Consider the following 57,671-nt stretch of genomic DNA (forward strand, 5'->3'; position numbering starts at 1 on the left):
CGGGCTGCTCGGCGAGGGTGCGCACATCGTCGAGGTGGGCCCGCTGGCGCCCTCGTCCGCGTTCACGCTGCTCGCCCGCAGCGTCGGCGAGGACCGGGTCACCCGGGAACGCGACCGCGCCGAGGAACTGGTCTCCCTGTGCGGAGGTCTGCCGATCGCGGTCCGGGTCGCGGCGGCCCGGCTCCTGGTGCGGTCGCGCTGGTCGGTCGGCCGGGTGCACGACGAACTCGTCGACGAGCAGTCCCGGCTGAACCGGCTGTCCCCCGACGGCGAACTGTCCGTGCGGGCCACCTTCGACCTGTCCTACCGCATGCTCGAACCCCGTGCCGCCACGCTGTACCGCCGGTTGAGCCTGCACCCGCACGGCGACTTCGGACCGGAGGTCGCCTCGTCCGTGCTCGACGACGGGCAGGACACCGAACCGCTGCTGGACGCGCTGCTGGACGCGAGCCTGATCGAGGAACGCGCCGAGAACCGCTATGTCCTGCACGACCTGCTGCGCCTACACGCCCGACACCGGCTGGACGAGGACGAGCCGCCCGGCGAACCCGGACGGGTGCTGCGCCGGATCGCCGAGTGGTACCTCGCGACCGCGATGCGGGCCGACAAGCTGCTCACCCCGCACCGCCGCCGGCTGCCCTACGGATTCGCCACGCCGGCCCCGTCGGTCCGTTCCTTCGCCGACCGGGCGGAGGCGCTGGAGTGGTTGGAGGACGAGCGGGTCAACCTGATGGCGGCCGGACGCATCGCCCTGGAGCACGACCTCGCCGAGCTCTCCTGGCACCTGTCGGACGTGCTGTGGCCGTTGTTCCTCCTGCGCAAGCACCACCGGGACCGGCTCGAAGCCGACCGGCGCGGTGTCGTCGCGGCACGCCGGTGGGGCAACACGTTCGCCGAGGCGGACATGCTCAGGAGGCTGGGACGCGCCTTGACGACGGCTCGCGACCACCACGAGGCCGAACGCTGTCTGGACAGGGCGATCGACTTGTGGCGCGGACTGGACGACGACCACGGCGTGAGCACCACTCGCGAACTCCTCGGCCTGCTCTACCGTGACACCGGACGGCTCGACGAGGCGCACGACCAGTTCACGGCGGTCGTCGAGGCGAGCGAGGCGCTCGACGCGCCCCGCCCCGTCGGCTTGGCGCTGATCAACCTCGCCCTGGTCCTGATCGACCTGGGCCGCGCGGCCGACGCCCTACCGCACCTGGACCGCGCGGCACGGCTGTTCGCCACGCTCGACCCGCCGGACCCGTACAACGCCGCGCGGGTGACGGTCACGTCGGCGGCGGCACAACTCGGCGCGGGCGATCCCGTCACCGCGTCGGACACGGCCCGGAAAGCCTCGGCGCAAATGGACGCCCTCGGTTCGGTGCCGGGTCTCGCCGAGGCACACCGCGTCCTCGGCGAAGCGGTTCTGCGGACCGGGGGTCCCGCGGCGGCGCACGACCACCTCGCCGCCGCGGAACGGCTGTTCCGGTCAATCGGTTCGGTCGCGGCCGACGCCGTCCGCGAGCGGTTGGACGCGCTCGGCCCGACCGGCTGACGCCCGGCCGGCGGCCCAGGCGGCGTAGTACTCCGACAGCAGTCCCGGCCGTTCGTCGGCGACGCGCACGCTCCGGTCGGCGGCGACCAGCGCGACCCGGCGGCGCGGGAGGTCGACGGCGACCAGCGACAGCCCCGGCAGCCGGGCGAACGCCGCCGCGGCCCAGGCGACACCGGACTCCACCGTGTCCGCCGTCGTGCGCAGCACGTCGGCGAGCAGGACGGGCCGTGCCCGGACATCGATGTCGTCGTCGACGACGACCACCACGGGTTCGAGACTCAAGACCGGTACCACCTCGGTGGGACGGGAACGGGGGCCGGCGCGCGATGGGCGCCGGGCTCGGCGAGGCCGAGTATCCCGTACAGCGACCGGCGCAGGGTGACGGTGGCCAGACCCGGACGCGACGTCAGCGCGGCCCGGATCTCCGCCCCGAAACCGGGATCCGCCGCCGCGTCCCGCAACTGGTCGACCACCGGCACGTCGGACCGCAGCCGTCGCGCGACCGCGCCCAACCTCGCCTGCGGGCTGTTCTCGACGATGCTCAGCCGGGCGGGCGGTTCCACCCTCAGCACGGTCCGGCCGAGCGCGGCGGCGTAGGCCGTGGTCGAGCCGTGGTCGCCGATCACGTGGTCGGCCGCCACGATCGCGGCCCGCCAGTCGACGTCGGGAGCCAGCAACAGCAGTCCGGCCTCGACGCAGTCGGACAGCCACGCCCTGACCTGTCGTGGGCCGTGCCCGAACCAGACGGCCGGGTGCACCAGCGTCGCGACCCGGAACCGGGACGGCGGCAGCTCGTCGAGCAACCTCGGGATGAGGTCGAAGTGCATCCCGAACAGCGAACCGCTCCCCCAGGTGGATGCGAGCACGACGAGTTCGCGGTCGTCCACGCCCAACGCGGCGCGGTACGCGTCCCGGAAAGGCTCGCTCGCGACCAACCGGTCGTAGGAGAGGTCCCCGACGACCTCGGCGACGTCGACCGCCTCCGGGCACTGGTCGCGCAGCACGTCGAGTTGGTCGTCGTGCGAGAGCGCGACCAGCCGGGCGACGGGTTCGCCGTCACGCACCAGTCGCTGCCGGTCCAGCCCGTACACCTGCGTCCCGCCCGTCGCGGTCGGGAAGCCCTTGGCGTACCCGGCGCCGTGCGGCATCAGCACCAGCGGCGCGTGCACCCGGTGGACCGAACCGTAGGCCGCGGCCAGTGCGAGCCGGAACGGTTCCCGGATCGCCTGCTCCCACGGCAGCACGACGCCGCCGGCTGCCCGGAACAGTTCTTCGACACCGCCGCCGAAGACGTCCGGCGCCCGCGTGAACGCGATTTGTATCCGCCGATCCGACTCGATCAGCGCCAGTGCGTCGAACAAATGTTCACAGCTCGCCGCGGTGTGCCCCACCACCAACACGTCGTGCAGGCCGCGTCTTGTCACCCAGCGCTGCGCGTCGCGGCCGACGGGCACCTCTCCCCACTCCGAAGTTCCCACTCTCCCCCGCCTCTTTCCATATCAAGAGGAAACCGACTTCGAAAGCAAGCATCCGGGTGGTGCCGTCAACCGGCCTGCAATCCGGCTGCAGAAACACGCCTGAACGACGGCAGCGGGCGTTACCCTGGCGGCACGGGAAGAAACGAAACGGGCCGAGTGCGCGTACGCGTGGGGCACCCGGTACCACCGAGGGGGTGGCGCTGGTGGAGTTCACGATCCTGGGACTGACATCGTTGCGGATCGGCGTGATCCGTCACCATCTAGGGGCTCGGAAGCAAAGGGCGCTGCTGGCCCTGCTGCTGCTGCACGCCAAGCGCTCCGTACCGGTGGAGACCATGATCGGAATTCTGTGGCCCGATCATGACCCGGACCGGCACCGGGGCAATCTCCAGTCGTTGGTGAGCCGGATTCGAAGAGTGCTCGGCAATGCGGGCGTCGACTTCGCCCTGTCGAATGAGGGCGACGCCTACCGACTCGACCTCGACCTGCGACTGGTCGACTACCACCGCTTCCTGAAAATGGCGGATTCCGGTCGGGCGGAAGCAGCCGCCGGCAATCACCCGGAAGCGAAGCGGGTGCTGACCGAGGCGATCGGGCTGTGGCGCGGACGCCCGCTGGCGGACCTGCCCGGGGAATGGGCCGCAAAACGGCGGGACTTCATGGAGGAGAACGACCTGCTCCATGCGTACCACGCATTGTTCCAAACCGGGATCCACCTGCGCGAGTACGCGGAGGTGCTGCGGGAGCTGCGACCACTGCTGGATCGGCACCCTTACGACGACGCGCTCGCCGGGCTCTGGATGACCGCGCTCGACGGCCTGGGCGACCGCCACGCGGCGATCGCGTTCTACTCGCAGTTCCGCCGGCGATTAACCGGCGAGTTCGGCACGGACCCGTCCACCGAACTCGACCGGCTCCACCAACGGCTGCTGACCAAGTACACCGTCGACCCGGGACCGACGTCGCGGCCCGCACCCGACACGCGCACCTACCGCTTTCCCCGTGAGGTCTCCGCGTTCGCGGGCCGGTCGGCGCAACTCGACCGGCTCGACTCGTTCCTCGCGGCATCGCACGCGCCGCAGGGCATGCCGCTGGTCACGCTGCACGGCATGCCCGGCGTCGGCAAGACCGAATTGGCCGTCCACTGGGCACATCGGCGGCGGGCCGACTTCCCGGACGGCATGGTGCTGTTGGACATGGGCGGTCACGGCGGCGGCGAGCCGGTGACCCCGGACAACGCGATCTCGTTGCTGCTGGGCCGCCTGGGCATCCCGCCGCACCGGATACCCGCCGAACCCGACCGCCGGGCGGCCGTGCTCGGCCGGGTGCTCGCCGACCGTCGGACCCTGCTCGTGCTGGACAACGTGCGCGACGCCGGCCAGGTCCGTCCGCTGCTGGATTCGACCTCGGCCGCGTTCATGTTGCTGACCAGCCGGGACCGGCTGCGTTCCCTGGCGATAAGGGACGGTGCGCACACCGTCGCGGTCCCCGAGCTGACCACCGACGAGAGCCTCGACCTGCTCCGCTCGACCATCAAGGACGAACGGTCGCCGCGCGACGACGCGGGCCTGCTGGAACTGGCACGCCTGTGCGGCGGCCTGCCGCTGGCGCTGAAGATCACCGGCAGGCACGTCGCGGACCGTCCCCGCGAGACACCGGGACAGCTCGCCGACCAACTCAAGGCCCATCGCGATCTCCTGTTCCGGCACGAGGACGACGAGTCGATCAGCCTGCGCTCCGTGTTCTCCTGGTCCTACCAGGCGCTGTCGACCGACACCGCGCGCGTGTTCCGCACGCTCGGTCTCCTGCCCGGAACGCGACTGGGCAGCGAGGCCGTCGCCGCGCTCACCGGGCTGACGTCGACGGTCGCCACCAAACACCTCGACGCGCTGGCACACGTGAACCTCCTCGACCACGACGTCGTCGACCGCTACCGGATGCACGACCTGCTGCACGACTACGCCGCGACGTGCGCCGCGGAGACCGACCCGGACGAGGAGCGGAACGTCGCCGTCGAGCGCCTGTTGACCTGGTACGCCGTCACCTGCTCGGCGGTCAGCCGGCAGTTGTCGCCGCAGAGCCCACCCGTACCGGAACTGCCGGACGTGGGGGTGTCCCCGTTGTCGTTCGCATCGGACCAGGCGGCGATGGAGTGGTGCGCGCAGGAACGGGCGAACCTGGTGGCCGCGACGAAGCTGGCTTCCGCCAACGGTTTCCACGACCAGGCGTGGCGCATCCCGGCGGGCGTGCAGGAGGTGTTCGAGCGCTCGGGCTACCACGACGACCTGCTCGCGAGCCACGAGTGGGCCCTGGAGTCGGCCCACGCCGTCGGTGACGTCGAAGCCCGCCTGGGCACGCTGAACAACCTGGGCGTCATGTACCTCAACGTCCAGCGCCTGGACGACGCGCTCCGACACCTGCGACAGGGTTTGGACCTCGCGCGGTCGTGGGGCCACGAGGAAGGCGAGGCGGTCTGTCTGCACAACGTGGGTCGAGCCCACTTCGGACGTGGAGAGATCGACGTCGCACTTGAGTACTACCGACAGGCCCTGGCGATCAACAAGCGACTCGGCGGCGGCGAGGGCGAGGCGTTCGGCCACCACGGGATCGGCTTGGCTCACCTCAGCCTGGGCAACCTGGCCGAGGCCAAAGCGAACTTCGCCGAGGCGCTGCGCCTGCGCGTGGAGATCAACCACGTGCGCGGCCAGGGCACGACCCTGACCGCGCTGGCCGAACTCCACCACGACAACGGCGAACTGGACGAGGCCCTCGACTACTGCCGCCGCGCGTTGGACGCACATCGGGAGTCCGGCGACCGCAAGGAGACTTGCCACGCGCTGGCTGTCCTCGCCAGGATCGAGTTCGACCTCGGTGACTTCCGCGGCGCGTACGAGCGGGCAAGCCACGCGGCCGAGCTGGCCCATGAGCTCAACGACGTGCACACGCAAGCGCGGTCACTACACCTGTTGGGACACATAGACATCGCTTCGGGTCGGACACGACACGCGGTGATACGCTGGCAGCAGGCCCTCTCCCTCTACACTTCGATCGACGCTCCCGAGCGCCTTGCCGTACAGGAGCACCTGGAAGCCCTCCACTACGACGGTTTGGCCTGAACCCCCATCAGCGGGTTTCTCGCGTCGGTCCGCTCCGCACCGACGCGAAAGTCCGACCCGGTGCCCCGGCCGAGGGGCGCAATGATCGAATCATCTACGATGCCATCTATGATCAACGTTTTGTTGTCGTTCGCGCAGTCCGCTTTCGACCTCTGCTGGATGCGCTATTTTTGATCGCCGCCGTGGCCACGAACGCCCAGCCGATACCGAGGACTCCGGACCGGAACAGGCTTTGGTCGGCGTCGTCGACCAAAGCCCGCAGCCGACGACTCAGGCACACCGCTCGCCCGGCACCTGCCACCGCACGCCGTAGGCCAGGCCCGGCTTGAGCAGGCGGAATCGCATGCGGAACTCGCCCGCACCATCCACCGGATGCCGGTCGCCACTGCGATCCCGATCCGTGCCACGCACCGTCCACACGTGGGACGGTGCGTGCGGACCGAAGCGCCCCCGCAGTTCCAGCAGATCGCAGGGCTGCCGCGGCACGTACACCAGTCCCGGCTGCCCGACGCCCAACGCCTTCGGCCGGAAGCGGATCGAGAAGTCGTGGCACTCGCCGGCCGCGAGCGGCGCGGGCATGGCCAGGACCGGGCCTGCGCGGTCGACCAGGGTGCCGCCGTACAGCACGTGCATGTCGGGAGCCGACCGGACGGCCGGGAACGGTGACACGAGCGCCAGTTCGCGCAGGCCGTCCCGCTCGGCGACGATCCGGTGCCGCTCGATCACCTCGGGGCGAGACCGGTCCAGCACGAGCACGGCGTGCAGCTCGGTGGTGCGCCACCCGTCCGACCCGACGACCGGACGCTCCGGCGGCTCGGTGGCCAGCTCGGCGAGGTGGTTGATCGCCTCGTCGACCCGGCGTCGGATCGTGCGCGGATCACGGTCCATCCGGACCGCCGTCCAGTGCACCCGGTCCTGGTAGAGGGGAAACCGCGCCTCCTGGTCGATCGCGAACGCCGCGAGCGTGGCCGCGCGCAGGTCGGCAGGCAGCATCCCGGCCAACTCGACGAGCCGGTCCGACACCTTCCGGCGGATGACGCGCGGCTCGTCGTCGTCGGTCACGCCGCACGTCGCCCGCAGGGTCGGGCCCACCCGCTCCCCGATCCGACCGGCCAGTACGCCGCGCCCCTTGCGGAGCGACTTCAGCTCCCGGACCAGGTCCGTGTACGCGTTCATCAACCCACCCTCGCCGTTCTCCACGATCTCGCGCGGTGCAGCGTGCGATCGGCCCGTGGACCGGAAGTGGACGCATCGTGGATGTCCTAGACGTGGTCGGCCCGCAACGCCGACGACGCCACCGACACCGACAACGCGGTCCGAAGGAGGATGCCGTCCTGCCCGACGAAGGCGCGGGACGTGCCGATCCGGTCGAGGGTGTCGAGGTCGACGGCGCCCAGGCCGAAGGCGAACACGGCGGGGTGCGGCGGCCAGCCGGGGTCCACCAGGGCCGCGAACGCCTCCGCCCAGGTCGCCGAGTCGGTCGGGCGGCAGTCGGAGACGAGGAAGACGACCGGCCGCCGGACCCGGTGGCGTGCCTTCAGCCTCGGTGCCACCGCACGATCCGGCTCTGATCCGCGCAGACACTGCGCTCAGTCGTCCTCGCCCACCTCTTCATCGACCACCTCGGCGCCGTTCCACACGAACCGGGCGGTGGTGACGGCGTCGTCGTCGCCACCGCTGATCAGCTGGTGGATCGCGATGCCGTCCAACTCGCGGTAGGTGCACCACTCGTGGTCGGAGGTGAGGACCAGGTCGAGGTCCAGCGCCGACAGCAGTTCGAACACCTGGCCGCGGTTGACGGTGTCGACACCGACGAAGACCTCGTCCAGCAGGATGACCCGAGGCGCTCCGGTGACGGCCTGGTAGTGGGCGGCCACGGCGGCGAACAACGGCAGGTGCAGCGCGATCGCCTTCTCCCCACCCGACAGCGCGCCGTGGAGCTTCTTGGTCAGGGGCTGCCAGCCCGTCCCGTTCATGCGGTCGACCTTCACCACGAACCTGTGCCAGGCCGTGTAGTCGAACACCTGCCCCAACTGCTGTTCCCAGTTGGTGGCCGTCTCGTCGCCCTTGGCCTGCCCGACCCGGTCGCGGAAGAACCGGTGCAGCGACTCGCGGTCCTCCTCGGTCAACCGCACGGGGTCCTTGAGCAGGAGGTCACGAGCCGCTTTCGTGCCCGGTGGAAGCTCGGGCGAGACCTCCCACACCAGCCGAACCGCCACCTTGGAAGCGGTGCGCACGCGCTCCAAGCGGGCGTTCATGCCGTCGACCAGGTCGTGCGCCTGCCGTATCCGGGCGGCGAGGTGGCGGCGGGTGTCCCCGGTGAGGGTCCGGTCGAACAGCTCGCGCTCCTGCGCGGTGATGTCCTGCCTGCTGCGTTCCGCGTCGGACCGCAGCAGGTCCGACAGGGCCGAAGCGCCGATCCTCACCCCGTCCACCATCGCGGAGAAGATCTGGACGTCCTCGTCGGAGTCGAGTTCGAGGTCGGCCCGACCACCCAAAATCTCGCGGGAGGCGTGCACCTCCTCCGCCAACCGGTGTGCGGCATCGCCAAGGTTCTTCGGCGAGTGCGCCAACGCCGGCCACGCGGCCGCGACCGACCGCGCGGCGTCGAGCGCTGCCCGGACACCACTCGACGCCGTCAGCACCCGTCCGAACGCGGACAGGTCGTCCAGACCGCTGTCGGCGGGCAGGCTGCCGTCCGCCAGGTGTCGGAACCGCACCGCGGCCTGGTCGCGTACCTCGGTGGCGCGGTCGCGGTCACGCGCGTCGGTGGCCCGCCGGTTGGTGAGTTCTCCCAGGCGCTGCGCCAGGGTGCCGATCTCCTTCTGATTGGCACTCGCCTCCCGCCTCGTCGAGTCCAGCCGCTCGCGCAGCACGGCGAGTTCGTCCAACACCTGTCGGTAGTCGAAGCCGATGGCGCCTTCCACGGCGTCCAGCTCGCTGTCGAGTCCTCGGCCCACGGCTTCGGCGTCGTCGGCCTCGTCCTCGCGCTGTTCGGCGACGTGCCGGGACCGCTGAGCCTGCTCGGCGGTCCGGTCCGCTTCCCGGCGTGCCGCGAGCAGAGCGGTGTGCTCGTCGATCCAGGCATCGGACGCGGTCCGGAAGGCGGCCACGGCGGCCACGACCGCGGTGAGCGCTTCCCGTTCGGCGGGCAGGCCGTGTTCGGCTGCCGTCGTGGTCAGCGCACGCAGGGCGCGGTCCACGCGCTGCTCGCTCTTCGCGAGGCCATCCAGTGATCGCCGAACCACACCGTCGGCGCTGTAGACCAGCGAATCCGCTCTGGTCAGGGCTTCCAGTGCCGCGTTCGCACCGGTGTGGTCGGGCCGAGCGTGCCGGTCGGCCTCGACGTCGGACCTGCGTTCGGCCAGGGACCGCAAGGCGGCCGTATGCGTCCCGATCAGTCCTTCCTGGACGGCGATCCGCTCACGAAGTCCGGTCAACCGGCGCTGCCGGGCCCGTTGTCTGGCGAGCGCGCCGATGTGCGAAGTCTCGTCCTTGCGCCAAGTGCCACGCAGATTGCCGATGCGCCAACCGCCGTCGGCTCCGATGGCGACCGGGTGGACTTCGGGCAGGTCCTCCCCGTAGGCCACCCCGCCGAGCAGTCGGGCGACGACGTCCGCGGCGACAGGCGGGTCGACCTCGGGCACGAGGACGTCGGCGAGGGAGCGACCCGGCGCGGGCGGCACGGCGCCGGGCTCGGCGAACGTGTCGTGCCCGACGACCGCGCCGTCGTGGCCGACCCAGGCGTCCAGGAGCCCGGACGCCTGGAGCGCGGCCTCCACCGACGCGCGGACGTCGTCGGGCACCGCGTCGGTGAACCGGACCAGGCGCCACAGCGGTGCGCCGGTCATGGCCTGCCGGTCGGCGGTTCGCGTGTGCGGCGGCTGGGGAGGCAGGTCCTCCTCGGTCAGCAGCAGCCGGACCTCGTCGCGCAGCGCATCCCGATCGCGCTCGGCTGCCGCCAACGCCGTCCCGACCAGGGTCTCTTCCCGGGTGATGGTGTTCAGCACCCGGCTCGCAGCGGAATCGATCTTGGTCAGCATCGCGGTCTCCGACGCCGCGAGGTCGGCCAGTGCCTCGGGGTCGGCGAAGGTCAGCTCACGACAGCCCGCCGCCCACACCAGGACGGCGGCGCGGAGTTCCGCGAGCGCGGACTCGCGCCGGACGGCGGACTCGGCCCGCCGTTCGGTGGCCTCAGCCAGGGCTTCCCGTGCCTCGTCGAGCGCACGTTCCGCGTCCTGCCTGCTGTTGACCGCGACCTCGTGCTCGTTGAGAGCGGCGCGCACGGCCTCGACCTGCTCGGCACGTGCCTGGACCGCGGCGCGCAGGAGAGCCCGCGCGCGTGAAGGTTCGGCGAGGACGCGGGCGATCTCGGCGTGCACCGAGGCGAGACCGACGCGGGCGGCGGCGGTCGAGGCACCATCGGCCAGCGCTCCCGCGGCCGCGGCCCGTGCCTGCGCGTGCCGGGCAGCGGTGTCGGCCGCTTCCGCGTCGGTCCGCGCGACCTGGCGGTGACGGGCCGCGTCGGTACGCCTCTTCCCGGCGGTCGCACGAGCCTCGCGAACGCGGGTCCGCAACCGGTCGAGCTGTTCGCCCTTCCGGTACGCCTCGCTGCCGGTCAGGCCCTGGATTCGCCCGTCGGTCTCGACGATGCGGTGCTCCAGCAGCTCGCCGCGTTCTTCGGCCTCTTCTTTGTGCCGCACGGCGCGGCGGTGCTCGTCTTCCGAGAGTTTCGCGGCGTCCGCCAGGTTGCCCAGCTCCGTGGTGGCAGAGATCAGCTTCGCCGCCGCGGCACGCAGCACACGCTGCGCATACGCGCGTTGCCTGGTCTTGAGGTGCTGCGCGACCTCCACTTCCGCGTCGAGGCGTTTGAGCTGCTCGCGCTGCCGGTCCAAGCGCTCGAAGCCCTCCGCGAGGTCGCTGATCTCCGCCTCGCCCAGCGGCGGCAGCGCCTTGGACAACAACGCGGACAGCAGCCCGGGGTCGAGCCGCTGCGAGAGTTTCGGCGTGCGGAGCTGGAGCAGGGCCGTGATGAGCGCGTCGTAGCGCTGCTCGCTCAAGCCGGGGAACAGGGTCGAGCGCACGGCCGCCCGATAATCGGCCGCGTTCTGGTGGAGCGCGCCCAGGTCGCCGAGCGCCGCTTCCAAAGCCTTGCTGGTGAGGGGAGCGTTGTTCGGGTCGGTGAGGTCGAGGCCACCCGGTACGCCGATGCGCTGCCCTGTGGTGAAGTAATCCGGGTGCACCGCGGTGGTGTGCCTGGTCGCGGCGAGCCGCGCGCCGCATGAGAACCACCTGTCCGGCGAGCCGTCAACGCCGGGGAAGCGGAACTCCAGCCACACGTACCCGACCCTCGTGGTGCCGGTCGCCCCTTCTCCCATCAGGTTCCAGTGCATGGTCCGCTCGGAGGTGCCGAACGTGGAGAGCCGGTTGGCGCGCAGGTTGGCGTCGAACAGGAACGGCAGGAGCAGCTCCAACGCCTTCGACTTGCCGGTGCCGTTGGGGCCACGCAGCAACAACCGTCCTTTGTGGAACCTGAAGACCTCGTCGTAGTAGCGCCACACGTTCAGGATCCCGGCGCGTTCGGGCACCCACCTGGCCACCGCCTCCGGCGTGGCACCGCTCTCCGCGCGTGGCAGCCCGGTCACCGTCACGACTCGTCCTCGACGTCGTCGGTGCTCGTCCGGCTCACCGCGTAGCGGGTGGCGACGGGCCGGGCACGCACCACACCGCTGTCGAGCCGGACGAGGCCGAACGCCTTGAGCACGTCCACCGCGTCGGCGACCAGCCGAGTGGCACCGTCCTCGCCGCGGTAGCCCTTGGCCCACTTCGGGAAGCGGCCCAGCAGTGCGTCGGCCTCGGTGCGCAACTGCTCGACGGCGACCGGTCCGGGCGCGGACGTGATCACGTCGAGCAGCAGCAGGGCGGCGATCTTGGCGTTGCCGGAGTCGTCGGGGAACCGATTGTCCGTGGCCACGCCGTCCGGGTCGATCAACATGACGCCTTCGGCCCGTTCCTCCACCAGCAACCCGGCCTGGTCGGCGGCCCGGCGCAGGAGCTGCCCGCCGGTCGGTGACGACAGGTAGGCCAGTTCCGCGGGCGTCAGGTCGTCGCGGTGCACGACCGGGTCGTCGACCAGCTTGCGGAACACCGAGTGCCGCAGCCACAGGTTGCGCTGGACCTCGGAGGCCGGTTCGTCGGTGTCGCCGTACCGCCGCTCGCGGGACAACCGCGTCAGCAGCTCGGTGAAACGCAACGGCACCTCGTCGGCCGGGACCGCTACCTGCGACGCACCGACCGGGCTCACCAGCAGGCGCATGAGCAGCGTCGCGTCCACCCGGTAGAGGACTTTCGCGTCGGCGGAGTCCACGAACGACTCCGTGGCGCCGTCCACGACGTCGACCGCGCCGACCGACTCCAGCAGCCGCAGCGCGTCGACGAAAGCCATCCGCTCGGCGCGGCTGGACGTGTCGAACGGCGGCAGCACCGGGTCCACGGCCGACGCCTGGACGACGCGGTCCGCCAACAACCCGACCGTGGTCACCGGCACCCCCAGCAACTCGGCGGCCACTACGCACAGCAGGGTGTACCGGCGGCGGTCGAACGGCGCCCGCCCCGTGCGGTGCCGTCGTGCCGGGCGAGTCGGGTCGTCGGCGACCCGGACCTTGGCCAACCGCGCGTACCCCAGGCGGGGCTCGACGACCAGCGACCACCCGCAGTAGTAGTCGAACCACTTCTCGACGGGTTCGCGCCGCCTGCGCACGAGGTCGAAGGCCTCCGGTGCGGTCCTCGCCCCGATCAGCGGCGTCGCCAGCAGCAAGCGGATGGCCCGCGCCACCTCCTCGCGCTCCGCGATGACCAGTTGGTTCGCCAGGTTGCTCATCCGGTCGTCGCCGCCCCTTCGGCAGGTCCCCGGGGTCGTCGTGCCGCCCGGCCACCCGGCGTGCGGATCTCGATGTCGTAGTCCGGGCCGGTGAACACACCGCGCGGAGTCCTGAGCACCGCCTGCTCGTGCTGCGCCCCCGGCGGCCTCAACAGGATCTCCACCCGCCCGTCGCCCGTGGTGGCCCGGTGGACGCCGTGCCGGTCCGGCGTCGCGGCCAGGGCCCGTCCGAGCAGGTCGAGCAGCCGTTCGAGCACCTCGTGGTCCAACCTCCCGAACCGCGACAACCTCGTGCCACCGGCGGTGTCCAACCGGTCCCACGCGGCCTTCAGCGCGGCCCGCTCCGCACGAGCCGACTCGGCGCGCGCCGCTTTGACCGCGGCCACGTCGCGCACCCGCCCGGTGCGGGTGAACCGCTCGGTCCGCCCCGCGCTGCGCAGCAACGCCGACACCTGCACCGGTGGCGCGTCGACCCACCGGGCCGACGACACCACGAGTTCCGGGTCGGGGTGCGCGAGGTGCGCGTGCCGGGCCGAGCCGAGCCCGAAGGCGGTCGACCACAGCAGGTGCAGGTCCTCCTCGGTCGGTGCGACCGCGAACCAGCGCGCCAGCTCGCGGAAGTCCGCCGCCGCACTGGTCGACCTGCGCCTGGACTCGGTGATCCGGTCGAGCACCTGCAACAACGCGATGATCGCGCGCCTGGCGACCACGAACAGCTGCTGGACCCGGGGCGTGCCGCCGTCGACCGGCAGGAACCACGCGCGCAGCCCCTCCCACCTGGCCCGGCGCAGTTCCAGCCACGCCACCGCCGGATCACCACCCGACGTGGGCGGGAGTTCGGCGCCCACCAGCGCGCGGTGGCGCAAGAGGACCACTCCCCGGTCCTCGACCAGCCCGACCCGGTTGGCGATCGCGTGCGCCCGCTGCTCCAGGTTCGTGGTGAACTCCTGGAGGTACGCCACGGTCGCCGACTTGACCTCGCGGAACGTCTCCTGGTCGGGCCCCTCCGCCCGCAACAGGCGCTGCAACTCGCCGTTGAACTGCTTCGTGTTGCCCCGCAACGCCTCCAGGTGTCCCTCCAGCTCGACCAGCGTGCTGAAGATCCGGCGATCCGGCACACCGGGATCGCCCAGTTGCGCGACCAGCTCACCGAGCCGGTCCGCGATCGCGTCGAGCACCGCCGTCTGGAGCGCGCCCGTCGAGGCCAGTACGCCCATCGCGTGCACCACGCCGGCCAGGGCGGCTTCGCCGCGTTTGGTCAAGGAGTACTGAAGGTTGCGCCGCTCGTACTCGTCGGCGGTCCGGTAGTCCTCGGCGTGGTTCTGGGTGATGTCGAGCAGCCGCCAGTCGCGCAGGCTCCCCAGTGCCGCGGTCAGGTCCTTGTCGTCCAGCGGGTCGAGCCGGCCCAGCGAGCGGAGCCTGCCCCGCACGTCGTCCAGCCCCAGAGCGGTCTCCAACCGCTCGTTGGCCTCACCGAACGCGTGCAGGATCGCCACGTACAACTCGGCTCGCTCGCCCGTGGTGAACCGGAACATCTCCGGCGGCACGCGCATGGCCTCCAACAGCACCCTCCTCCCACCGGTCGAGCACGCTACGGCAGACCACCGACATCCCGTCCGCGATCGTCGAGTTCGTCCAAGAGCCGCGCGGTGACCCGTTCCTCCGGAACCGCCGATCCGTGCTCGCGCATCGCACCCGCCAGCCCACCGTCCCACGGTGCCTCGGTGACCCGTCCCACCGAGGTGCCGACGCGTGCGCCGCCCAGCGCGGACAGGTAGTCGTCGGCGGCCATGCGCCACGGCACCGCGCCGGTGCGCGCCATCACGTGCGCGGCGATCCGCACGCCCTCGCCGTCGAAGTCCCCGTGGTAGCGCAGCGTCGCCCCGGCCGTGCTCAGACCACGCAGGAGCACGATCACCGCACTGTTGGGCCAGCCCGACGTGCACACCACCGGCGGGCACGAAACGCCGAAGCGGACCACCGCCACCGCGAGCACGCTCGGGTTCTCGAACACCCACACGTCCTCGGGTGTCCCGACGAACGAGGTCGCCCGGACCTGCGCCAGGGTCAGGGCCGCGACGTGCCCCGCGTCGGCGCACACGCGCAGCACCCCGCCCCCGACACCGCCCAACCGCAGGCCGGCGACCAGAACGACCGGGGACAACTCGTCCTCGACCACGCCGGCGCGCTCCCACAGCGCCCGCCGCTCCTGCGCGTCTCCCGGCGGGTCGACGCCGTACAGCACCGCCAGCGCCCGCAGGACCAACCCGGCGCACCGCGTTCCCTCGTCCAGGGCGTGCGGATCGCCGAGGACGGACTCCGCCAGCACCGGCAGCGGCACACCCGTGGCGGGCAACGCGGCGACGACCCGCAGGGCCCGGTCGAGCGCATCCCGGGTGCGCTCGACCGACCCACCGACGAGCCCGGCCCGCCGGACGGCGCCCGCCCACTCCAGCAACGCCGGTTGAGCGACCACCACGGGGTGCCGGGTCACCCACTCCCACAACTCGGTCCGCGCCGCCCCGGCAAGCGCCCGCCGCGTGGCCCGGTCTTCCAGCGGTCCCGACAAGACCGCGACCACGTCGCGCACGCCCGCCCCCACCGACGAGATCAACAACTCGTCGAGCGCGGCCACCGACACCGTCGTGTACTCACCCGGCAGGCGCTCGTCCCCCAGCAGATCGGCCACGGCCGCCCGCTGCTCCTCGTCGAGGGGACCGACCTTCACCCGGCTGACCGGGCGTCCGGACGACAACCGGTCGTGCACGGCCCGCCACAGGGGTCGCAGGGCAGCGGAGTCGAGCCCGTTCAACGAACGCACGACCACACCCTGTCAGAGCCCGGCTCCGCGGACCCCGGCCGGGAGGACGTACCCCAACTTGAGCAGTGCCTTGCGGAACTTCGGCTCCTGGTCCGGCCGGACGGCGAGGTGGCGGTCACCGATCGGGCGGCACAGCCCGCGCAAGGCACGGTCACGGGTGATCAACGTGGCGAGTGCCGGATCGAGGCACTCGATGACACGGACATGCCCGAAATCGGTCAGCCGCGAACCCCGCCGCTCGACATCCGCGACCAGCGTGCGCACCGCGTCGGGCAGCTCATGCCCGGTCCGCGCAACGAGGAATTCGACGAACTCACCGAGGTCGCGACCGTTGTCGAGCGCCGTGAGCAGGCCGGCCGCCGACACCGTCCAGACCCGGTCGGCGGTCTGCTCCGCGTAGGCGGACAGGACGAGCCGGTCCGCGGCACCGATGTCACCCATCGCGACGACGTCGAGGTTGGGCAGCACCTTCAGCGGCCGGGCCCCGGCGGTCGTGGGCTCGGGCGGCTGGTAGGCGTCGGTCAGACCGAGGGCGTAAGCGCCCAGCGCGGTGAGCCTGATCGCCACGAGCCCGTCGTAGCGGCTCAACGCGTCCAGGTCGTCACCACCCCAGTTGTCGACGTAGTCGTCACGCGCACCACGCGGGTCGACGTAGTCGAGGTCGATCAACCCGAGCGTGCCCGCGTACTCGAACAACACGGCCAGGGTGTAGCGACCTTCGAGGAGTTCCCAGTCGTGGTGCCCGTCGTAGCCGAGGCTGCCGTACTCCGGGTCGACCAGGTAGAGCTTCCACACCGCCCTGTCGTTGCGGGCGATGGTGGGACTCATGTTGCCGCGCCGCATGGCGGTGAACAGGAAGTCCACGTCGACCCATTTGTCCGGCGGGCAGCCGGCCAACGCCGCGGCGACCGCCTGTCGCCGGGTCTTGGCCGCGGTGAGCACGTTGCGGGCCTGCTGGCCCTTGATCTGCTCGACCCGGCTGAACTCGTCGATCACCGCGTGGGTGAGCCAGCGCCGCCACAGGTCCCGAATGACCTCGGCGGACGGCTTCCCGAGCGCCGCACGCCCTTTCGGGGTCAACCGGAGGCAAGTGCCGTCAAGTGTCGCCAGCCCACCGGCCTGGAGCAACAACGGCCACGCGAACGCCGCGATGGGCTCGTCGTCGTAGAAGTCACCGCCCACCAGGTGCGCGCCGACGGTCCGCACGGTCGCGGCGGACGGACGCCTGGTCTTGTCGCTGCACTTCACCTTCTGCGCCGCGCACAGTTCGAGCACTGCACGCAGGTTGGCCAGGGCTTCCTCCTCGGTGAACCGCACCTGCTCCGGTGAGGAGTCCATCGAATTCACGTCCCCCTTGCCCAACGGCGGTAGGCGTCGATCCACTGCGCGCCTTCCACCGGTGTGTCGGGCAGCGGCAGTTCCAGGACGGGAATCCGCTGCTTCGACCTACCACGCACGCAGACAGCCACGATCTGCTCGTCATCGGTCAGGTCCACACCCGTCACGATCACGTCCACGCCCAGCACCACCGTCCGGAACGGCACGGCGAGGTACTCCTCGATCATGGTGTGGAATGCCGTGACGCATTCGCTGTCGTTGTAACAGTCGACAGTCGCCTCCGCGATCAGCGCGTCCAACGCAATCCGATTCGATCGGCTCACGCCACGAGGTTCCCACACTCGATGACGGGACTTCCCCGGCCACGCGGCACGTGGTGACCGCGAGCGCCGGCATCTTCACCGCCACGCCTTCCGCCGACCACCTGTGGAGGCGACGACCGCGGCGGACCGCGCTCCGCGCCGCACCTGTCGTCGTACTGCTGTTCATATGCCCTCCTCCCAGGGCCGCAGCGTCGATTACGGTGTCACCGAACTCGAAGTCGAACTCGGCGGTGCGGGCAAGGTCGCCTGCGTGGTCACCTCCGGCGCTGACTGTGGCGGACAGACCCACGCAGACCAGGCCCTCGACGTCGACATGGCCGCGCAGGCGACGCACCAGGCAGGCGATCTCGGTGCCCAACGCGCCCTGGTAGGTGTGCACCTCATCCAAGATCAAGTGCCGCAGCGCACCGTCCCCGAACAGCTTGCGGTCGTCGCGCCGGGTAAGCAGGTACTCGAGCATGGAGTAGTTGGTCAGCAGGATGTCCGGCGGAGCATCCTGCATCGCGTCCCGCACGTTTGCGGGGTTCCCCCGGTGTAAACCCCATGGCGCAGGCCGAGTTGCTCACAGGCTGCCTTGACACGATCCTCTTGATCGTTGACCAGGGCGTTCATCGGGTACAGCGCGATCGCTTTCACACCGCGGCGATGCCGGTTGGCGAAGGCGTGCGCGACGATTGGGATCAAGAACGCTTCTGTCTTGCCGGAGCCCGTCCCGGTAGCGACCAGCGTGTTCGATCCGGCGTGGATGCGGGTGATCGCGGCGACCTGATGGGCGAACAGCCGCTCCACCCGAGGGACCGCCTCGCAGACCTGTGTTGCCGATCACGCTACGAAGCAGGTTCATGTCACCAGAGTGACGACTTCGCCTGACAGCGAACTTCCGCTCTGCCATCATCGCCTACCGGGCATGAGCGAGGGGGGCGCGGGAGGCATGGCCAAAGACGTCGGCATCTTGGCCGAGACGGACGAACGCATCAGCTTCGGAGCCGAGACGGTCGGCGAGGTAGCGGGAGGCGTCGCCAGCGGCGTCTTGTCCACCATCACTGGACCTGTGGAGTCGCCTCGAAGCCTACGCCCGCCATGTGCTGTCACACGTTCTCGTCCATGACGACGGCTGGGCCAAGATCGCCGAGCCCGACTCGGCCGACTCGTTCGTCATGGCCGTGCGGGCGGTCACGCTGATCGCCGACCACAGGTTCAGCGCCGATGGCGACCATGGCTGGGTCGCGGGCTGGCTGCGCTGTATCGCCGACATGGTGATTTCCTCGTGAGGAGGGCTTGATGACCGATCCCCACCGGATGATCGAAGATTACGAGAGCCACACGTCGGCCCTCCTGGAGCGGGCTGAGGAAGCCAAAGCCAGGATCGCCGAGCTGACCGGTTCCGCCACCAGCTCCGATGGTGCGGTGAGCGTGAGCGTCAGCGCGGGCGGCGCCTTGGTGAGCCTGTCGTTCGGTTCGAAGGCCGATGACATGCCGAAGGAACGCCTGGCCGCGCTGGTGGTGTCCACGGCAAAGCGCGCCCAGGCGCAGGCCGTCGGCCGGATCGCCACGATCATGGCTCCGGTGGTCGGCGACAACAGCGACGCGATGCGTTTCGTCCAGGAGCAGATCCCACCGATCGACGTCTCCGACGAGCACACCGGCGAGCCACAGCCACAGTTCGTGGTGAATGAGGAACAACAGGACGCGGCGGCGACCCGGCAGACGCCGGCCGCTCGGCCGGTGCGTCGTCCGGTCAAGGACGACGACACCGATTACGACCAACGCGGCGTGTTCAAGAAGGACGGTGGTTGGTGATGTCCGGCGGGTACCAGGTCGATCTCGCGGTGCTCGAAGCGCACGAGCGCGAGTTCAAGGCGCTCATCGCGGGACTCCCGGAGGCGGCGGACGCGGCGTCCGACTACGTCGGCAACGTGCAGGCGTGGGGCGTCGTCGGCCAGTTCTTCGCGCTGGTGATGAAGAATTGGACGGACGACGCGAGCGAGTACGTCGGCACGGTCAAGCAAGCAGGTGACGCGGTGGTGGAGCGTTTCGCCGGCATGCGCCAGACCTACGCGGACCAGGAAGAGGCAATGGCGCAGGCGTTCGGGAAGCTGCGTGAAGGCCTGGGCGGAGCCAAGCCGTGAGCGACGAGGGACCGAAGAACATCACGGAACTGAACCCGCTCAACGCGACCGAAGGGTTCAAGACCGACGACCTCGCCGGGTTCTCCAACTTCGACAGCCCGACCCAGGCGTGGGACGCCTCCGGCATTTTCGGCAGCGCCGCCAACACGATCTATGACGGGGTCAAGGGCGACTGGGGCGCCGTCGCCGGTGATCTCGCCGGGGTCGGCATGGACCTGCTCGGGTTCGTGACCAACCCGCTGGGCAGCCTGCTATCCGCAGGCATCGGCTGGCTCATCGAGCACATCGGGTTCCTCAAGGAAGGTCTCGACCTGCTCGCGGGCGACCCGGACGCCGTGACCGCGATGGCGACGACGTGGAGCAACATCGCCAAGCGCATGCGGGAGACCTCCGAGAAGTACTCCGACACCCTCGACACGCTGAGCGGCTCACAGGGCGCAGCGATCGACGGCTACCGCAAGGCCGTGCAGGACTTCTCCAACGTGGTCTCGGGCGGCGCCGGCCACGCCACCTCCGCCGCCCAGGCCATGACCGTGGCCGCGTCGGCCGTCGGCATTGTGCGCGGCGCGGTCCGTGACGCCATCGCGACGTTCGTGTCCAACGCAATCATCAAGTTCGCCGCGGCGACCGCACTGGCACCGGTCACGTTCGGCGCGTCCCAGGCGGCGTTCATCGCCGATACCGTCGCGCAGGGCGCGATCACGGCAGGCAAGAACGCCAAGAAGATCCGCAAGGTCGTCAAGCAGCTCGAAAAGGTCGCCGACGACGCCAAGAACTCGCGGAACATGCTCAAGGGCACGACCAGGAACCTCGAGAAGACGGTCACGAACTACAACCGCGACGCCGCGAAGCACGCCAACCAGGCGCTGAACATGGTGAAGAAGGCGCAGGCGGGCAAGCTCGACGCGGGTGACGCCAAGCGGTTGGAGGCGCTCGGCGAGCAGGGCGAGAAGCTGAAAGGCGACAAGAAGGACGCGATCGACTCGCTGGCAGGCACGCGCAACGACAACCTCCGCGAGCGCATGGGCACCGGTGACCCCCGGCTGGACAACGCCGGTGACATGCTCGAACGAGAGATTTCCCTCGGGCCTGGCCGGCCGGAGGTCGGTCTCCCGAACTGTCCCAAGGTCCTCGGCAACGCGGCGGTCCAGGAGTGGAGCGACCAGACCCACCGCGAGGCCGACGCCCAGGTCAAACAGGACGTGAAGGACGAAGCCTGGCGGACGTACTGGGAGGAGCAGCGCGAGAACGCGGGGACGCCCGACCGGTTCCAGCGCATGGAGGGCGACCTGTGATCGAGGCGCTCGCGCGCAGGATGGCCGGAGTGGTCCTGGTCACCCTCGGCGCGACCGTACCGGTCGTCGCCTACACACGCCTTGACGCGTGGGACGCCGAACTCGCGGGCCGCGCCGACCCGTCCCCGACCGGGCTGGTCGACATGCTGCTGGGCGGTATCGGCATCGTGTTGATCATCGGCGCCGGACTGTGGTGGCATCGGCGCCGCACGACGATGTGGCCGATCTGGGCCCGCTGGGCGGCAATCCCAGGCCTGTTCCTCGCGGTCTTCACCTGCCTTTCCATCGCGGAGAAGCGAAACGCGCCGGTCGCGCTCGCGATCGGCGTGGGGTTGATCGTGGCCTGCTGGGCGTTGAGCGAGGCGGTAAGGCTCGTCATGACCCGCCCCGTCACGGACGGGTTGATCGCGTCGAGACTCGAGATCCCGTTCCGCGTCAGGGTTCTCAAGGCGCGGTTGTGCGTTCGGCACGACAGACTTGTGCTGGACAGCCTGACCTCACAGCGGAAGCGGTCACGTGACGCGATCGCGGTGCCGTGGCAGGCGCTTCGGTCCATCGAGCTGGTCGACGTCGAACAGGAGACGGTCTGCCGGGTGCTGGTGTTCTCCGGTCTGCCGGAGGCGAACGCACGTGAGTTCGACGTGACTCCCGGTCCCGCGCTGCACATCGTCGGCACCGCACGCGAACTGCTCGTGCCGGTCACGAACGAGGTCGGACGTGCCGTTCTGCGTGCGGTCGAGGCTCGATCAGCCGACATGGAAGTCGACGAGGGCGAACTCGCCGAGGACGAGTGGCGGCGGAAGAGCGGTGTCCGGACGACCAACGCGCTCACCCGCGCCCAGCGCCGCGCCGGCGTCCACTACCGCACCGACTATCGACCGTACCGTCTGATCCCCGTGGCGGGCTTCCTTCTGATGCCTCTCTTCGCCTTGTTCGGCATGACGCTGTCACTGGCCACGGGATCGAAGAAGCAGCAGGAACAGTTCTACGTCGTGGACGGGGTCGTGAGCCCCTGGAACGTCGCGATCCTCGCTGTCGCCTCCATCGGGTTCCTGTACGTCCTGTACCGCTTGGTAGGCAAAAGCTTCCTGAGCTTCATGGAGGGGCAGAACTACATCGAGGCCTACCCCGAACCGCCTGCCCGAGCGAAGACCGGAACCGTACCGGGCTCCGGCAAGCGCAACAGGAAGCGATGACCTGGATCGAGCCCCACGAAAGTGTCACCCCGATAGCGCGGCCATTCGCTGATCGGCCAGCCAAGCGATGGCAGACCGACCCATTTGGCGCGCGCCAAGGATAGTCTCGACGGTGTTGGCGGAGTCCGGTCGTCGGAAACGTTCAGCCGCTCCACATCTGCCGATGGGCTAATTGGTCTCGTCCTCCGCCACCAGTTCCGCCTGCTGGAGGATCAGGTCGGTTGCCGACGCCTCCTTGTCGGGCGGATAGCCATGCTTGAGCAGGAGGCGTTTGATCCTCGTGCGGAGCTTCGCCCGCACCGTCTCCTTCACGTTCCAGTCCGTCTTTGCATCCTCGCGGACGATGGCTGTCAGCTCATGGGCAATGGCGCGCATGGTCTCGTCCTGCATCGCGATGCGAGCCGACTCGTTGGAGGTCAGGGCGTCGTAGAAGGCCAGTTCACTGTCGGTGAGCCCGATTTTTTCCCCGCGCTCCTTCTGCACCTTGATCGCCTGCGCGATTGCGACAATCTCGGCCATCACCTGTGCGGCATCAATGGTGCGGTTCTGGTATCGGTTCATTGACTGGGCGAGCATCTCCGAGAACTTCCGCCTCACCACGACATTGCTTTTTCCGATCACCTTGACCTCGTTCTCGATGAGACGGCGGACGGCCTCCAACCTCGCATTTTTTAGGTCGGCCGTTTCGAACCGCCGCCGAAACTCGTCGTCGATGATCGAGATGTCCGGGACATCAATACCGGCTTCGGCAAACAGGTCGATGACACCGCTGCCCGACACATGCTCGGATACGATCTGCCTGATAGCAGTGTCGAGTGCCGCGTCGGATTCGCTGCGGCGAGAATCGGTCTCCAGTTTCGCGATCTGGCCCCGGACAGCGTCGAAAAATGCGACGTCCTCGACGACCGCCTTGGCCTCATCCGAGGTGGGTACGAGCGAATACAGCTTCTTCAGGCGGCTGGAATGGGCCATGAACCGCTTCTTCACGCTCGGCTGCCCGTCGCTGGCGTCCTCGAACTCCCCCGGGTCAGAGTCGCTGGCACCGTCGTCGGTGCGGTCAGTTTCCAGCAAGTGGTCCAGCACCGCGGTAACCGCGTAGAGCCACGCCTTCTGCCCGCCGTCGCCGAGGATCGTCACCCAGTCCACGCCGTGCAGCAGGTCGCTACAAACCGAGTGCTCGACCAGCATCTCCGGGATAGCCGCTTGCCGAACGTCCGCGCCGATGACCCGGTCGGCTTTGTCCCGCTGGGTGTAGGTGGTGAGGGCCTCGTGGAGGTCGTTGGCGATGCCGATGTAGTCGACGACGAGCCCGGATGGCTTGTCCTTGAAGGTGCGGTTGACGCGAGTGATGGCCTGCATCAACCCAGCCGAGCGCATCGGCTTGTCCACGTACATGGTGTGCATCGGCGGTGAGTCGAACCCGGTCAGCCACATGTCCCGGACGATCACGATCTCCAGCGGGTCATCGGGATCGCAGGCGCGTGCCTTCATCTCGCGGCGCTGCTGCTTATTGCGGATGTGCGGCTGGAAGCGGGCAGGATCGGTCGCGTCACCTGTGATGACGACCTTGATCGCGCCAGTCTCGTCGTCTTCGGTATGCCACTTCGGGCGGAGCTTGACGACCTCGTCGTACAGGTCCACGGCGATCCGACGCGACATCGTGACGATTATGCATTTGCCCGCGAGCACACCCTGCCGTGCTTCCCAGTGCGTGACGATGTCGGTGGCAAGCTCACTAATCCGCTTCTTCGACCCGACGATCGCCTCGACACGCGCCCATTTCGTCTTCAGCCGCTCCGCGATCTCCTCCTCCGAGCCAACGGTCGCGTCATCGAACTCATCGTCGATCAGGTTGCGGGCATCCTCCGGCAGTTCAACCCTGGCCAGGCGCGGCTCATAAAACACCTTGACCGTCACGCCATCAGCAATGGCCTGCGTCATGTCGTACACGTCGATGTACTCGCCGAAGATCTCCGCCGTCGAACGGTCCTTCTCATCAATCGGCGTGCCAGTGAACCCGATGAACGACGCGTTCGGCAGCGCGTCCCGCACATTGCGTGCGAACCCGTCGATGAGGTCGTAGTTGGTGCGGTGCGCCTCATCAACCATCACCACGACGTTGAGCCGCTCCGATAGAGTCGGGAACTTCCGGCCCGCCTCCCGGTCTCCCTTGGTGAGCCCGAACTTCTGGATCGTGGTGAAGACGATACCTCCGGACTCCCGACCATCCAGCAGCGCTTTCAGATGGTCCCGTGATTCAGCTTGCACCGGGGATTCTGGCAACGGCGAACCGGGCTTCGACGAGGCGAACGTATCGTCGTACAGCTGGTCATCAAGGTCATTGCGGTCGGTCAACACCACGACGGTCGGGTTTTCCATCGCCGGGTGCGACATCACCAAGCCTGCGTAGAACGCCATCTCCAAAGACTTCCCGGAACCTTGCGTATGCCACACCACCCCAGCACGTCCGTCGCCCTCGACAGCCTCAACGGTCTGGCTGACCGCCTTCTTCACTGCCCAGTACTGGTGGTATTTCGCTACCGCCTTGCGGGTCTTCTCTCCCTCGCCGAACGTCGCGACGAAGTGGCGGCACAGGTCGAAAAACACGTCAAGCCGGAACATGCCCCTCGTCAGCACCTCGACCTGCGGCATCTTTAACCCATCACCATCACGAGGGTCCCGGATGTGCCCATCGATAGTTTTCCAAGCCGCCCAGTGGTTCCATGGCGCGCTGAATGACCCCGCCAAAGCCTCCACCCCGTCAGAAACGACCGCCACCTGGTTCCACTTGAACACATCCGAAATCTGGGACCGGTAGGTCTGCGTCTGCTGATACGCTCCACTGACCTTCGCGTACGCCTTGCCCGTACGCTTCAACTCAAACAGCGCCAGCGGCAGCCCGTTCACAAATAGCAGAATGTCCGGCCGCCGCGTCTTCTTCGCGCCTTGGATCGAGAACTGATTAACTGCGACCAGGTCGTTGCCAGCCGGGTCATCCCAGTCGATCAACCACGCCCGGGCAGCCCTGGCGTTGCCGTCAGCATCGCGGTACTCCACCGGCACGCCGTGGATCAGAAATCGGTACGCCCGCCAATTCTCCGACTCGACCGCAGGCGACTCAGCCCGCCTCACCATCGCCACCACATCCGCCACCGCGTCCGGCGGCAGATCAGGATTCAGCCGGACGACCGCGTCCCGCAGACGACCCTCCAAGATCGTGTCTCGGTAGTCCGAGCGCTCCGCCTTCGGCTCTCCCGGCGCTATGTTGGGGCCGTACACATGCCTCCAGCCCAACTCCCCAAGCAGCTCCAGAACCCAGTGCTCCAAGTCATCCTCAGTCGGCGTCAACACTGGCGTTGCCCCCTAGATTTCTTTAGCCCGCACCCGGCCAGACATCAGCAGCGGCAACAGCTCGTCACGAGTTTTGGTTAAGACCACAACTTCCTCATCCAGTGCCGAAATGATCGAGTCCATCGTTGATAGCGCACTTTCGAGCGAATCGTCATCGATCCACGGAACAGAGAGGGCCGCCATCCCAGCTTTGTTAATTGCAGCGAACACCGTGCCGGTTCCCAGATGGATATCCCACAGAGCGGTATCCGCTTGGAGGGCCTGAAACAAGGTTGCTTGCCGACCAACCGCCCGAAGACCGCCTACACCGCGCCCCAGCGCGGTCTTCTCAGTCGCGATGTTCAGCTCGCCGACAGGTGCCCTGACGGCCACAAGAATGTCACCTCGGTCTGCCAGACGAGTTGGCTTTGTGGTCCATATCCTCCGGCTTGGAAAGCGCCAACCGAAATCCCGGACGCCCTGGTAGAAGGCCACACCTTCGCCGTCTTCGTTGTATGTATCGCCTGGGGGTGACTGACCCATGGTGATGGTCGCAACTTCTTCCAAGCGGCGGCGTTGAACGCCATCCCATCCACGCCGGAACGAGGCGAGTTGGGCTTCCGCAAGCCCCGCCATGAGTTTCCGGTTCGTCTCGATCAGGTCGTCGAGCGCACCGAGAACTGAGGCAATGCGGCGCTGTTCATCGAGGAGTGGCAACCAAATCCGGCAGGCTTGAATGCGATCGGGCGCCGTATGAAGAATCTTCGAACCTGAGGCCGACAAGTAGAGTTGACGATTGAGATCGTTGGTCTTGAAGATGTAATAGGCAAAGCGCTCGTCAAGACGAGTGTCGTCAACCTCAATGCGACCAATTCGCTGGTTGTGCAAATAAAGGCGACCATCATCCGGCACCACCATCGGGTAGCCCAAAATCTCGCCGTCGGCTGTTTGGCATGTCATTGCGACCAAAAGATCGCCCGCGCCCAGCCGGAACTTCCTTGGATACTCCGCGACGTACGCCTGAACCCGCTCAGGTTCGAAGCGACTAGAGCGATCCCTTGCAAAGTCTCCAATTCGGATAAGCCGAGGTTCGCTGTCGAGCTCGGCGTCCTTACATCCCTTGCTCGGAAACGCCCAACCGTGATAAACGTTCAGAACCTCCCCCAGCCGCACGTCACTCATCGCTCACGACCAGCGAGCCAAGCGCAGTGAGGACCGCAGCCTGGAGTTCTTCGCGTTTCTTGAAGCCCTCGCGAATCTCGTCATTGAACCTGGCGATCTTCTCGTCGAGGGGCTCACCATCGCCTTCGACTTCTTCGCTACCGACGTAGCGACCTGGTGTGAGGATGTAGGAGTGCTCGGCGATCTCTGCGGTCCTGACTACGCGACAGAATCCCGGGATGTCTTCATAGGGTTGGTCGCTGCTGGCGTCGGTGCCGCGCCAGGCGTGGTAGCTGTCGGCGATCTTGAGGATTTCGTCGGTGTTGAAGGCCCGAAGGGTTCGGGCCTCCATGAAGCCAATCTTGCGGGCGTCAATGAAGAGAGTCTCGCCCTTACGTGACCTGGTGGCCGCCCCATTGGGGATGCCTGCCTTGTTCTTAGTAAGGAACCAAAGGCACACCGGAATCTGGGTACCGAAGAAGAGTTGTGACGGAAGGGCAACGATGCACTCGACGAGGTCGGCCTCGACGAGCTTCTTTCTGATCTCGCCCTCGCCGGATTGTTGGCTCGACAATGATCCGTTGGCTAGGACGGTCGCCATGGTCCCAGTCGGCGCCAAGTGGTGGAGCATGTGTTGGATCCAGCCGTAGTTGGCGTTGCCGTCTGGAGGTGTGCCGTACCGCCAGCGCACGTCGTTCTCCAGCCTGGTACCGCGCCAGCCGTCCTGGTTGAACGGCGGATTGGCGATCACGAAGTCCGCGCGCAGGTCGGGGTGCTGGTCGTTGTGGAAGGAGTCGCCCCACTCCGCGCCGAGGTTGGCATCGATGCCACGCAGGGCGAGGTTCATCTTCGCTAGGCGCCAGGTGGTCGGCACCGATTCCTGTCCGAAGACGGAGATGTCGTTGCGCACGCCGCCGTGGGCGCGGACGAACTTGTCGGCTTGGACAAACATGCCGCCGGAGCCACAAGCGGGGTCGAAAACGCGACCGTGGTAGGGCTGGAGCATCTCCACAAGGAGCTGGACCACCGAGCGCGGCGTGTAGTATTGGCCGCCGCGCTTGCCCTCGCCCCCGGCGAAGCGGCCGAGGAAGTACTCATAGACGCGACCGAGCACGTCGAGCCCCTTGTGTTCCTCGGCCGCCAGGTCGGCGCGAGAGAACACGTCGATAAGCCCGCCGAGCATCTCCGGGGTGAGTTCCTGTCGGGTGTAGTTCTTTGGCAGCACGCCACGCAACGTCGGGTTCTCCCGTTCGATCGCCGCCATCGCCCCGTCGATCCTGGCACCGATGTTCGTCTGCTTGCCCGCCTTACGCAGGTCCTGCCAGCGGTGACCGTCAGGAACCCAGAACACACCCTCGGCGGTGTACTCGTCCCGATCTTCAAGCACTGATTGCTTCGCAGTCTCGTTGGGCATGAAGTAGTCCGAGTCCGGGTCGTTGACCAGCCCGGTCAGCTCCTCCTGACGAGCGGTGAACGTGTCCGAAACGTACTTCAGGAAGATGAGACCGAGCACGGGGTGCTTGTACTCGGCGGCATCCATGGACGAGCGCAACGCTGTCGCCGAATCCCAGAGGACCTCCTCCAGGCTCTTGTCCTGCTTCGCCTTCGTCCTCGGCGGCACCGGCACTCTCCCTTACCTGCTCTGTCACGCTAGTCGACTCACAGTAGCGTCAGAGCCTAGTACTCCAGTTGTAGATCGTGATGTTCGCGGTTCATCGGCCGATTGTCGCTGGTAGTGGGCCTGCTGGGCACGGTATTGGTGGCGCCTACGCCATAGTGACCAGCGCAGGACGTGCAGGATGTCGGTAGCCCGCGCGACCACGAGCGTGTTGTAGAGGTGCCGGATTTCGGCGAGTGTCAACGGATCAGCCCTGTGGGTGTGGGTCTGGCGTGGGCGGTGACCGTCACGATCGCGAGGAAGGCATGGGCCAGCAACACGAGCGTTGTCCGCCGAGATCCGGCGCACCGGGATGCCCTTCTTCTCGGCGTGCGCGGCGAGCCGTTCGAGGTTGGCGTAGACGGCGCGTGGCTCCCAGCCCGTGTCGGCGAACAGGCGACGCCGAAGGGTGAGATCTTCCCTTCACACGCCAGGAGCAGGACCGTGGTGCTCCGCACTCTGGCGTCCAGAGACAGCAGTCGCAACGCGGGCCCGGGATCGGGTGCCGCCGGGTTTGTCGCGGTCATGCCGCTGCCACCTCCTGCCCGGTCTGGGACCGGTGGTCGGTGTTCAGGAGTTCGGCGAGGTCGTCGAGCAGCAGGGCCACCGCGTGGGCGGCCTGCTGGGGAACCACGCCGTTGCCCAGCGCTCGCAACTGCGCGGTGCGAGGCAGCGGAAGGTCGGTGTCCCACCCGGCGGGCAGGCCCATGAGGTGCTCGACGAAGGCGGGCGCGAGCACCGGCCGGCCGTGGTTGCCGGGCCCGGCCGCCGGTGAGTCGGTTGGTGCGGGCGGTCAGCGGCGTCTTTGACTACGGAGTCGTATCGGTCGAGCTGTTTCCCTGCTTCTCGCACCACGTCTTGGGAGCACGTGGTGGATGTCGACTGTCGAACGCGCGGCCGCCGCCGGGGCCCGGCAGCGTTGTCGTGCGCGGCGATCACCGTCTTCCCGCGAACAGCACGAGCAACCGCCTCCTGAGGAGGTGTGGGTCGGTAGCTCAACCAGGCGGCGGGGACGGGGACAGCATCTGGCGCAGGATGGCGTAGCAGCGAGAGGCTAACCGCGGGTTCGGGCACCAGACGTCCACTGACGACCCCACCAGACCATCCTGGGTCATTGCACCAGCACCGAACATGGACGGCGGGTACGACGACCACGAAGTTCTTTGGCAGATCCGCCCGGCCGGTTTACCGCGACCTGGAGCATACGGCTGACAACATTTCGTCCAGAGCGACCGTCTGCTCCAGATTTGCTCCAGACAGGCCGCCGCAGTCCACAGTGGACCCGAAAGCAAGATCGCCCGCCACCTGCATTACCGCAGGTCAGCGGGCGATTCGTATGCGGTATTCGATTGTGGAGCTGAGGGGACTCGAACCCCTGACCCTCACACTGCCAGTGTGATGCGCTACCAGCTGCGCCACAGCCCCGTGCTCACACGTCGCGTTCGAGGACTTCTGTTCCCGGCGTTCCGTGTGGCAATACCGTACAACATCACGCCCCAGGGAGCGAAATCGGGGGTGCCCGATCGGCGTTCCCGCACGTCAGGGCCTACTTCACGAGGTTGCCCAGCCAGTCTCCGTCGAGGCTGACGACCTGCCCGTCTTTCGCCACGGTCGGCGTGCCCTTGAAGTACGGCAGGGCCCTCGTAGTGTCCATCTCGGTCTGGGTGACGGCGTCGTACTTGCCGCCCTCGACGCACTGCTTGAACGTGTCGCCCGTGATGCCGAGATCGGTGCCGAGCTTCACGAGGCGTTCCTTCGTGTACCCCGGACCGCCCTCCTCGGGCTGGGTGCGGAACAGCGATTCGTGGAACTCCCAGAACTTGTTCTCGTCGACCGCGCACAGCGCCGCGTTGGCCGCGTCCTTCGAGTACCCCTCGGGGCTGGAGAACTTCACCAGCAGCGGCAGGACGTGGTAGCGGACGCGCAGGGTGCCGGCCTCGATCTCGGTCTTGATGCGCTCCCCGTACTCCTTCTTGAACCGGCCGCACACCGGGCACAGGAAGTCCTCGTACACGTCGATCGTCACCTTCGCGGACTCCGGTCCGACGACGACCACGCCGGCGTCGCGCGCGATCGGCGCGGAGATCCCGCTGATCCCGTCGGCGGTGGGACCCTCGTCGGACGACGAACTCTTCGACCAGATGACGCCGACGATCACCACCAGCGCGAGCACGACGACGACCGCGATGCCGAGCACCACCTTGTTCCGGTCGCCCCCGGAACGGGCGGCGACCACCGCACGGGTCGCCTGCTTCTTCTTCCGCGCGCTGCGTTCCGCCCCACCCACGTCAGGATCCCTTCTGGAAAAGCCGCGTCCCGCAGGCTATCGGGAGATGCTGAGTGGAACCTGAGTGGTACTACCGGGAGCCGACCGGCTCGGCGTCGGGCGCCTTCGACCGCACGCGTGGCAACGTCTCGGGCGCGAACAGCCACACGGCCGTCGCCACGACCATCGTCGCCCCGGTCAACCCGAACGCGTACTGGTACGACAGGTGGTCCACCAGGAAACCCGACAGCAGCGGTCCGACGATGGCGCCGCAGTCGGCGACCATCTGGAACGCCGCGAGCACCGGCCCACCCTTCGCGTCGGGTCCGATGACGTCCGCGACCACGGCGTTCTGCGGCGGGTTGAGCAGTCCCGCGCCGATGCCCGCGACCGCAGACGCGATCATGAACGCGGGCACGGACTCGGTGAACCCGAGCCAGATCGTGCCCACCGCGGACACCACGAGCCCCGCGATCGCCAGTGGTTTACGCCCGATCGTGTCGGACAGCCGCCCGGACACCATCAGCACGGCCGCGTTGCCCACGGCGAACACCGACAGCGAGATCCCGGCCAGGCCCGGCGACCCGTGCAGCGCCTCGACCACGAACAGCGGCACGAGCGAGATCCGCACGCCGAACACCGCCCACCCGTTGGCGAAGCTGGACACCAGCGCCGCCCGGAAGGCCCCCGAGTTCCACGCCTGCCGCACGGTCAGCGTCGGCGCCGCGTCCGGGCTCACGGCCGCCAACGTCGACCGCCGCAGGAACCACCACACGACGAACGCGGCCAGGACGAGCGTCACGGCGTACACCACGAACGGCACCCGGATCGAGAACCCGACCAGGGCCGCGCCGACGATCGGTCCGGCGATGTTGCCCAGCAGGAACCCGGTGGCCCACAGCCCGGACGCCCGGCCGCGCATCGACGGCGGCGTGATCCGGATGAGCAGGCCGACGGCCGAGACCGTGAACATCGTGGACCCGATGCCGGCCAGCGACCGGAACACCAGCAGCTGCCAGTATGCGGTGGCGAAGCCGCACGCGGCAGTGCCGGCCGCCACGATGAGGATGCCCGCGACGTAGGTGCGGGGTTCGCCGATCCGGCTGACCAGACGTCCGCTCATCGGCGCGAACAGCAGCCTGACCAGCGCGAACGCACTCACCACCGCGGACACGGCGGTGGTCCCGACGTCGAAGCTCTTGGCGTAGGAGGGCAGGACGGGCGCCACGATCCCGAAGCCGACGGCGATGATGAAGCTGGCCGCGACCAGCACCCACACCTCGCCGGGCAACCGGGGCTCCGACGCGTCTTTCCCCGGCACAGCGCCCCTCCCTCTCCGTTAGCTGTGCGAAGGATATGCATAAAGACAACTAAATTCCCAGGGCCGGCACACTGCTTCTTCGTGGACCTGCCCGATCTGCCCATCCGCGCCGCGCTGCCTGAGATCAAGCGCACGTTGGACGCCCACGGCACGGCGGTCCTCGTGGCGCCGCCGGGCACGGGCAAGACCACCCTCGTCCCCTTGGCCCTGGCGGGACGCGTGGTCGTGGCCGAACCACGTCGCATCGCCGCCCGTGCCGCCGCCGCGCGCATGGCGGCGCTGCTGGGCGAACCGGTCGGCCGCACCGTCGGCTACGCGGTGCGCGGCGACCGGAAGACCTCGAAGGACACCCGGATCGAGGTCGTCACGTCCGGCCTGCTCGTCCGCCGACTGCACCGCGACCCGGAGCTGCCCGGCGTCGACACCGTCCTGCTCGACGAGTGCCACGAACGACACCTGGACGCCGACCTCCTGCTCACCCTGCTGCTGGACGCCCGCGCCGCGCTGCGCCCGGACCTGCACGTCCTGGCCACGTCCGCGACCGTGGCCGCCGACCGCCTCGCGACCATCCTGGACGCCCCGGTCCTGACCGTGACGGCACGCACGTTCCCGGTCGGGATCACCCACGTCGCACCGGCCAGGGGCGAGCGCGTCGAGACCACCGCGGTCCGCGCGATCCGCCGCGCACTGTCCGAAGTGGACGGCGACGTGCTGGCGTTCCTGCCCGGTGTCGGCGAGATCGCCCGGACCGCGGCCCTGCTCGCCGACGTGGACGTGGTCCCGCTGCACGGACGCCTGTCGTCACGCGACCAGGACGCCGCGCTGCGGCCGGGCCCGCGACGGCGCGTCGTGCTGGCCACGTCGATCGCCGAGTCGAGCCTGACCGTGCCCGGCGTCCGGGCCGTGGTCGACGCGGGCCGGTCGCGCGTTCCCCGCACGGACCACCGTCGCGGGCTGTCGGGCCTGACCACGGTCCGGGTGAGCGCGGCCGTGGCGGAACAACGAGCGGGCCGCGCGGGCCGCGAAGCACCGGGGCACGCGTACCGCTGCTGGCCGGAGCACGAACACGGCACCCTGCCCCGCTACCCCGAGCCCGAGATCCGCACCGCCGACCTGACCCGCCTGGCCTTGGAGCTGGCGTGCTGGGGAACGCCCGACGGCACGACGCTGACCTGGTGGGACCCACCGCCGCAAGGCGCACTGGAAGCGGCACGCACCACCCTGCGGGCGTTGGGCGCACTCGACGCCGAAGGCAACGCCACCTCACGCGGCCACCGCCTGCTCGACCTGGGCCTGCACCCGAGGCTGGCCCGGGCACTGCTGGACGGCGCACCTGTCACCGGAACCCGCACGGCGGCCCAGGTCGTGGCCGTGCTCGACGCCGACCGGACCACGAGGGTCGAACTGGACCCCCGCGACGCCGACCCGAAGGAAGTCCGCCGCCTCTCGTCGTTGATCCCGACCGAAGCGGCCACAACCGACGACCCGGCGTTCGTCGTGGCCCTGGCCCACCCCGAACGCCTGGCCCGTAGACGCTCGCCCGGCTCCTCCGTCTACCTGATGGCGAGCGGAACGGCCGCCGAACTCCCGCCGGGAACGACACTCGCCGACGCCGAGTGGCTGGCGGTCGCCGTGGCGGACCGGGAGCCGGGACGCACCAACGGCCGGATCCGCCTGGCCGCCCGCGCGGACGAGACGCTGGCCCTGACCGCCGCACCGACCCTGATCAGGGAGGAGGACGACATCCGCTGGGACGGCGACGTGGTCGCGGACCGCGTCCGCTACCTGGGCGCGATCCCGTTGGGCAGAAAACCCCTGAACTCACCCGAGGCGACCCGCCGGGCACTACTCCTGGGCCTCAAAGCGGAAGGGCTCGCCCTTCTCCACTGGACCCAGGACGCCACCCGCCTACGCGAAAGGATGGCGTTCCTGCACCAAACCCTGGGCGCACCTTGGCCCCCGGTGGACGACGAGGCACTGCTGCCTTACGTGGACACGTCCACCGCACGCCGCAAATCCGACCTGGCCAGAATCCACGCCGCGAACGTGCTCCAAGCCGCACTCCCCTGGCCCGAGGCGACCCGCCTGGACACCCTGGCCCCGGACAGCCTGGAAGTCCCGTCGGGCTCCAGAATCAAGATCGACTACTCGACCGGAGACCCATTCCTGGCCGTCAAGGTCCAGGAAGCCTTCGGCTGGACCGAAACCCCGAAACTGGCGGACAACCGCGTCCCGCTGGTGCTGCACCTACTCTCCCCCGCAGGCCGCCCGACCGCCGTGACAGCGGACCTGACGTCGTTCTGGAAAACCGGCTACCCCCAGGTCAGATCCGAACTCCGCGGCCGCTATCCCAAACACCGTTGGCCCGAGGACCCCACGACCGCCCCACCGGCCCGCCGCTGATCCGGCACGTTACGAAACAAGAGTATTGGGGTCACCAACCAGTGTCACGCGCCTGACCAGCTACAACGCCGTATGTGTGGGCAAACCGGTACAGTTTTCGCACCTGGTGCAGTGGATTTGCGGACGGGACGTACCCGCAGCCCCCTGGTGACGACCAGTCGGGCCTTTGTCTTTTCGGCTCCCGTGACTCCACGGAGACGACTTACTCGGCAAGGCACTCGCGGCCCTCGAACGGCACGAAGCCGAGAATGCCGTGCTCCACCACGGATTCGGGGTACCCGTAGCCGTGCTGGTTCGGGCGATCAGGTCGAACGCCGTCGCCAGGACATCTGGTGGCCATGGCTGGATGGGCCACGTCAACTTGGCTCTTCACCATGCGCTCGCCGAGATCCGGAGTCTTGGACGACGGGTCGATCGGGCTGTCCGACCTCGACTGGCGACCGTCGCCGACGGTCCAGGCGATCGAGGCCAAGTCCGGTATCGCCCACCAGGCACCGTGTCACCACTGCGGCGAACCCAGGATCAACCTCGTCCAGCCGATAGGCAGACCTCGCGGTTTCTGCTCGAACGCCTGCCGCCAAGCGCCGACGGAACAGGCCCGATCCCGACCACAGCCACTCCCGACTCACCGGTACCCGGCACTGATCGCCCGAAACGACGGAAGCGGCTCCCCAAGGCGGGGAGCCGCTTCCGACACCGTCCTTGCTCGGCGTGGTCCTCGCGGACCGCGGTCCGAACAGGGCGGCGCTGGTGGAGGTGCCGGGAATCGAACCCGGGTCCTCTGCCGGCTCATCAAGGCTTCTCCGTGCGCAGTCCGCTACGCCTCTACTCGACCCCGGTGATCACGCGGACAAGTCACCGTGACGGGCCCAGCCACTGTGGGTGTCCCCCTCGCTCCCCGTGGCCGGGGGCGGAGGTGAGTCTCCTTGCTGATGCCGGACTCCGGGGCGGAGACGCCCCCGGGCCGACAGCGTCAGCTCCTCGCTCAGGCGGCGAGGGCGAACGCGCGCTGGTCGTTGGACTCGGCGCTTATTGGTTTGCGATGACGCTTACGGTGGTCTCTCGCCTGCACCGGCACGCTTCCCTTGAATCGACGCACAAAGTCGAAACCGTTCACCCCCTGGTCTGGGTACCTCTCCGGCACATCATAACGCCCCGCGCGGCCGACATCATTCCCAATAAGGTGGTAGGGCTGTCCCCACCCCCCGGACGCCGGTTGACCTGATGGTTCACCAGGCCCGGAGCGGCGATGCTGGTCGGGGACACCAGCGGAAGCGGGGAGAAGATGACGACTGCTCGGACCGGACCGGACATCGCTCGGATCAGCGGGTACTTCCTGCTCAACCTGGTGAGCGGGATCTTCTGGTTCAGCCTGCTCACGTCGCTGCTGGCCACGAGCATGGGGTTGCTCGTGGTCTGGATCGGCTTCCCGCTGCTGGCCCTGACCCTGATGCTGGCCCGCACAGCGGCCGGCGTCGAACGGGCGTGGCTGCGGCCGACGCTCGGCATCGCGATCGAATCCCCGTACCGGCCGATCCCGGAGGGGTCGGTGATCGTGCGGACGCGCGCCATGATGACGGACCCGGCGACGTGGCGCGACCTGCTCTACTGGGTGGTCATGCTGCCCCTGGGCATCATCGAGTTCGCCCTGGTGGTGGCCCTGTGGCCGGCGGTGCTCTCGCTCGTCACGTTCCCCGTCTACCAGCAGTGGCTGCCCGGCAACCTGGAGATCACGCTCGGCGCGGACGTCTACACGATCGACTCGTTCGGCGAGGCCGTCCCGGTCAGCGTGGTCGGCATCGTGCTCGGCATCCTGCTGCTGCCGCTGCTGCGCGGCCTGGCCCGCGGGCACGCCGCGCTGGCCAAGTCGCTGCTCGGCCCGTCGCGCAACGAGAAGCTGGTCGCCGAGACCGAACGCCTGTCCGCCAGCCGCGCCCGGGGCGTCGAGGCCGCCGAGGCGGAACGCCGGCGCATCGAACGCGACCTGCACGACGGCGCGCAGCAACGCCTGGTCGCCGTCGCCATGGGCCTGGGCCGGGCGCGCGGCAAGATGGAGAGCGACCCCGACGCCGCCGCCGCGTTGATCGCCGAGGCGCACGCGGACGCCAAGCTCGCCATCTCCGAGCTGCGCGACCTGGCCCGGGGCATCTACCCGTCCGTGCTCGGCGACCGCGGCCTCGACGCGGCCCTGTCGTCGCTGGCCGCGAAGTGCCCGATCCCGGTCACCGTGTCGGTCGAGGTCGACCCGCGCCCGCCGACGGCGGTGGAGAGCACGGCGTACTTCACGGTCGCCGAGTCGCTGACCAACATCGCCAAGCACTCGGGCGCCACGCAGGCCGACGTGAAGGTCACGCGCACCGAGAACTCCGTGGTCGTCGAGGTGACCGACAACGGTCACGGCGGCGCGGAGGTCCGTCAGGGTGGAGGGCTCGCGGGGCTCGCGGACCGGGCTGCGACCATTGACGGCGTTGTCGTCGTGGTAAGCCCGGTCGGGGGGCCGACCGTGATCCGGACGGAGTTGCCGTGCGCGTGGTGATCGCGGAGGACTCGGTCCTCCTGCGGGTGGGTGTCGAACGCCTGCTCGCCGATGAGGGGATCGAGACCGTCGCGGCGGTCGAGGACGGGGAGGCGCTGCTCGCGGCCGTCGACGAGCACCGCCCCGACCTGGCCCTGGTGGACGTCCGCATGCCGCCGACGTTCACCGACGAGGGCCTGCGGGCGGCGATCGAGGCCCGCAGGCGCCACCCCGATCTGACCGTGCTCGTGCTCTCCCAGTACGTGGAGGAGCGCTACGCGGTCGAACTGCTCGCGGGCGGTGCGAACGGCGTCGGCTACCTGCTCAAGGAGCGGGTGGCCGACGTCGCCGAGTTCGTGGCCGCGGTCCGCCGGGTCGCCGACGGCGGCACGAGCATCGACCACGAGGTCATCACGCAGCTGATGGTGCGCAGCAAGCGGAACCCGGTCGACTCGCTGACCCAGCGGGAACGCGAGGTGCTGGGACTGATGGCCCAGGGCCTGTCGAACACGGCCATCGCCGCGTCGCTGGTGGTGTCCGACGGCGCCGTGGAGAAGCACGTCGGCAACATCTTCGCCAAGCTCGGCCTGGAGCCCAGCACGTCCGAGCACCGCCGCGTCCGGGCGGTGCTCGCCTACCTCAACCTGACCTAGTACCGGCCCTTCAACGCCCGGCCGTGCGCCTTGCGGATCTCCCGGTCGGCGTCCTTCTTGGCCAGGTCCTGGCGCTTGTCGTACGCCTTCTTGCCGCGGGCGAGCGCCAGTTCGACCTTGACGTACCCGTCCTTGAAGTACATCTGGAGCGGGATCAGCGACAGACCGCTCTCCTTGGTCTTGCCGATCAGCCGCTCGATCTCCTGGCGGTGCAGCAGCAGCTTGCGCTTGCGCCGCACCTCGTGATTGGTCCACGTGCCCGCGACGTACTCCGGGATGTGCAGGGCGTGCAGCCAGATCTCGCCGTCGTCGACCTGGCCGAAGGCGTCCACAAGGGACGCCCGGCCCATCCGCAGGCTCTTCACCTCGGTGCCGACGAGCACGACACCGGCTTCGTAGGTGTCGAGGATGGTGTAGTCGTGCCGAGCCTTGCGGTTCGACGCGATCACCTTCTGACCGCGCTCCTTGACCATGCGAGCAACCTTACGTCAGCGCGCCACCGGTTATAGGCGGACGTAGAGACGCAGCGTGACGTAGCCGGTCAGCGCCGAGATCACGACCGCGACCCCGAGCAGGATCGGCGAGATGATCAGGATGTCCAGCTGGCCGATGGCGGGCAGGATGCCGGACGTGAACAGGTCGCCGAAGACCCGGTCCAGGGCCGTGACCTTGAACGCCATCAGCGCCAGCACGCCGGTGATCGCACCGATGATGCCCGCGACCACCGCCTCGATGAGGAACGGCAGCTGCGTGTACCACCGCGTCGCGCCCACCAGGCGCATGATCCCGACCTCGGTGCGCCGGGTGAACGCGGACACCTGGATGGTGTTGGAGATCAGCAGCAGGGCGGCCAGCGCCTGGAACGCGGCCAGCGCCAGCGCACCGTCCCGCAGGCCGTTGAGCACGTCGAACAGCCGTGCCATCAGCTCGCTCTGGTCCTTGACCGACTTGACACCGGCCTTGCCGGAGAACGCCTGCACGATCACCTCGGACCGCTCGGCCTCGACCAGGCTCACCCGGAACATGGCCGGGATCGCCTCGGGCCGGGCCAGCTTCACCAGCTCCGGCTGCGCCTCGAACATCTCCTTGAACCGCTCGTAGCCCCGCTCGCGGTTCTCGTAGACGACCGTCTTGACGCCGGACGTGCCCTCCAGGTCCTTGCGCAGACCGGCGCACGGGTCCTGGGCGCAGTCCTTGTCGTTCGCGCTGATGTCGTTGGTCAGCAGGACCGACACCTCGAGCTTGCCCTGGTAGTTGTCCTGCATCTTGTCGACCATCCGGACGACGAGCAGGCCCAGACCGAGCAGGAAGAGGGAGATCGCGGTCGTGAGGATCATCGCGATGGTCATCGTGACGTTCCGGCGCAGACCGGTCACGACCTCGCTGAACACGAAGCTGCTACGCATCGGGGAAGGCGTTCCTCAGGTTCCGGGGAAAGGGTGTCTCGGCGGGCTCAGCGGCCCACGCCGTACACGCCGCGCGCGTCGTCGCGGATGATCCGGCCGTGGTCGAGTTCGACGACACGGCGGCGCATCGAGTCGACGATCGAGTGGTCGTGCGTGGCCATCAGCACGGTCGTGCCGGTGCGGTTGATCCGCTCCAGCAGCAGCATGATGTCCTGGCTGGTGTCGGGGTCCAGGTTTCCGGTCGGCTCGTCGGCGAGCAGCACCAGCGGCCGGTTCACGAACGCGCGCGCGATGGCCACGCGCTGCTGCTCGCCGCCGGACAGCTCGTGCGGCATGCGGTCCGCCTTGCCGTCGAGGCCGACGAGCTGGAGCACCTCCGGCACGACCTTGACGATGGTGTTGCGCGGCTTGCCGATGACCTCCAGCGCGAACGCCACGTTCTCGGCGACCGTCTTGGCGGTCAGCAGCCGGAAGTCCTGGAAGACGCAGCCGATCGACTGCCGCAGGCGGGGGACCCGACGGCGGGACATCTTGGCGACGTCGAAGTTCGAGACGTAGACACGGCCCTTGGTCGGCACCTCCTCGCGGAGGAGCAGCCGCAGGAACGTGGACTTGCCGGACCCCGAAGGTCCGATCAGGAACACGAACTCACCCTTGCCCAACTCGACGGAGACGTTGTCGAGGGCCGGGCGCGCGGAGCTCTTGTAGACCTTGGACACGTGTTCGAGACGAATCACGAGGCCGGAGTGTACTCGTGAGCCCGCGTCCACCTCCGGCTCGCCCGCCCTTCGGCGGCGAGCCGGAGACTTGACCGATCAGGTGATCAGGCCGTCTGACGGCGCTTGCGCCACCGGATGCCGGCCTCGAGGAAGTCGTCGATCTCGCCGTCGAGCACCGCGGACGGGTTGCCGACCTCGTGCTCGGTGCGCAGGTCCTTGACCATCTGGTAGGGGTGCAGCACATAGGAGCGCATCTGGTTGCCCCAGCTCGAACCGGAGTCCTTGAGGGCGTCCATCTTGGCCTGCTCCTCCTGGCGCTGCCGTTCGAGCAGCTTGGCCTGGAGGACGGCCATCGCGGTGGCCTTGTTCTGGAGCTGGCTGCGCTCGTTCTGGCAGGACACCACGATTCCCGTCGGGATGTGCGTGATGCGCACGGCCGAGTCGGTCGTGTTGACGCCCTGTCCACCCGGACCGGACGAGCGGTACACGTCGACGCGCAGTTCCTTCTCGTCGATGTCGACGTGGTCGGACTGCTCGACGACGGGCACGACCTCGACGCCGGCGAACGACGTCTGCCGGCGGCCCTGGTTGTCGAACGGCGAGATGCGCACGAGCCGGTGGGTCCCCTGCTCGACGCTGAGCGTGCCGTACGCGTAGGGCGCGGTGACGCGGAACGTCGCGGACTTGATACCCGCCTCTTCCGCATAGGACGTGTCGAACACGTCGACGGAGTAGTTGTGGCGCTCGGCCCAACGCGAGTACATGCGCAGCAGCATCTCGGCGAAGTCGGCCGCGTCGACGCCGCCGGCCTCGGCGCGGACGGTCACCAGCGCGTCCCGCTCGTCGTACTCGCCGGACAGGAGCGTGCGGACCTCCAGCGAGGAGATCTCCTCGCGGAGCTTGGCCCGTTCGACGTCGGCCTCGGCCGCACTGCCCTCGTCGCCCTCGTCCTCGGCCAGCTCGTAGAGCACACCGAGGTCGTCGAGCCGGTCGCGCAGCGCGACGACCCGGCGCAGCTCGCCCTGCTTGTGGGACAGCTGGCTGGTGACGCGCTGCGCCTTCTCCTGGTCGTCCCACAGGTCGGGGCGGGCGGCCTGCTGCTCCAACTCCGCGACCTGGGCACGCAGCGCGTCGAGGTCCATGACCGCCTCGATGCTCGCGAGCGTGGCGGAGAGGTCCTTGATGTCTGCTTCGACGTCCAAGTTCACGGCAGAAGATTACGCCGGCACCGGCCGCCGAGTGCGACCGGTGGGCGAGCTTCAGGCCGACGGAATGGCGTCCAGCAGCTTCAGCACGGCCTTCGCGTGGGCGAGACCGAACTCGGCGACGGCCTTGGAGTAGGCGTCCTCGGCGGTCTTGACCGCGGTCTTGGCGGCTTCCTGGTCGGCGCCGTACCGGGCCCGCGCGGCGTCCACGAGACCCTGGCGCTGCTTGGCGGTCAGGGACCCGGCGTGCACCAGGCGCAGGATCAGCGGGCTGCGCAGGTGGTCCGGGCCGGGCTCGGTGAGCAGCCAGTTCTTGAACGCCTTCTTGCCGGCGGCGGTCAGCACGTACTGCTGACTCGACCGCGGCCCCTGCTTGCCGAGGCGCAGCAGGCCGGCGTCCGCCAACGCGGGCAGCTCGCGGTAGACCTGGCTGCGGGTGACGCTGAAGAACGCACCGAAGCGCTCTCCGGCCTCCGCCACGAGCTGGCCACCGGTCTTGGGTCCGTCGTGCAGCAGTCCGAGCAGGGCCGCCGCCGTCGCATTCAGGTCCGACACGACGTCAACGGTGCCATCAGAACGCCCGGCTGTCCACAATGGTCAGCCGTTCTGTCCACAGTGGCTGATCACGGGCTAACGACATTGAGCCAAGCGGAGCAACGGGAAGCTCCGCTGCGTGACGACGTGCCGATCGACGCCACGCGTTCGGCCGCTTGACCTCGTCGGTCCACGCCACCTGGAAAACCTTGGCGGACAAGAGGTTCGCTCATACCTGTCACCCGAATGGCAGCATGTCCATAACCGCGCGCACCGATGCAACCGTTTCGGCGCCGGAACCGGTAGCACAACCCGGTGATGTGTCCGCCGGACTCTGGCACACACGTCCCGTGGTGGGACCATTACCTGGGGCAACCCCTCTGCCCCCTGAGGTCGTGGAGGTGCGCGTGGGCATCAAGTGGATGGACTCGAAGGTCGTGAAGAGCGCCCGTGCACTGGCCGGGCGCATCCCGGAACAGGGCGCCAAGGACGAGTGCATGGTGTGCGGCAAACCGATCCGCCGACACCGCACCGTCACGGGCGAGGGCCGCGTCTGCTCCCTCACCTGCGCCCAGTACTGGGCGGAAAACATGTCGTGAGTGTCGCGAACGCGAAAGCGGCCCCTCTCCTGGGAGAGGGGCCGCTTTCGGCTTTGTAGCGGGGACAGGATTTGAACCTGCGACCTCTGGGTTATGAGCCCAGCGAGCTACCGAGCTGCTCCACCCCGCGTCGACATGTAGAACTCTACACCACCGTCAAACCCCATTTCCACCACCCCCCATTTCCACACTCTCCGCAGGTCAGACCCCCTTCCCGCGCGAGTCCTCCACTCAGGCACCCCGAACCACGCACTCGGACACCACGAGATACCCGCCCAGGCACCACGAGATACGCGCTCGGGACACCCGCACATGCGAAAAGGCCCGGTCCGAGTTTCCTCGGACCGGGCCTTTTCGGCTTTGTAGCGGGGACAGGATTTGAACCTGCGACCTCTGGGTTATGAGCCCAGCGAGCTACCGAGCTGCTCCACCCCGCGTCGGTAATGATGACTCTACGCGGAAGACCGCCCGGAGTGCAAATCGGGTGGCCCGGACGTGTCCAGGGCCACCCGATCAGCCGGCTAGTTCGTCGGTGTCGGCGAAGGCGCGACCGAGGACTGGGGCGTCTGGGTCGCCGCCGCCGCACTCGCGGCCTCGAACTTCTTCGTCGCCACGTCCAGGTCCTTGTACGCCTGGCCGAGGGCGGCGAAGTCACCGCTGCTCTGGGCCGCCTTGATGGCGTTCAGGGCGGTCTGGATGTCCTTCACGGCCTGTTGCAGCTCGGTGCTCTGCCCGGTGCCGTTCGGCGGCGGGGTCGTCGAGGTCGGCGGGGTCGTCGTCGACGGCGGCTGGTTGCCGTTGCCCGGGTCGGGCACCTGGGACGACGCACCCGAGAGGACCTGTTCCAGCGCGGCGCTCAGGGTGGGCGCGTAGCCGACCTTGTCGCCGAAGCTGACCAGGACCTTCGAGAGCTGCGGGAACGACGTGTTCTGACTGGCCCGTTCGATGTAGACCGGTTCGACGTAGAGCAGGCCGCCGCCGACCGGGAGGGTCAGCAGGTTCCCGTAGACGACCTTCGTCTTCTGCTGGGTGAGCAGGTTCAGCTCCGAGGACACCTGGGCCGAGGTGAGGAACTGGGTCTGGATCTGCTGGGGACCCTTCGCCTCGTTGTTCAGGGTCAGGACGCTGATCTTGCCGTAGTTGTCCGGGTCGGACCGCACCGTCACGTAGGACGCCATGAACTCGCGGTTCTGCCGGACCAGCGAACTGGTCAACTGGAAGCTGACCTTCTTCACGTCACCCGTCGGATCGCCCGCCAGCACGTAGAACGGGGGCTGCTGGTCGCCCGGCGCCTTGCTGTTGGTCTGCTGCGCCGCCTCCACCGTCGTCGGGTTGTCGACGGTCGGGTCCGACGGGACGTCCCAGAACGACACGCCGGAGAAGAACTGGCTCGGGTCGTCCACGTGGTACTGCGACAGCATCTCCCGCTGGACCTTGAACAGGTCCTCGGGGTAGCGCAGGTGCTCGCGCAGCGACGGCGACATCTCCGAGCCCGGCTTGACCGTGTCCGGGAAGACGCCCATCCACGCCTTGAGCACCGGGTCCTTCTCGTCCATCGCGTACAGCTTCACCGTGCCGTCGTAGGCGTCCACAGTGGCCTTGACCGAGTTGCGGATGTACGCGATCTGCCGGTCCGGCTGCGCCGCCACGCCCTTGAGCGAGTCGCTGGTGACCTCGCCGAGCGAGGTCTTGCGCGCATACGGGTACTCGTCGAGCGTGGTGTACCCGTCCACGATCCAGGTGATCCGGCCGTCGACGACCGCCGGGTACGGATCGCCGTCCACGGTCAGCCACGGCGCCACCGCCGACACGCGGTCGCGCGGGTTGCGGTTGAAGATGATCCGCGAGTCGTCGCCGATGGCCGAGTTGAACAGGATGTTGCGCTGGCTGTAGGCGGCGGCGAAGACGAGCTTGTTGAACAGGCCGCCGATGCGGACGCCGCCCTTGCCGTCGTAGGTGAACGACGACTCGTCGGTGTCGTACTCGCCCGGCGCACCGGTACCCCGGCCGCCGACGATGGCGTAGTCGTTCGCGGAGCCGAGTTCGCCGAAGTAGATGCGCGGCTGCTTGACGCCGAACGGCCCCTCCTTGAGGTTGGCGTTCTGGTCGATCTCGGCGACCTCGAACACCGGGTAGCCGCCGCCGTCGCCCGAGCCCGCGGGCGTGTTGACCTTGCTGGCCTCGGCGAACACCATGCCGTTGCCGTGCGTGTAGATCAGGTGCTGGTTGATCCAGTCGCTCTGGCCCTGCGGGATGCCGGCGGTGCGCAGCTCGCGCACGGCGACGATGTAGTCCTGGAGCTGACCGTCCACTTTGTACCGGTCGACGTCGAGCTTCTCCGGGAACGCGTAGAACGGCCGCAGCTGCTGGAACTGGGTGAACGTCTTGGCGACCACGGCCGGGTCGAGCAGCCGGATGTTGCCCAGCGTCGCCTGGTCGCTCTTGAGTTCCTCCAGCGACACGTTCTGCTTGCCCTCGTACGGCTTCGTCTCGACGACGTCGTCGGTGACCCCGTACGCCTCCTTGGTCGCCTTGATGTTGCGCGAGATCGACTCGGCCTCTTTGTTGATCGCGTTCGGCTTGACCGAGAACTGCTCGAGCACCGCCGGCCACGCGGCGCCGACCAGGATGCTCGACAGCACCAGCAGCACGGTGGCGATCGCGGGGAGCTGGAGGTTGCGCAGCACGGCGCCCGCGAAGAACGCGATCGCGCAGAACACCGCGATGAACAGCAGGATCAGCTTGGCCGGCAGCACCGCGTTGATGTCGGTGTAGCTCGCGCCGCCGAATTTCTCGTGCTCGGCGAACAGCAGCTGGTAGCGGTCGAAGAAGTAGGCAATCGCCTTGAGCAGCACGAACAGGCCGGCGACCACGGACAGGTGGGTGCGCGCCGGCCCCGAGAGCTGACCGCCGCGACCGGCCAGCCGGATGCCGCCGAACAGGTAGTGCGCGACCACCGCGCCGACGAACGAGATGGCCGTGGCGATGAACAGCCACCCCAGCAGCCACGTGTAGAACGGCAGCTTGAACGCGTAGAAGCCGATGTCGTGGCCGAACTGGGCGTCGACCTGGCCGAAGTCGACGGCGTTGAGGAAGAGCTGGAACTCCTGCCAGTGGCCCTGCGCCGACGTGCCCGCGATGACGCCGACGAGCACCGGCAGGCCGATGGCGAACAGCCGCATCCGCCGGGTCACGGCCGCGCGGTAGCGGGCGATCGGGTCGTCCGGACCGGACACCGGCACGAACACCGGCCGGGTCCGGTAGGCGATGACCAGGTTGAGCGCGGCCAGGCCACCGACCAGCAGACCGACGGCGAAGAACAACCCGAACCGGGTCGCCAGCACCGTTCCGTACACGCTGCGGAAGCCGACCTCGCCGAACCACAGCCAGTTGACGTAGGTGCCGAGCAGCCTGGAACCGGTGATCAGACCGACCAGGAGCACCGCACCGACGATGAGCAGAATCCGGCTTCGACGGGACAGCCGAGGCAGTCCGACCGGGGGCCGTGTGGCCACTGGGCACGCTCCTGGATCGCGGGTGGTGGCGTTGTACGTTCTGTCCAACTCTAGAGAGGTCGGCCAGGGTTCCCCGTTCGGTTGCCCGTTTGGAGTGGATGCGACGATGACGCCGTGCCGGCCAGTGAGGAGCAGCCCGTGGTTTTGCCCGCCGTCGCCCGCGAGGTCGAGGAGTTCGTCTCCACCGCCGGGTGGAACCAGGCCCCCCAGCTGTTCGCGCTGGTCCCCACCGCGGAGCTGCTCGCCCGACAGCCCGAGCTGGCCGGTCAGCTCGACCCGGCGGCCTCGCCGCTGACGCCGATCGCCCAGGAGTCGCTGCCCGACGACGAACTCGACAAGGCGCTGGCGGGCATCGTGTGGCCGGACGTGGTCACCGGGTGCGCGTTGGCGCAGGAGATCGTCGTCCTGCCGCCGGACGCCGAGGAGTCGCTGTCGGCCGACCTCGGCGACGCGGAGGCCCGCCGGATCGCCGCCGAGCACCCGCGACGGCGCGAGGCACGGCTGGTCGCGGCCGTACTGCGCGACGGCACGGTGTCGTGCGTGCTGCGGTTGCGCGGCGGGGTCGAGGCGCCCGACGAGGTCGTCGAGCACCCCGAACTGGCGCCGAACCTGACCGACGCGCTGCTGGCGACGTTCCAGCCGTAGGTCAGCAGCCGGGCGCGTCGCCGCCCGCGTCGATCGACTCGAGGGATTTCACCGCGTCGTCGATCTTCTCGACCTTGACCAGGCGCAGGCCCTCGGGCGCGTGCTGGCGGGCCTCGTCGCAGTTGCCCGCCGGCACCAGGAACACGGTGGCGCCGCCTTCGCGGGCGGCGACCATCTTGAACGGGATGCCGCCGATGCGGCCGACCTCGCCCTTGTCGTTGATCTCGCCGGTGCCCGCGACCGAGTTGCCGCCGTTGAGCTCGCCGGGCGTCAGTTTGTCCACGATGGACAGCGCGAACATCAGGCCGGCCGACGGGCCGCCGACGTCGTCGAGACTGATCTTGATCTCGAACGGCACGTCGGCGCGCTCGACCGGCAGCACGCCGAGGAAGCCGTTCGCGCGGTCGTCGTCGGGCTTGCCGAGCGTGACCCGGGTGGACTTCTTCTCGCCGCCGCGCTCGAAGACGACCTCGACCTCGTCGCCGGGCTTGGTGGTGGACAGCGCGGTGCGCACGTCCTCGGCGACGGCCACGGTCCGGCCGTTGACGCCGAGCAGCCGGTCGTTGGGCTCGATCGAGGCCTCGGCGGCACTGCCCTTGGTGACCTCGGCGACGACGACCTTCATCGGGTACTTGAGGTAGCGCAGCGCGGCCACCTCGGCGCTGGTCTGCGAATCCTGGAACGCCTTCGTGTTCTCGTCGCGCACCTTCTGCTCGGACTCGCCGGGCCGGAAGAACTCCTCGCGCGGCGCGAGCGCGTACCGGCCGCTGACCCACAGGCCGAGCGCGCCGAACAACGACACGTCGTCGGTGAGCTGCACCGTCGTCATGGTCAGGTGCCCCTTGGTCGGGAACGTCTCCTGGCCCTCGATGTGCACGACGTCGGTGTCGCCGACCTGCCCGAGCGTGTCGTAGGTCGGGCCCGGACCGAGCGCGACGTAGGGCACCCGGGCGAACCCGCCCAGCAGGCCGAGCACGAGCACCGAGAAAAGACTGATCACCAACGTCCAGGTGCGCCTGGTCAGGCCGCGACGCGGCGGCGGCGTCGGTACCGGTGGCTGCTCGACGGCCGTCTCGGTGCGCTCTGTCACGGTCCACAGCGTACGACCATGGCCGCACGCCCTCCGCGAACCGGTACCGCGTGCCCGCACCCGTCCGCGTACCGTGGTGGTATGAGCGACCTGCCCTTCGGGTTCGGCCCGCAGGACCCCGACGACGACCGCCGCAAGGGCGACGACCAGAGCGGCGCCAACCCGTTCGACTTCGGCCAGCTGGGCGCGATGCTCAGCCAGCTCGGCGCGATGTTCAGCAACGCGGGTTCGTCGGCGGGACCGGTCAACTACGACCTCGCCAAGCAGATCGCGTTGCAGCAGCTGTCGGACTCCGGCCCGACGATCGGGTTCGGCCCGGACCAGGGTTCGGCGGTCACCGACGCGGTGCACCTGGCCGAGATGTGGCTCGACCCGGTGACCTCGCTGCCCGCGGGCAGCCGCACGACCCAGACCTGGACCGCGCGCGACTGGGTCGAGCGCACGCTGCCGACGTGGCAGCGGCTGTGCGACCCGGTCGCCCGGCGCGTGTCGGGTGCGTGGGTCGACGCGATGCCCGCCGAGGCGAAGGAGGCCGCGGGCCCGCTGCTGTCGATGCTGGGCCAGATGGGCGGCATGGCGTTCGGCTCGCAGTTGGGCGGCGCGCTCGCCCAGCTCGGCTCCGAGGTGCTGACCTCGACCGAGGTCGGGCTGCCGCTGGGCCCCGAGGGCACGGCCGCGCTGCTGCCGGCCAACATCGAGAAGTTCACCGAGGGCCTGGAGCGACCGGCGAGCGAGGTGCTCGTCTTCCTGGCCGCGCGCGAGGCCGCGCACCAGCGGCTGTTCAGCCACGTGCCGTGGCTGCGGCAGCGGCTGCTGGACACCGTGGAGGCGTTCGCGCAGGGCATCACGGTCGACACGTCGGCGTTGGAGCAGCTCGCGGGCCAGGTCGACCCGGCGAACCCGGCGTCGATCGAGGAGGCCATGAAGTCGGGCATGCTCGAACCGAAGACCACGCCCGAGCAGCAGGCCGCGCTCGCCCGGCTGGAGACGCTGTTGGCACTGGTCGAGGGCTGGGTCGACGTGGTGGTGGCGGACGCGGTCGGCGAGCGGCTGCCGGGCGCCGAGGCGTTGCGGGAGACGCTGCGCCGGCGGCGGGCCTCGGGCGGTCCGGCCGAGCAGACGTTCGCCACGCTGGTCGGGCTGGAGCTGCGGCCCCGGCGGCACCGGGCGGCGGCGGCGCTGTGGAAGCTGCTCGGCGACAAGCACGGGATCGAGCAGCGCGAGAGCGTCTGGGAGCACCCGGACCTGGTGCCCGGTTCCGAGGACCTGGACGACCCGTTGGAGTTCGTGGAGCGGTTCGGCAGTACCCGGGCGGCGTTGGAGGACCCGATCGCCGAGCTGGAGCGGACGCTCAAGGAAGAACGCGACGAGTAGGCGTCAGTCCTCCTCGGTGATGCCCAGGCCCGCCGCGGCGGACAGGCCTTCCAGGTAGCCGATGGCCCGTTCGGCCTTCGGGTACCGGTGCACCAGCGCCCAGAAGTCCTTGCCGTGGCCGGGCACGCGCAGGTGCGCCAGTTCGTGCACGAGGACGTAGTCGAGGACCCACGCGGGCACGTCGCGCAAACGTTCGCTGATCCGGATCGTGCCCTCGCTGGGCGTGCACGACGCCCACCTCGTGCGCATCGGGGGCACCCACCGCACGCTGCGCGGCTCCACACCGTCGAGGTAGCGGGCGGACAGGTCCTCGCACCGCGCGAGCAGGGCCGCGTCGGAGGTGCGCGTGGGCGAGCGGCGCCGGGTCTCGCTGTGCTGGAGGCGGCTGAGCATCTCGGCGACCCAGTGCTTCTCCTCGGTCTTGGTCATACGCGCGGGAAGCAGGACGACCACCTTGTCGCCTTCGCGGTACGCGCTCACCATGCGGCGCCGTCGTGCGCTGCGCCGCACCTCCACGTGCGGTTCGGGCATGGCGTTCACGGTAAAGGCAGGCACCGACAATCCGCGGCGTCCAAGCGGCGGTGCGTCCGCTCACCACCCGGTGGATTGGGCCGAACGGCGGCTGGACACGCGGGGCCACACGTGCAAGCGCGGAGGCGGGTGCGGAGGTAGCGTGCTGCGCAGCCAACGAGTGTGGCGCAGATCGCTCCGCACTCTCGATGCGAGGAGGAAGCCGTGGCCGAGACCTACAACGGCTACTGCGTCAAATGCCGGGAGAAGCGGGACTTCCCGGGCGAGATCCACGAGAGCAACAACCGCAGGATGGCGAAGGGCAAGTGCCCGGTCTGCGGCACCACGGTGACCCGCATCCTCGGCAAGGCGAAGGTGTGACCTCCGGGGGTTGGCACGCGTCGCCGTGTCAACCCCCTCGACCCGCCCTGTGGACAACTCCGGGGTCGGTCGTCCGACAAGTGGCAGGCGGTGCGGCGCTTCGGCAGGCTGCGCGCCGTGGACCTACCCGACCGCCCCCGGGCACTGCCCGGGTTGCCGCTGCTCAAACGGCATCGTGACGTCGTCCAGATCGGGGTCGACGGCCGCCACGCCGTGATCGTCGAACAACTGCCGCCTCCGCTGGTCGAGGCGCTGCTCGGTCTCCGCGGCCGGCACACGCTGGCCGAACTGCGCGCACGACTCCCCCACCACGCCGACGACCTCGTCGGCGTGCTGCGCGGCCTGGTCGAAGCCGGTCTCGTGGACGAGACCGTGCCGCAGGACGGGCGGTTGACCGCCGAGACGACCGCGTGGGCGTTGCGTACCCGCAGGTCGGCACGCCATGTACCCGAAGCGCGGGCGAAGCGGTGCGTGGCGGTCCGGGGTGACGGGCGGCTGGCCGTCGCGGTCGCCGCCCAGCTCGCGGCGGCGGGCGTCGGGTTCGTGCGGGTCCGGGCGGAGGGCCGCGTGGGGGCCGAGGACACCGGGTGCGGCTACCTGGACGCGGACGTCGGCCGACCGCGTGCCGAGGCCGCCGCCGACGCGGTGCGCCGGGCGCGCGAGACCGTGCGGCGCGGCTCGGGCGCACCCGATCTGGTGATCTTGACCGACGCGCTGGCGTACGGCCCCGAGGTGGCGTGGCCGTTGATGAAGGCCCGGACGCCGCACCTCGTGGTCCGCGCCCGCGAAGGGCTCGGCGTGGTCGGTCCGCTCGTCGTGCCCGGCCGGTCGAGCTGCCTGCGGTGCGCCGACCTGCACAAAGGCGACGTGGACGACGGGTGGCCGATGATCGCGGCCCAGCTCGCGGACCTGCCGCAGCACGCGGACCTGGCGACGACCACGGCGACCGCCGGGTGCGCCGTGGCGCAGGCGTTGCAGGCGCTGGACCACGGCGACGCCGCGATCGCCCGGCCGCCGACGTGGGACGCGACGCTGGAGGTCGACGCGTTCGCCGGGTCGGTGCTGCACCGGATCGCGCCGGTGCACCCGCGCTGCGATTGTCGTTCGCTCGCCTGAAGCCGCCCTCAGGAACCGCTGTGTAGGTTCTTCCCAGGAGGCGTCGGGTCGGGGGGAGGATCATCGGGTGAGCGAGATCCCGCGCAAGGCCGTCCAACGCACCGCCAAGCTGGCCGGCATCCCGCTCGGGGTGGCCGGCCGCGTCGTCGGGGGCTGGGGGAAGCGGCTGGCCGGGCGCAGTTCCGAGGAGGTCAACGCCGAGGTCTCGGCGAAGACGGCCGAGCAGGTGTTCGCCGTGCTGGGGCAGCTCAAGGGCGGCGCGATGAAGTTCGGCCAGGCGCTGTCGGTGTTCGAGGCGGCGGTGCCCGACGAGCTGGCCGAGCCCTACCGGGAGGCGTTGACCAAGCTCCAGACCGCCGCTCCCCCGATGCCCGGCCGGACCGTGCACCGGGTGCTGACCGAGCAGCTCGGGTCGGCGTGGCGATCCCGGTTCGAGTCGTTCTCCGACGAGCCGTCCGCGTCCGCGTCGATCGGCCAGGTGCACCGGGCGGTGTGGCACGACGGGCGCGACGTCGCGGTGAAGGTGCAGTACCCGGGCGCGGACGAGGCGTTGCAGTCGGATCTGAAGCAACTGCTGCGGTTCAGCCGGCTGCTCCAGGCGATCATGCCCGGCACCGAGGTCAGACCGCTGCTGGAGGAACTGCGCGACCGGTACCTGGAGGAGTTGGACTACCGGACCGAAGCGGACAACCAGCGGGTGTTCGCCAAGGCGTTCCACGGTGACGCGAACGTGGTGGTGCCGCGCGTGGTGGCCAGTTCGCCCAAGGTCATGGTGACCGAGTGGACCGAGGGCGTGCCGCTGTCGACGATCATCCGTTCGGGGTCCGTGGAGGACCGTGACCACGCCGGGCGGTTGCTGTCGGAGTTCCACTTCTCGGCGCCGTCGCGGTCGGGGTTGCTGCACGCGGACCCGCACCCGGGCAACTTCATGCTCGGCGCCGACGGGCGGCTGCGGGTGCTCGACTTCGGGGCCGTGGCCCGGCTGCCGGAGGGGTTGCCGCGCACGTTGGGGCTGATGACGCGGATCGCGTTGGACGGGCGGTCGTCGGATCTGGTCGACCTGCTGCGGTCGGAGCACTTCATCCGACCAGGCACGGAGTTGCATGCCGAGGACGTGCTCGCGTACCTGGCGCCGTTCGTGGAGCCGTTGCGCACGGAGAGGTTCCACTTCACCCGCAAGTGGCTCCAGAAGCAGGCCGAACGAGTGGGTGACCTGCGCAGTCCGGATTCGCAGACCGGGCGGTCGCTCAACCTGCCACCGCAGTACCTGCTCATCCACCGGGTGACCCTGGGCGCGACCGGCATCCTGTGCCAGCTCGACGCGACCGTGCCCGCGCGGGCGATCGTGTCGCGGTGGCAGCCGGGCTTCGCGGACTGAGTTGTCCACAGGGGGTCGAGTTGTCCACAGTTTCAGAACACGTGGTGGCCACCCGACCGTCCACTCGGCACGATCGACTCCATGGACATCCGAACCACGACCGCCCTGCTGGCGGCAGGCGTGACCAGGTACATGCTCGATCTCCGCTGCCGTCCCGGCGGGCCGTGGCAGCGACTGCTGCCCGGCGTGGTGCTCCTGGCGGGCGGCCCGCCGACGCGTGACCAGTTGGTGCGCGCGGCTTTGCTGTACGTGGGCGTGGGTGCGGCGCTCACCGGGGTCGACGCCCTCCGCGTCCACGGCTTGGACCTGCCACCACCCGACCGCGTGCACGTGCTGCAACCCGCGGGTCGCCGTCGCGCGGGCAACCACCGGGTGCTGGTCGAACGCACCACGCGTTTACCTCTTGCCACGGTGGCATGCCCTGTCCGCGCCGCCGTGGACGCCGCCCGCCACGACCCGGACCCCCTGCACCAGCACTACCTGCTGGCCAAGGTGGTCGACGCGGGCCTGGCCACGGTCACCGAACTACGCACAGAACTGGAGGCCGGCCCCAGACGAGGCACAGCCGTCCCCCGAGCAGCCCTACGCTCCCTGTCGACCCGCCCCGACCTCCGAGCCATGACCCGCTGACAACCCGAATCCCTTTGCCCTTCTCGTAGCCCCTGAGCAGAAAGGAGTGTTCGCCGGGTTCGACGTGGCCGACGCATTCGGATCGAAGTCATGGTCCACAGGCGTCACCGGATTTGGTGGCATCGCCGGATCGCTGATCGGGTCAGCCCCAGGGCAGGTCCCGTTTTGCCGTGGGTGCCGGTTTGCGCTGCCCTGCCCTCGACGCACGGACGGCACGACCGACGACCAGTGGTTACGGGTAGTTCCCGGTCCGGACACGGGCACAGTGCGGACACCACGCCGTAGACCTGAACGCGACCGGAGAACGACCGCACGACAGACCACCGCACGACGGCGAACCTGAGCCGCGGAGGCGGTTCGACAAGCTCGCCACGCACAGACCCGCTGCCGGTCGTAGTCGATCAACCGTGTCGATCGGGGCGTCGCCGGTGATGGGTAGGCCGTGCATCCGACCACCGGAGTCCGCCTGCCTGGCGGCGAGGCCACCCGGACCGTCACTGTTCTCGACACCACCGCGGCGGACACCACGCTGCCACGCAGTGTCGACAGCCTGAAAACCGTTCTCCAGCAACGCGAACAAGTCGCCGCCGAAGTAGAGGAGACAGTCGATGCCCACCCTCTTGCCGGGTACCGACCCGATGGACGCTGTCCGGAAGTGTCGGTGTCGATCATGAGGCAACCGCCCCGTCGGGGCAGGGCAGGTTCCTGCCGCGGAACCGGTCCACCACAAGGCAGGTCTGCCACGCCACCAGTCCCACCGGCCCGGACCACGACCAGATCGGGGAGCCGGTCGTCCACACCGGCACACCCCGAACAACACGATGCGCGACCGCTCCGTCAACGGATCCGGTCGGCGGTCGAACGGGCATCACCCACCTGAAGAACCGAAGGATCCCCGCCGCCATCCACACCGCCACCACGCTCGGGCACCACTGACCCGGCACTCCTTCCCGGTAACGGGGCGACCGCCGGTGCGGGCCTGCCCGCTCGGTACTGCCGCGTGGGAGGCGGCCGATCCCGCTCGTCCACCGCCACGCACTGAGCTTTCATCCTGTGGTCTCGTAGTTCTGTAGGACGTGGATGGCTTTGGCGATGGATCCGGCTTGGCGCAGGGCGGCGAGGGTGTTCCGGATGCGGGCCGCGGCGGTGTCGTGGGTGCTGCCGGGGCAGATCGCCCGACACTCACGGGACGTCGCCGTCGGGTGAGGCGACGACCTGCGGGTTCATGCCGTGGATCTTGTGTTTGCCGGAGTGGAAGGGCCGGTCGGCGGCGATCCGGTCCATCGGGATCGGGGTGCCGTCGACAATCGGGTGGGCGTGGCCTTGGCGCATGGCCACACTCAACGCCGCACGCGGCTTCGGGGCCGCCGCGCGAGCGGCCCGACGGTCTCGTCGACGTAGCACCGGCAGGTCGTGGTCGACACCTCGGACCCGGCGCCGACCTCGACGAACGGCTCGCCCTCACGCGGACGGACGAGCACCGGCCCGGATCGGGCTTGCGTCACACCGGGCCCGATTCCTTCCGGCGGGCACGGATCAGGCCGGACACGAAGGTCGGGGTCTGATGTGACAACGGCAGCGCGGCGCGATGGAACAGCCCGGGCGAACGGAACATCCTGGTCGACGCCACTGCCACCAGGGGCTTCGCCGCATCCAGGCAACGCCGCGCCGACCGCCGTCAACAAGTGATCAGCACAAACCCCTGCCCATCAACACGTCCAGACGAGGATGAGATGGACTCCCTGTCGTTGTCAGGAGGTGGTCACCAGTAGTCCGCGGGCAGCTTGCCCTCGATGTCGCGCACATGGGTCCGCGCGCACTCGTGGCACAACCACCGCTCGACACCGTCTTCCCGTTCCCGCACCCAGGCCAGTGACAGCACCGGGTCGGTGACCGAGGCTCGGGTCCGACCGCAGCGGGAACAGGCGTCGGTCATGGTTTGCGGCCGGTGTGGACGGTGTTCGCCGCCAGGAGGAACACGTCGTCCCGGGTGCCCGCGTACGCGGGGTCGGTCGGGTCGAGCAGGCGCTTGAGCGCGTCGCGGTCGGACGGGTGGAGGTTGGTCGCCGCCACGTCGGCCACCCAGCCCAGGCGTTCGACCACCCACTCGCGCAGGGCGGGTGTCGGCGGTGCGGGGAGGTCGACCAGGTAGCTGAACGCGGTCACATCGGCCAGGCCGGCATCCCTCAGCACGACGTTCCAGCCCACGGGCAGGCGGACGGCTCCGGGCAGGGACTCCTTCATCCGCACGAACCACGCGGCGTGGGCGGCGGCAAGGCGGTCCTGGAGGCCGGGCTCGCCGACGCCGACGTCCCACGGCAGGCAGCGGGCTTCCAACCCGCCCTCGCCGAGGGCGAGCAGGCCGCCGGGTGCCAGGGCGTCGGCCAGGTCGGCGACGATCCGGCGCTCGTCGGGCAGGTGGTGCACGACGTAGTGGGCCCAGACCAGGTGCGCGCCACCCGCCAGGTCGGCGAGGCGTTCCGCGGCGAGGTCGGCGAGCACCGGACGGACCTGGACCACCGGCTTCGGCGAGTCGGTCTCGTACGCGGCGGCGGTGCGGGCGACCGTGGCGGCGGCGTCGAGCAGCTCGGGGACGGCGTCGACCAGGACCACGGTCCCGCCGCCCCGGGCGGCGAGCGCTTCGACGAGTGCGACGCTCATCCCGCCGGTGCCGGAGCCGACGTCGACGACGGTCGGGTGGTCGGGCAGTCCGTCGACCAGGCGCAGCGCGACCTCGCGCAGGCGGTCGGCGACCAGCGCGTCACCCCGGCGCATGCCGGCGAGGCGGGCGGTCCAGTCGATTCCGTCGTGCGTGTGAGCGGCCACCGGATCACGGTACCGACGACGCGCCCGACCCTCCCCTCGGAGCGGCGGCCACCGCCCGCGACGCGCGGAACTTCACCCGTATCCCCGACCCGAAACCGTGATCGGGACGGAGTCGGCCGTCGGTCCCGGTTCGGGGGTCGGGTCCGCCGACCCCCGGTCCGGCAGGGCGCCGCCTGCTGCGGGACAACGGTTTCAGGCGGTGCGCCCGAAGGACGACCAGGGCGGCCCGAACGACGACCAGGGCAGACCGGACACGCCGGTCTGCCCTGGGTCGACCAAGTCGACGATCAGAGTGCGCGGGACTTCGACTGGGCCCGGCGGTGGGCCCAGGCCGCCAGTCGCTGCCACCTGCGGGCGACGACGAGGCGGTGGGCCAGGCGATCGTGCCTGGCGAGTATCTCCGCTTCGTGCATTCGGGATCTGGCCAGGTTTTCTTCGAGCAACATGGGGTTACCTCGCGGGTCGAGTTCGATGATCATGGCTTCGTCTGCGGTGGATCGGTACGCGGTCACGCGGCGGCCTCCTGGTTCTTGGCCCCCCGGACGACGGTCGCGGCGGGTGCCGCGGGAACAACGGGTGCGGCGTCCTTGCGGGGGCGCCCACGGGGACGCTTCCGCGCGATCACCGCGCCACGCTCGAAGATCTCGCCACCCCAGACCCCCCAGGGCTCGTGCCGGGCGATGGCACCCGCCAGGCACTCCGCGATCACCGGGCAGGAGACGCAGAACTTCTTGGCCTCCTCCAACTCGGCGGGCGCGTCGGCGAACCACAGGTCGGGGTTGTTGGTGCGGCAAGGCAGTTCCAGGCCGGCGTCCGGCGCGGTGTCGATCAAGGAAGCGACACCCGCCCCGGTCAGGTCCGGCTCGGTGGTGGACAACGCCCCGGCTATCGGGACGGTCGCGGTCAACATCAGAAAGGCTCCTGTCACAGGTACTGCGATGGGGTTTGTGGTCGTGCGGAAAGAGCTGGAAAGGGCTGGAAACACACGAAGGCCGCGGATCCGATTACGGGTCCGCGGCCTTCGTGAGCTGGTGGCCTGACTACATGGGTGTCAGGTACTTCGCTCGTGCGCGGACGGCGCAACGTTGCTCGGTGCGACGGTCAGTGCGTACCGCACCGCCGCCGTCGTCTGGATCTGCTCAACTCGCTTGCCACCCCAAGTGGTGGCACGGCGATCGCGGGCAGACTTCTCCCCCGCGACGCGAGCGACGCCGGACAGCAGGACGCCACCGAGCATCGGATGACCCGGCTGTACGAATGGCATGAGAGTCTTCACCGGGGTCACCTCCTCAGGGCGGTCTCGTCGCGAACGTGCTCTATCGAATCCCCAGCGGGCGCTCCGCGCCCGGCCTCAGCAGGTTATGACTCCGCGTGCGGCGCGTGCAACCGCTTTTTCGGCAAAACCTGTCGATCGGGTGCTTTTTCAGCGTTTGCCCTGGACAAGGGCCAGGACATCGGCACCGAAGCGGTCCAGCTTGGCCGCGCCGATGCCGGCGATCGTGACGAGCCCGGCGACGTCCTCGGGACGCTGCTCGGCGATGGCCACGAGCGTGGCGTCGGTGAAGACGACGTACGCGGGCACCTTCAACTCCTTGGCCCGCCCGGCACGCCACGAACGCAGGCGGGTGAGCAGGTCCTCGTCCACGTCCGACGGGCACGTGACGCACCGACCGAGCTTCACCCCGCGGGTGTCGGTCAACTGCGAGTCGCAGATCCGGCACCGCGGCCGGGGCCTGCGCTGGGCCGGCTCACGACGGGCGACGAGCGCGGCCGGGTGGTCCTCGGGGACCAGCCCGTGCAGGAACCGGCTGCGGCGGCGGTAGCGGCGCCCGCCCGGCGCGCGGGCCAACGCCCACGACAGCCACAGGTGCTCGCGGGCCCGGGTCACACCGACGTAGAGCAGTCGGCGTTCCTCCTCGATCGCGGCCTCGTCGCCGTCGGCGTGCAGGATCGGCACGGTCCCCTCGACCAGGCCGACCAGGAAGACCGCGTCCCACTCGAGGCCCTTGGCCGCGTGCAGGGACGCGAGCGTCACGCCCTCGACGGTCGGCGGGTGCTGGGCCTCGGCGCGCAGGTCCAGTTCGACGACGAACGCGGGCAGGTCGGCGGACTCGACGGTGGCCGCGAACTCCTCGGCCAACTCGACCAGCGCCAGCAGCGACTCCCACGTCTGCCGGGCCGCGCCGCCGGTCGGCGGCTCGTCGGTCAGGCCGAGCGGCGCGAGGACCTGCCGGACGACGTCGGGCAGCCCGCCGTCCGGTGCGCCCGCACCACGCAGTGCGAGCACCGCACGCCGCACCTCGGCCCGCTGGAAG

At 69.3% G+C, this 57,671-nt stretch carries 50 protein-coding genes, 3 tRNA genes, 1 other RNA gene and 3 pseudogenes (2 of these 57 running past the window's edge); 19 read left to right on the forward strand and 38 right to left on the reverse strand.

Annotated elements, in window-relative coordinates; translation table 11 throughout:
* Positions 1-1,546 carry the 3' portion of an ATP-binding protein gene (locus F4559_RS27335; RefSeq protein WP_184673474.1) on the forward strand. The gene continues 608 nt to the left of window position 1, outside the view, so 1,546 of the gene's 2,154 nt are visible here — the last part of the coding sequence; its start codon lies beyond the left edge, outside the window; it ends in the stop codon at positions 1,544-1,546.
* On the opposite strand, the gene F4559_RS27340 is transcribed toward F4559_RS27335, so the two are convergent.
* Both F4559_RS27340 and F4559_RS27345 read right to left on the reverse strand, forming a co-directional pair.
* Positions 1,481-1,828: a hypothetical protein gene (locus F4559_RS27340; RefSeq protein ID WP_184673476.1), complete on the reverse strand. Its 348-nt coding sequence runs from the start codon at positions 1,826-1,828 to the stop codon at positions 1,481-1,483. The genes F4559_RS27335 and F4559_RS27340 overlap by 66 nt on opposite strands.
* Positions 1,825-3,024 (reverse strand): hypothetical protein, encoded by a 1,200-nt coding sequence (locus F4559_RS27345; RefSeq protein ID WP_184673478.1) that lies wholly within the window; start codon positions 3,022-3,024, stop codon positions 1,825-1,827. The genes F4559_RS27340 and F4559_RS27345 overlap by 4 nt, the downstream gene beginning before the upstream one ends.
* Positions 3,025-3,227: 203 nt before the next feature.
* Here F4559_RS27345 and F4559_RS27350 point away from each other — a divergent pair, with 203 nt between their 5' ends.
* Positions 3,228-6,140: an AfsR/SARP family transcriptional regulator gene (locus F4559_RS27350; RefSeq protein ID WP_184673480.1), complete on the forward strand. Its 2,913-nt coding sequence runs from the start codon at positions 3,228-3,230 to the stop codon at positions 6,138-6,140.
* Between the two features lie 270 nt (positions 6,141-6,410).
* Here F4559_RS27350 and F4559_RS27355 read toward each other — a convergent pair whose 3' ends face one another.
* The 8 genes from F4559_RS27355 to F4559_RS27390 all read right to left on the reverse strand — a co-directional run bounded on the left by F4559_RS27355 (position 6,411) and on the right by F4559_RS27390 (position 17,478).
* Entirely contained in the window at positions 6,411-7,316 is a 906-nt protein-coding gene (locus F4559_RS27355) for a hypothetical protein (RefSeq protein ID WP_184673482.1), read from the reverse strand.
* 86 nt (positions 7,317-7,402) lie between these two features.
* Positions 7,403-7,693 (reverse strand): vWA domain-containing protein, encoded by a 291-nt coding sequence (locus F4559_RS27360; protein WP_184673484.1) that lies wholly within the window; start codon positions 7,691-7,693, stop codon positions 7,403-7,405.
* A gap of 36 nt (positions 7,694-7,729) precedes the next feature.
* Positions 7,730-11,791 (reverse strand): TIGR02680 family protein, encoded by a 4,062-nt coding sequence (locus tag F4559_RS27365; protein ID WP_184673486.1) that lies wholly within the window; start codon positions 11,789-11,791, stop codon positions 7,730-7,732.
* Complete coding sequence (locus F4559_RS27370; RefSeq protein WP_184673488.1) at positions 11,788-13,020, reverse strand: TIGR02678 family protein; 1,233 nt, start codon at positions 13,018-13,020, stop codon at positions 11,788-11,790. Before F4559_RS27370 ends, F4559_RS27365 begins: the two co-directional genes overlap by 4 nt.
* Positions 13,017-14,582 (reverse strand): TIGR02677 family protein, encoded by a 1,566-nt coding sequence (locus F4559_RS27375; RefSeq protein ID WP_221448466.1) that lies wholly within the window; start codon positions 14,580-14,582, stop codon positions 13,017-13,019. Before F4559_RS27375 ends, F4559_RS27370 begins: the two co-directional genes overlap by 4 nt.
* A 29-nt stretch (positions 14,583-14,611) precedes the next feature.
* Positions 14,612-15,841: a TIGR02679 family protein gene (locus F4559_RS27380; RefSeq protein WP_312865850.1), complete on the reverse strand. Its 1,230-nt coding sequence runs from the start codon at positions 15,839-15,841 to the stop codon at positions 14,612-14,614.
* Between the two features lie 12 nt (positions 15,842-15,853).
* Positions 15,854-17,179, reverse strand: a complete 1,326-nt coding sequence (locus F4559_RS27385) for a helicase-associated domain-containing protein (protein WP_184673490.1) — start codon at positions 17,177-17,179, stop codon at positions 15,854-15,856.
* Between the two features lie 5 nt (positions 17,180-17,184).
* On the reverse strand, positions 17,185-17,478 hold the full coding sequence (locus tag F4559_RS27390; RefSeq protein WP_221447394.1) for a hypothetical protein: 294 nt from the start codon (positions 17,476-17,478) through the stop codon (positions 17,185-17,187).
* A 190-nt stretch (positions 17,479-17,668) separates the two neighbouring features.
* Here F4559_RS27390 and F4559_RS34625 point away from each other — a divergent pair, with 190 nt between their 5' ends.
* Entirely contained in the window at positions 17,669-18,040 is a 372-nt protein-coding gene (locus tag F4559_RS34625) for a hypothetical protein (RefSeq protein WP_221448777.1), read from the forward strand.
* Here the strand turns inward: F4559_RS34625 and F4559_RS36845 are convergent.
* Entirely contained in the window at positions 17,974-18,291 is a 318-nt protein-coding gene (locus F4559_RS36845; RefSeq protein ID WP_221447395.1) for a DEAD/DEAH box helicase, read from the reverse strand. The genes F4559_RS34625 and F4559_RS36845 overlap by 67 nt on opposite strands.
* A gap of 293 nt (positions 18,292-18,584) precedes the next feature.
* Here F4559_RS36845 and F4559_RS27400 point away from each other — a divergent pair, with 293 nt between their 5' ends.
* The 5 genes from F4559_RS27400 to F4559_RS27420 are packed head-to-tail and all read left to right on the forward strand — an operon-like array spanning position 18,585 to position 22,122.
* Complete coding sequence (locus tag F4559_RS27400) at positions 18,585-18,773, forward strand: hypothetical protein (RefSeq protein ID WP_184673494.1); 189 nt, start codon at positions 18,585-18,587, stop codon at positions 18,771-18,773.
* A gap of 10 nt (positions 18,774-18,783) precedes the next feature.
* Entirely contained in the window at positions 18,784-19,302 is a 519-nt protein-coding gene (locus F4559_RS27405) for a YbaB/EbfC family nucleoid-associated protein (protein WP_246445345.1), read from the forward strand.
* The gene (locus F4559_RS27410; protein WP_184673496.1) at positions 19,302-19,631 is read left to right on the forward strand and encodes a hypothetical protein; all 330 of its coding nucleotides are present in this window, start codon (positions 19,302-19,304) and stop codon (positions 19,629-19,631) included. Before F4559_RS27405 ends, F4559_RS27410 begins: the two co-directional genes overlap by 1 nt.
* On the forward strand, positions 19,628-20,926 hold the full coding sequence (locus F4559_RS27415; RefSeq protein WP_184673498.1) for a hypothetical protein: 1,299 nt from the start codon (positions 19,628-19,630) through the stop codon (positions 20,924-20,926). The genes F4559_RS27410 and F4559_RS27415 overlap by 4 nt, the downstream gene beginning before the upstream one ends.
* Positions 20,923-22,122 (forward strand): hypothetical protein, encoded by a 1,200-nt coding sequence (locus F4559_RS27420; RefSeq protein ID WP_184673500.1) that lies wholly within the window; start codon positions 20,923-20,925, stop codon positions 22,120-22,122. Before F4559_RS27415 ends, F4559_RS27420 begins: the two co-directional genes overlap by 4 nt.
* A 168-nt stretch (positions 22,123-22,290) precedes the next feature.
* Here the strand turns inward: F4559_RS27420 and F4559_RS27425 are convergent, their stop codons facing one another.
* The 8 genes and pseudogenes from F4559_RS27425 to F4559_RS27455 form a co-directional block, all read right to left on the reverse strand.
* Positions 22,291-25,449 (reverse strand): type I restriction endonuclease subunit R, encoded by a 3,159-nt coding sequence (locus F4559_RS27425; RefSeq protein WP_221447396.1) that lies wholly within the window; start codon positions 25,447-25,449, stop codon positions 22,291-22,293.
* A gap of 36 nt (positions 25,450-25,485) precedes the next feature.
* Positions 25,486-26,634, reverse strand: a complete 1,149-nt coding sequence (locus tag F4559_RS27430; RefSeq protein ID WP_184673504.1) for a restriction endonuclease subunit S — start codon at positions 26,632-26,634, stop codon at positions 25,486-25,488.
* Positions 26,627-28,234 (reverse strand): class I SAM-dependent DNA methyltransferase, encoded by a 1,608-nt coding sequence (locus F4559_RS27435; protein WP_221447397.1) that lies wholly within the window; start codon positions 28,232-28,234, stop codon positions 26,627-26,629. The genes F4559_RS27430 and F4559_RS27435 overlap by 8 nt, the downstream gene beginning before the upstream one ends.
* A 56-nt stretch (positions 28,235-28,290) precedes the next feature.
* Positions 28,291-28,566 (reverse strand): annotated as a pseudogene (locus F4559_RS36925) (IS701 family transposase); the annotation flags it as partial.
* Between the two features lie 227 nt (positions 28,567-28,793).
* Positions 28,794-29,009 carry a hypothetical protein gene (locus F4559_RS27440; protein WP_246445346.1) on the reverse strand — a complete coding sequence of 72 codons (216 nt, stop codon included), beginning with the start codon at positions 29,007-29,009 and terminating at the stop codon, positions 28,794-28,796.
* 613 nt (positions 29,010-29,622) lie between these two features.
* A tRNA-Ala gene (locus F4559_RS27445) sits at positions 29,623-29,695 on the reverse strand.
* A gap of 121 nt (positions 29,696-29,816) precedes the next feature.
* Positions 29,817-30,557 (reverse strand): DsbA family protein, encoded by a 741-nt coding sequence (locus F4559_RS27450; protein ID WP_184673506.1) that lies wholly within the window; start codon positions 30,555-30,557, stop codon positions 29,817-29,819.
* 70 nt (positions 30,558-30,627) lie between these two features.
* Positions 30,628-31,857, reverse strand: a complete 1,230-nt coding sequence (locus tag F4559_RS27455) for an MFS transporter (protein ID WP_184673508.1) — start codon at positions 31,855-31,857, stop codon at positions 30,628-30,630.
* Positions 31,858-31,938: 81 nt separating this feature from the next.
* On the opposite strand from F4559_RS27455, the gene hrpB reads away from it, so the two are divergent.
* On the forward strand, positions 31,939-34,260 hold the full coding sequence (gene hrpB, locus F4559_RS27460) for an ATP-dependent helicase HrpB (protein ID WP_184673510.1): 2,322 nt from the start codon (positions 31,939-31,941) through the stop codon (positions 34,258-34,260).
* 202 nt (positions 34,261-34,462) lie between these two features.
* On the opposite strand, the gene F4559_RS27465 is transcribed toward hrpB, so the two are convergent.
* Both F4559_RS27465 and ssrA read right to left on the reverse strand, forming a co-directional pair.
* Positions 34,463-34,732 (reverse strand): hypothetical protein, encoded by a 270-nt coding sequence (locus F4559_RS27465; RefSeq protein WP_184673512.1) that lies wholly within the window; start codon positions 34,730-34,732, stop codon positions 34,463-34,465.
* A 276-nt stretch (positions 34,733-35,008) separates the two neighbouring features.
* Positions 35,009-35,381: a transfer-messenger RNA gene (gene ssrA / locus F4559_RS27470) on the reverse strand.
* A gap of 164 nt (positions 35,382-35,545) precedes the next feature.
* Between ssrA and F4559_RS27475 the strand changes: the two genes are divergently transcribed.
* Positions 35,546-36,796 (forward strand): sensor histidine kinase, encoded by a 1,251-nt coding sequence (locus tag F4559_RS27475; RefSeq protein ID WP_184673514.1) that lies wholly within the window; start codon positions 35,546-35,548, stop codon positions 36,794-36,796.
* Positions 36,784-37,428 (forward strand): response regulator transcription factor, encoded by a 645-nt coding sequence (locus F4559_RS27480; RefSeq protein WP_184673516.1) that lies wholly within the window; start codon positions 36,784-36,786, stop codon positions 37,426-37,428. Before F4559_RS27475 ends, F4559_RS27480 begins: the two co-directional genes overlap by 13 nt.
* Here F4559_RS27480 and smpB read toward each other — a convergent pair.
* From smpB to F4559_RS27505, 5 genes are all read right to left on the reverse strand, one after another.
* Positions 37,425-37,901: an SsrA-binding protein SmpB gene (gene smpB / locus F4559_RS27485; RefSeq protein WP_184673518.1), complete on the reverse strand. Its 477-nt coding sequence runs from the start codon at positions 37,899-37,901 to the stop codon at positions 37,425-37,427. The genes F4559_RS27480 and smpB overlap by 4 nt on opposite strands.
* A 30-nt stretch (positions 37,902-37,931) precedes the next feature.
* Entirely contained in the window at positions 37,932-38,834 is a 903-nt protein-coding gene (gene ftsX, locus F4559_RS27490; protein WP_184673520.1) for a permease-like cell division protein FtsX, read from the reverse strand.
* A 47-nt stretch (positions 38,835-38,881) separates the two neighbouring features.
* Positions 38,882-39,571, reverse strand: coding sequence for a cell division ATP-binding protein FtsE (gene ftsE / locus F4559_RS27495; protein WP_184673522.1), 690 nt, complete (start codon positions 39,569-39,571; stop codon positions 38,882-38,884).
* 86 nt (positions 39,572-39,657) lie between these two features.
* Entirely contained in the window at positions 39,658-40,761 is a 1,104-nt protein-coding gene (gene prfB / locus F4559_RS27500; RefSeq protein ID WP_184673524.1) for a peptide chain release factor 2, read from the reverse strand.
* Between the two features lie 51 nt (positions 40,762-40,812).
* Positions 40,813-41,313: a PadR family transcriptional regulator gene (locus F4559_RS27505; protein WP_184673526.1), complete on the reverse strand. Its 501-nt coding sequence runs from the start codon at positions 41,311-41,313 to the stop codon at positions 40,813-40,815.
* A gap of 386 nt (positions 41,314-41,699) precedes the next feature.
* On the opposite strand from F4559_RS27505, the gene F4559_RS27510 reads away from it, so the two are divergent.
* Positions 41,700-41,891: a hypothetical protein gene (locus F4559_RS27510; protein WP_184673529.1), complete on the forward strand. Its 192-nt coding sequence runs from the start codon at positions 41,700-41,702 to the stop codon at positions 41,889-41,891.
* Positions 41,892-41,947: 56 nt separating this feature from the next.
* Here the strand turns inward: F4559_RS27510 and F4559_RS27515 are convergent.
* The 3 genes from F4559_RS27515 to F4559_RS27525 form a co-directional block, all read right to left on the reverse strand.
* A tRNA-Met gene (locus tag F4559_RS27515) sits at positions 41,948-42,021 on the reverse strand.
* Between the two features lie 233 nt (positions 42,022-42,254).
* Positions 42,255-42,328, reverse strand: a tRNA-Met gene (locus F4559_RS27520).
* An 84-nt stretch (positions 42,329-42,412) separates the two neighbouring features.
* The gene (locus F4559_RS27525) at positions 42,413-45,406 is read right to left on the reverse strand and encodes a UPF0182 family protein (RefSeq protein ID WP_184673531.1); all 2,994 of its coding nucleotides are present in this window, start codon (positions 45,404-45,406) and stop codon (positions 42,413-42,415) included.
* 114 nt (positions 45,407-45,520) lie between these two features.
* Here F4559_RS27525 and F4559_RS27530 point away from each other — a divergent pair, with 114 nt between their 5' ends.
* Positions 45,521-46,051 (forward strand): PPA1309 family protein, encoded by a 531-nt coding sequence (locus F4559_RS27530; RefSeq protein WP_184673533.1) that lies wholly within the window; start codon positions 45,521-45,523, stop codon positions 46,049-46,051.
* 1 nt (position 46,052) lies between these two features.
* Here F4559_RS27530 and F4559_RS27535 read toward each other — a convergent pair whose 3' ends face one another.
* Complete coding sequence (locus F4559_RS27535) at positions 46,053-47,141, reverse strand: YlbL family protein (protein WP_345020481.1); 1,089 nt, start codon at positions 47,139-47,141, stop codon at positions 46,053-46,055.
* Positions 47,142-47,222: 81 nt separating this feature from the next.
* Here F4559_RS27535 and F4559_RS27540 point away from each other — a divergent pair, with 81 nt between their 5' ends.
* A complete protein-coding gene (locus F4559_RS27540; RefSeq protein ID WP_184673536.1) occupies positions 47,223-48,515 on the forward strand; it encodes a zinc-dependent metalloprotease in 1,293 nt (430 codons plus the stop codon).
* Positions 48,516-48,518: 3 nt separating this feature from the next.
* Here F4559_RS27540 and F4559_RS27545 read toward each other — a convergent pair whose 3' ends face one another.
* Positions 48,519-49,046, reverse strand: coding sequence for a M48 metallopeptidase family protein (locus F4559_RS27545; protein WP_184673538.1), 528 nt, complete (start codon positions 49,044-49,046; stop codon positions 48,519-48,521).
* 204 nt (positions 49,047-49,250) lie between these two features.
* Here F4559_RS27545 and F4559_RS27550 point away from each other — a divergent pair, with 204 nt between their 5' ends.
* The 5 genes and pseudogenes from F4559_RS27550 to F4559_RS35565 form a co-directional block, all read left to right on the forward strand.
* A complete protein-coding gene (locus tag F4559_RS27550) occupies positions 49,251-49,406 on the forward strand; it encodes a DUF5679 domain-containing protein (protein WP_184673539.1) in 156 nt (51 codons plus the stop codon).
* A gap of 117 nt (positions 49,407-49,523) precedes the next feature.
* Positions 49,524-50,522, forward strand: a complete 999-nt coding sequence (locus F4559_RS27555) for a thiamine biosynthesis protein ThiF (protein ID WP_312865851.1) — start codon at positions 49,524-49,526, stop codon at positions 50,520-50,522.
* A gap of 67 nt (positions 50,523-50,589) precedes the next feature.
* Positions 50,590-51,900, forward strand: coding sequence for an ABC1 kinase family protein (locus F4559_RS27560; RefSeq protein WP_184673543.1), 1,311 nt, complete (start codon positions 50,590-50,592; stop codon positions 51,898-51,900).
* An 81-nt stretch (positions 51,901-51,981) separates the two neighbouring features.
* Positions 51,982-52,530, forward strand: coding sequence for a hypothetical protein (locus F4559_RS27565; protein ID WP_184673545.1), 549 nt, complete (start codon positions 51,982-51,984; stop codon positions 52,528-52,530).
* Between the two features lie 487 nt (positions 52,531-53,017).
* A pseudogene (locus F4559_RS35565) lies at positions 53,018-53,158 on the forward strand (IS110 family transposase); the annotation flags it as partial.
* Positions 53,159-53,582: 424 nt separating this feature from the next.
* On the opposite strand, the pseudogene F4559_RS35570 reads toward F4559_RS35565, so the two are convergent.
* The 7 genes and pseudogenes from F4559_RS35570 to F4559_RS27605 all read right to left on the reverse strand — a co-directional run.
* Positions 53,583-54,145, reverse strand: a pseudogene (locus F4559_RS35570) (transposase family protein); the annotation flags it as partial.
* Positions 54,146-54,292: 147 nt separating this feature from the next.
* Positions 54,293-54,466, reverse strand: a complete 174-nt coding sequence (locus tag F4559_RS27580) for a hypothetical protein (protein WP_184673551.1) — start codon at positions 54,464-54,466, stop codon at positions 54,293-54,295.
* On the reverse strand, positions 54,463-55,356 hold the full coding sequence (locus F4559_RS27585) for a class I SAM-dependent methyltransferase (RefSeq protein WP_312865852.1): 894 nt from the start codon (positions 55,354-55,356) through the stop codon (positions 54,463-54,465). The genes F4559_RS27580 and F4559_RS27585 overlap by 4 nt, the downstream gene beginning before the upstream one ends.
* Positions 55,357-55,643: 287 nt before the next feature.
* A complete protein-coding gene (locus F4559_RS27590; protein ID WP_184673553.1) occupies positions 55,644-55,868 on the reverse strand; it encodes a hypothetical protein in 225 nt (74 codons plus the stop codon).
* Complete coding sequence (locus F4559_RS27595) at positions 55,865-56,266, reverse strand: WhiB family transcriptional regulator (protein ID WP_246445347.1); 402 nt, start codon at positions 56,264-56,266, stop codon at positions 55,865-55,867. The genes F4559_RS27590 and F4559_RS27595 overlap by 4 nt, the downstream gene beginning before the upstream one ends.
* A gap of 141 nt (positions 56,267-56,407) precedes the next feature.
* Entirely contained in the window at positions 56,408-56,632 is a 225-nt protein-coding gene (locus tag F4559_RS27600) for a hypothetical protein (protein WP_184673555.1), read from the reverse strand.
* 147 nt (positions 56,633-56,779) lie between these two features.
* A protein-coding gene (locus F4559_RS27605) for an ATP-dependent DNA helicase UvrD2 (RefSeq protein WP_184673556.1) crosses the window boundary here: on the reverse strand, positions 56,780-57,671 show its 3' portion. The gene runs 1,157 nt beyond the window's last position; the window shows 892 of its 2,049 coding nt (coding positions 1,158-2,049); the start codon falls outside the window, past its right edge; its stop codon occupies positions 56,780-56,782.

It is taken from the genome of Saccharothrix violaceirubra (genome assembly GCF_014203755.1).
Classification (GTDB): domain Bacteria; phylum Actinomycetota; class Actinomycetes; order Mycobacteriales; family Pseudonocardiaceae; genus Actinosynnema; species Actinosynnema violaceirubrum.

Bases quoted from the DNA above. Each gene is read 5' to 3' on its own strand.
- F4559_RS27355 (WP_184673482.1), bottom strand. From the start codon at position 7,316: ATGAACGCGTACACGGACCTGGTCCGGGAGCTGAAGTCGCTCCGCAAG.
- F4559_RS27370 (WP_184673488.1), bottom strand. From the start codon at position 13,020: ATGAGCAACCTGGCGAACCAACTGGTCATCGCGGAGCGCGAGGAGGTG.
- F4559_RS27385 (WP_184673490.1), bottom strand. From the start codon at position 17,179: ATGGACTCCTCACCGGAGCAGGTGCGGTTCACCGAGGAGGAAGCCCTG.
- F4559_RS34625 (WP_221448777.1), top strand. From the start codon at position 17,669: ATGCCCTCCTCCCAGGGCCGCAGCGTCGATTACGGTGTCACCGAACTC.
- F4559_RS27405 (WP_246445345.1), top strand. From the start codon at position 18,784: ATGACCGATCCCCACCGGATGATCGAAGATTACGAGAGCCACACGTCG.
- F4559_RS27410 (WP_184673496.1), top strand. From the start codon at position 19,302: ATGTCCGGCGGGTACCAGGTCGATCTCGCGGTGCTCGAAGCGCACGAG.
- F4559_RS27430 (WP_184673504.1), bottom strand. From the start codon at position 26,634: ATGAGTGACGTGCGGCTGGGGGAGGTTCTGAACGTTTATCACGGTTGG.
- F4559_RS27475 (WP_184673514.1), top strand. From the start codon at position 35,546: ATGACGACTGCTCGGACCGGACCGGACATCGCTCGGATCAGCGGGTAC.
- smpB (WP_184673518.1), bottom strand. From the start codon at position 37,901: ATGGTCAAGGAGCGCGGTCAGAAGGTGATCGCGTCGAACCGCAAGGCT.
- ftsX (WP_184673520.1), bottom strand. From the start codon at position 38,834: ATGCGTAGCAGCTTCGTGTTCAGCGAGGTCGTGACCGGTCTGCGCCGG.
- F4559_RS27540 (WP_184673536.1), top strand. From the start codon at position 47,223: ATGAGCGACCTGCCCTTCGGGTTCGGCCCGCAGGACCCCGACGACGAC.
- F4559_RS27545 (WP_184673538.1), bottom strand. From the start codon at position 49,046: ATGCCCGAACCGCACGTGGAGGTGCGGCGCAGCGCACGACGGCGCCGC.
- F4559_RS27565 (WP_184673545.1), top strand. From the start codon at position 51,982: ATGGACATCCGAACCACGACCGCCCTGCTGGCGGCAGGCGTGACCAGG.
- F4559_RS27580 (WP_184673551.1), bottom strand. From the start codon at position 54,466: ATGACCGACGCCTGTTCCCGCTGCGGTCGGACCCGAGCCTCGGTCACC.
- F4559_RS27595 (WP_246445347.1), bottom strand. From the start codon at position 56,266: ATGTTGACCGCGACCGTCCCGATAGCCGGGGCGTTGTCCACCACCGAG.